This is a genomic window from Nonomuraea sp. bgisy101 (genome assembly GCF_057708945.1).
Genome location: NZ_JBYITD010000001.1, coordinates 562,062 through 618,103 on the forward strand (window position 1 = coordinate 562,062; position 56,042 = coordinate 618,103).

52 protein-coding genes and 1 pseudogene (1 of these 53 only partly in view) are annotated in these 56,042 nt (G+C 70.9%); 30 read left to right on the forward strand and 23 right to left on the reverse strand.

Annotated elements, in window-relative coordinates:
- Window positions 1-350, forward strand: the 3' portion of a protein-coding gene (locus tag AC3EO4_RS02600; RefSeq protein ID WP_379579103.1) for an SLC13 family permease. It extends 799 nt beyond the left edge of the window; only the last 350 of its 1,149 coding nucleotides appear in the window; its start codon lies beyond the left edge, outside the window; it ends in the stop codon at window positions 348-350.
- A 31-nt stretch (window positions 351-381) separates the two neighbouring features.
- Here the strand turns inward: AC3EO4_RS02600 and AC3EO4_RS02605 are convergent, their stop codons facing one another.
- From AC3EO4_RS02605 to AC3EO4_RS02615, 3 genes are read right to left on the reverse strand one after another with little or no spacing between them, the layout of a single operon-like run.
- Window positions 382-1,185 (reverse strand): inositol monophosphatase family protein, encoded by an 804-nt coding sequence (locus AC3EO4_RS02605; protein WP_379579102.1) that lies wholly within the window; start codon window positions 1,183-1,185, stop codon window positions 382-384.
- A gap of 10 nt (window positions 1,186-1,195) precedes the next feature.
- On the reverse strand, window positions 1,196-1,816 hold the full coding sequence (locus AC3EO4_RS02610; RefSeq protein WP_379579100.1) for a hypothetical protein: 621 nt from the start codon (window positions 1,814-1,816) through the stop codon (window positions 1,196-1,198).
- The gene (locus AC3EO4_RS02615; protein ID WP_379579098.1) at window positions 1,813-2,844 is read right to left on the reverse strand and encodes a hypothetical protein; all 1,032 of its coding nucleotides are present in this window, start codon (window positions 2,842-2,844) and stop codon (window positions 1,813-1,815) included. Before AC3EO4_RS02615 ends, AC3EO4_RS02610 begins: the two co-directional genes overlap by 4 nt.
- 188 nt (window positions 2,845-3,032) lie before the next feature.
- Here AC3EO4_RS02615 and AC3EO4_RS02620 point away from each other — a divergent pair, with 188 nt between their 5' ends.
- Complete coding sequence (locus AC3EO4_RS02620; RefSeq protein ID WP_379579095.1) at window positions 3,033-3,908, forward strand: PIG-L family deacetylase; 876 nt, start codon at window positions 3,033-3,035, stop codon at window positions 3,906-3,908.
- Between the two features lie 16 nt (window positions 3,909-3,924).
- The gene (locus AC3EO4_RS02625; RefSeq protein WP_379579093.1) at window positions 3,925-4,710 is read left to right on the forward strand and encodes a class I SAM-dependent methyltransferase; all 786 of its coding nucleotides are present in this window, start codon (window positions 3,925-3,927) and stop codon (window positions 4,708-4,710) included.
- Between the two features lie 49 nt (window positions 4,711-4,759).
- Here AC3EO4_RS02625 and AC3EO4_RS02630 read toward each other — a convergent pair whose 3' ends face one another.
- The 3 genes from AC3EO4_RS02630 to AC3EO4_RS02640 are packed head-to-tail and all read right to left on the reverse strand — an operon-like array spanning window position 4,760 to window position 8,807.
- Complete coding sequence (locus AC3EO4_RS02630) at window positions 4,760-5,533, reverse strand: sporulation protein (RefSeq protein WP_379579092.1); 774 nt, start codon at window positions 5,531-5,533, stop codon at window positions 4,760-4,762.
- 20 nt (window positions 5,534-5,553) lie between these two features.
- Window positions 5,554-6,783, reverse strand: a complete 1,230-nt coding sequence (locus AC3EO4_RS02635; protein WP_379579090.1) for an SPFH domain-containing protein — start codon at window positions 6,781-6,783, stop codon at window positions 5,554-5,556.
- Entirely contained in the window at window positions 6,780-8,807 is a 2,028-nt protein-coding gene (locus tag AC3EO4_RS02640) for an SPFH domain-containing protein (RefSeq protein WP_431893417.1), read from the reverse strand. The genes AC3EO4_RS02635 and AC3EO4_RS02640 overlap by 4 nt, the downstream gene beginning before the upstream one ends.
- Before the next feature lie 437 nt (window positions 8,808-9,244).
- Here AC3EO4_RS02640 and uvrB point away from each other — a divergent pair, with 437 nt between their 5' ends.
- Window positions 9,245-11,353, forward strand: a complete 2,109-nt coding sequence (uvrB, locus tag AC3EO4_RS02645) for an excinuclease ABC subunit UvrB (protein WP_431893420.1) — start codon at window positions 9,245-9,247, stop codon at window positions 11,351-11,353.
- A 99-nt stretch (window positions 11,354-11,452) separates the two neighbouring features.
- Here uvrB and AC3EO4_RS02650 read toward each other — a convergent pair whose 3' ends face one another.
- Both AC3EO4_RS02650 and AC3EO4_RS02655 read right to left on the reverse strand, forming a co-directional pair.
- Complete coding sequence (locus AC3EO4_RS02650; protein ID WP_379579084.1) at window positions 11,453-11,737, reverse strand: hypothetical protein; 285 nt, start codon at window positions 11,735-11,737, stop codon at window positions 11,453-11,455.
- A gap of 148 nt (window positions 11,738-11,885) precedes the next feature.
- Window positions 11,886-12,530: a GntR family transcriptional regulator gene (locus AC3EO4_RS02655; RefSeq protein ID WP_379579082.1), complete on the reverse strand. Its 645-nt coding sequence runs from the start codon at window positions 12,528-12,530 to the stop codon at window positions 11,886-11,888.
- Between the two features lie 108 nt (window positions 12,531-12,638).
- Between AC3EO4_RS02655 and AC3EO4_RS02660 the strand changes: the two genes are divergently transcribed.
- From AC3EO4_RS02660 to AC3EO4_RS02700, 9 genes are all read left to right on the forward strand, one after another.
- The gene (locus AC3EO4_RS02660; RefSeq protein WP_431893424.1) at window positions 12,639-14,606 is read left to right on the forward strand and encodes a beta-galactosidase; all 1,968 of its coding nucleotides are present in this window, start codon (window positions 12,639-12,641) and stop codon (window positions 14,604-14,606) included.
- Entirely contained in the window at window positions 14,603-15,928 is a 1,326-nt protein-coding gene (gene gcvPA, locus AC3EO4_RS02665; RefSeq protein ID WP_431893425.1) for an aminomethyl-transferring glycine dehydrogenase subunit GcvPA, read from the forward strand. The genes AC3EO4_RS02660 and gcvPA overlap by 4 nt, the downstream gene beginning before the upstream one ends.
- On the forward strand, window positions 15,925-17,466 hold the full coding sequence (gcvPB, locus tag AC3EO4_RS02670) for an aminomethyl-transferring glycine dehydrogenase subunit GcvPB (protein ID WP_431893428.1): 1,542 nt from the start codon (window positions 15,925-15,927) through the stop codon (window positions 17,464-17,466). Before gcvPA ends, gcvPB begins: the two co-directional genes overlap by 4 nt.
- The gene (locus AC3EO4_RS02675; protein ID WP_431893430.1) at window positions 17,463-18,914 is read left to right on the forward strand and encodes an ATP-NAD kinase family protein; all 1,452 of its coding nucleotides are present in this window, start codon (window positions 17,463-17,465) and stop codon (window positions 18,912-18,914) included. The genes gcvPB and AC3EO4_RS02675 overlap by 4 nt, the downstream gene beginning before the upstream one ends.
- Window positions 18,911-19,672, forward strand: coding sequence for an SDR family NAD(P)-dependent oxidoreductase (locus tag AC3EO4_RS02680; RefSeq protein ID WP_431893432.1), 762 nt, complete (start codon window positions 18,911-18,913; stop codon window positions 19,670-19,672). Before AC3EO4_RS02675 ends, AC3EO4_RS02680 begins: the two co-directional genes overlap by 4 nt.
- An 85-nt stretch (window positions 19,673-19,757) precedes the next feature.
- Window positions 19,758-21,044, forward strand: a complete 1,287-nt coding sequence (locus AC3EO4_RS02685) for an ABC transporter substrate-binding protein (RefSeq protein ID WP_379579070.1) — start codon at window positions 19,758-19,760, stop codon at window positions 21,042-21,044.
- A gap of 2 nt (window positions 21,045-21,046) precedes the next feature.
- A complete protein-coding gene (locus AC3EO4_RS02690; RefSeq protein WP_379579068.1) occupies window positions 21,047-21,973 on the forward strand; it encodes a carbohydrate ABC transporter permease in 927 nt (308 codons plus the stop codon).
- Window positions 21,974-21,983: 10 nt separating this feature from the next.
- Window positions 21,984-22,805: a carbohydrate ABC transporter permease gene (locus AC3EO4_RS02695; RefSeq protein WP_379579066.1), complete on the forward strand. Its 822-nt coding sequence runs from the start codon at window positions 21,984-21,986 to the stop codon at window positions 22,803-22,805.
- Window positions 22,805-24,424, forward strand: coding sequence for an amylo-alpha-1,6-glucosidase (locus AC3EO4_RS02700; protein ID WP_431893436.1), 1,620 nt, complete (start codon window positions 22,805-22,807; stop codon window positions 24,422-24,424). Before AC3EO4_RS02695 ends, AC3EO4_RS02700 begins: the two co-directional genes overlap by 1 nt.
- 320 nt (window positions 24,425-24,744) lie before the next feature.
- Here AC3EO4_RS02700 and AC3EO4_RS02705 read toward each other — a convergent pair whose 3' ends face one another.
- Window positions 24,745-25,590 (reverse strand): serine protein kinase RIO, encoded by an 846-nt coding sequence (locus AC3EO4_RS02705; protein WP_379579062.1) that lies wholly within the window; start codon window positions 25,588-25,590, stop codon window positions 24,745-24,747.
- Window positions 25,591-25,847: 257 nt separating this feature from the next.
- Here AC3EO4_RS02705 and AC3EO4_RS02710 point away from each other — a divergent pair, with 257 nt between their 5' ends.
- A complete protein-coding gene (locus AC3EO4_RS02710) occupies window positions 25,848-26,417 on the forward strand; it encodes a hypothetical protein (RefSeq protein ID WP_379579060.1) in 570 nt (189 codons plus the stop codon).
- On the opposite strand, the gene AC3EO4_RS02715 is transcribed toward AC3EO4_RS02710, so the two are convergent.
- The 5 genes from AC3EO4_RS02715 to AC3EO4_RS02735 all read right to left on the reverse strand — a co-directional run bounded on the left by AC3EO4_RS02715 (window position 26,398) and on the right by AC3EO4_RS02735 (window position 30,584).
- The gene (locus tag AC3EO4_RS02715) at window positions 26,398-26,973 is read right to left on the reverse strand and encodes a Uma2 family endonuclease (protein ID WP_379579058.1); all 576 of its coding nucleotides are present in this window, start codon (window positions 26,971-26,973) and stop codon (window positions 26,398-26,400) included. The genes AC3EO4_RS02710 and AC3EO4_RS02715 overlap by 20 nt on opposite strands.
- 57 nt (window positions 26,974-27,030) lie before the next feature.
- On the reverse strand, window positions 27,031-27,591 hold the full coding sequence (locus AC3EO4_RS02720; protein WP_431893439.1) for a hypothetical protein: 561 nt from the start codon (window positions 27,589-27,591) through the stop codon (window positions 27,031-27,033).
- 224 nt (window positions 27,592-27,815) lie between these two features.
- A complete protein-coding gene (locus AC3EO4_RS02725; protein ID WP_431893442.1) occupies window positions 27,816-28,391 on the reverse strand; it encodes a DUF4126 domain-containing protein in 576 nt (191 codons plus the stop codon).
- A gap of 158 nt (window positions 28,392-28,549) precedes the next feature.
- A complete protein-coding gene (locus AC3EO4_RS02730) occupies window positions 28,550-29,635 on the reverse strand; it encodes a nitronate monooxygenase (RefSeq protein WP_431893444.1) in 1,086 nt (361 codons plus the stop codon).
- Window positions 29,636-29,927: 292 nt separating this feature from the next.
- Complete coding sequence (locus AC3EO4_RS02735; RefSeq protein ID WP_431893445.1) at window positions 29,928-30,584, reverse strand: acyltransferase; 657 nt, start codon at window positions 30,582-30,584, stop codon at window positions 29,928-29,930.
- Window positions 30,585-30,693: 109 nt separating this feature from the next.
- On the opposite strand from AC3EO4_RS02735, the gene pyrG reads away from it, so the two are divergent.
- The 14 genes from pyrG (at window position 30,694) to der (ending at window position 45,979) form a co-directional block, all read left to right on the forward strand.
- On the forward strand, window positions 30,694-32,358 hold the full coding sequence (gene pyrG / locus AC3EO4_RS02740) for a CTP synthase (protein WP_379579049.1): 1,665 nt from the start codon (window positions 30,694-30,696) through the stop codon (window positions 32,356-32,358).
- Window positions 32,355-32,975 (forward strand): NUDIX domain-containing protein, encoded by a 621-nt coding sequence (locus AC3EO4_RS02745; RefSeq protein ID WP_379579046.1) that lies wholly within the window; start codon window positions 32,355-32,357, stop codon window positions 32,973-32,975. The genes pyrG and AC3EO4_RS02745 overlap by 4 nt, the downstream gene beginning before the upstream one ends.
- A gap of 14 nt (window positions 32,976-32,989) precedes the next feature.
- Entirely contained in the window at window positions 32,990-33,895 is a 906-nt protein-coding gene (locus tag AC3EO4_RS02750) for a site-specific tyrosine recombinase XerD (RefSeq protein ID WP_431893447.1), read from the forward strand.
- A gap of 113 nt (window positions 33,896-34,008) precedes the next feature.
- Window positions 34,009-34,950 (forward strand): ParA family protein, encoded by a 942-nt coding sequence (locus AC3EO4_RS02755; RefSeq protein ID WP_379579042.1) that lies wholly within the window; start codon window positions 34,009-34,011, stop codon window positions 34,948-34,950.
- Window positions 34,947-35,837, forward strand: coding sequence for a segregation and condensation protein A (locus AC3EO4_RS02760; protein ID WP_431893450.1), 891 nt, complete (start codon window positions 34,947-34,949; stop codon window positions 35,835-35,837). Before AC3EO4_RS02755 ends, AC3EO4_RS02760 begins: the two co-directional genes overlap by 4 nt.
- 487 nt (window positions 35,838-36,324) lie before the next feature.
- Window positions 36,325-36,882 (forward strand): SMC-Scp complex subunit ScpB, encoded by a 558-nt coding sequence (gene scpB, locus AC3EO4_RS02765; protein WP_379580241.1) that lies wholly within the window; start codon window positions 36,325-36,327, stop codon window positions 36,880-36,882.
- Window positions 36,879-38,861, forward strand: a complete 1,983-nt coding sequence (locus AC3EO4_RS02770) for a pseudouridine synthase (protein ID WP_431893453.1) — start codon at window positions 36,879-36,881, stop codon at window positions 38,859-38,861. The genes scpB and AC3EO4_RS02770 overlap by 4 nt, the downstream gene beginning before the upstream one ends.
- Window positions 38,862-38,926: 65 nt before the next feature.
- Window positions 38,927-39,286: a chorismate mutase gene (aroH, locus tag AC3EO4_RS02775; protein ID WP_379579036.1), complete on the forward strand. Its 360-nt coding sequence runs from the start codon at window positions 38,927-38,929 to the stop codon at window positions 39,284-39,286.
- A complete protein-coding gene (locus AC3EO4_RS02780) occupies window positions 39,283-40,359 on the forward strand; it encodes a prephenate dehydrogenase (protein WP_431893455.1) in 1,077 nt (358 codons plus the stop codon). The genes aroH and AC3EO4_RS02780 overlap by 4 nt, the downstream gene beginning before the upstream one ends.
- A gap of 43 nt (window positions 40,360-40,402) precedes the next feature.
- The gene (locus AC3EO4_RS02785; protein WP_431893457.1) at window positions 40,403-41,545 is read left to right on the forward strand and encodes an NAD(P)/FAD-dependent oxidoreductase; all 1,143 of its coding nucleotides are present in this window, start codon (window positions 40,403-40,405) and stop codon (window positions 41,543-41,545) included.
- A gap of 157 nt (window positions 41,546-41,702) precedes the next feature.
- Window positions 41,703-42,332, forward strand: coding sequence for a TetR/AcrR family transcriptional regulator (locus AC3EO4_RS02790; RefSeq protein WP_431893459.1), 630 nt, complete (start codon window positions 41,703-41,705; stop codon window positions 42,330-42,332).
- Complete coding sequence (locus AC3EO4_RS02795) at window positions 42,329-43,708, forward strand: carotenoid oxygenase family protein (RefSeq protein ID WP_431893460.1); 1,380 nt, start codon at window positions 42,329-42,331, stop codon at window positions 43,706-43,708. The genes AC3EO4_RS02790 and AC3EO4_RS02795 overlap by 4 nt, the downstream gene beginning before the upstream one ends.
- A gap of 93 nt (window positions 43,709-43,801) precedes the next feature.
- Window positions 43,802-44,527 carry a (d)CMP kinase gene (cmk, locus tag AC3EO4_RS02800; RefSeq protein ID WP_379579027.1) on the forward strand — a complete coding sequence of 242 codons (726 nt, stop codon included), beginning with the start codon at window positions 43,802-43,804 and terminating at the stop codon, window positions 44,525-44,527.
- A gap of 33 nt (window positions 44,528-44,560) precedes the next feature.
- Window positions 44,561-45,979 (forward strand): ribosome biogenesis GTPase Der, encoded by a 1,419-nt coding sequence (der, locus tag AC3EO4_RS02805; RefSeq protein ID WP_379579025.1) that lies wholly within the window; start codon window positions 44,561-44,563, stop codon window positions 45,977-45,979.
- Window positions 45,980-46,065: 86 nt separating this feature from the next.
- Here der and AC3EO4_RS02810 read toward each other — a convergent pair whose 3' ends face one another.
- Both AC3EO4_RS02810 and AC3EO4_RS02815 read right to left on the reverse strand, forming a co-directional pair.
- Entirely contained in the window at window positions 46,066-47,907 is a 1,842-nt protein-coding gene (locus AC3EO4_RS02810) for a multicopper oxidase family protein (protein ID WP_431893463.1), read from the reverse strand.
- Entirely contained in the window at window positions 47,904-48,353 is a 450-nt protein-coding gene (locus AC3EO4_RS02815) for a DUF6220 domain-containing protein (RefSeq protein ID WP_431893466.1), read from the reverse strand. The genes AC3EO4_RS02810 and AC3EO4_RS02815 overlap by 4 nt, the downstream gene beginning before the upstream one ends.
- A 353-nt stretch (window positions 48,354-48,706) precedes the next feature.
- Here AC3EO4_RS02815 and aspS point away from each other — a divergent pair, with 353 nt between their 5' ends.
- Window positions 48,707-49,960: an aspartate--tRNA(Asn) ligase gene (gene aspS / locus AC3EO4_RS02820; RefSeq protein ID WP_431893467.1), complete on the forward strand. Its 1,254-nt coding sequence runs from the start codon at window positions 48,707-48,709 to the stop codon at window positions 49,958-49,960.
- On the opposite strand, the gene AC3EO4_RS02825 is transcribed toward aspS, so the two are convergent.
- The 4 genes from AC3EO4_RS02825 to AC3EO4_RS02840 are packed head-to-tail and all read right to left on the reverse strand — an operon-like array spanning window position 49,911 to window position 53,130.
- Complete coding sequence (locus AC3EO4_RS02825; RefSeq protein WP_431893469.1) at window positions 49,911-51,404, reverse strand: MFS transporter; 1,494 nt, start codon at window positions 51,402-51,404, stop codon at window positions 49,911-49,913. The two genes, aspS and AC3EO4_RS02825, sit on opposite strands and share 50 nt — an antisense overlap.
- Window positions 51,401-52,048, reverse strand: coding sequence for an LppX_LprAFG lipoprotein (locus tag AC3EO4_RS02830; protein WP_379579014.1), 648 nt, complete (start codon window positions 52,046-52,048; stop codon window positions 51,401-51,403). Before AC3EO4_RS02830 ends, AC3EO4_RS02825 begins: the two co-directional genes overlap by 4 nt.
- Before the next feature lie 16 nt (window positions 52,049-52,064).
- Window positions 52,065-52,523: a MarR family winged helix-turn-helix transcriptional regulator gene (locus tag AC3EO4_RS02835; protein WP_379579012.1), complete on the reverse strand. Its 459-nt coding sequence runs from the start codon at window positions 52,521-52,523 to the stop codon at window positions 52,065-52,067.
- Between the two features lie 16 nt (window positions 52,524-52,539).
- The gene (locus AC3EO4_RS02840) at window positions 52,540-53,130 is read right to left on the reverse strand and encodes a malonic semialdehyde reductase (RefSeq protein WP_431893472.1); all 591 of its coding nucleotides are present in this window, start codon (window positions 53,128-53,130) and stop codon (window positions 52,540-52,542) included.
- Window positions 53,131-53,213: 83 nt separating this feature from the next.
- On the opposite strand from AC3EO4_RS02840, the pseudogene AC3EO4_RS02845 reads away from it, so the two are divergent.
- A pseudogene (locus AC3EO4_RS02845) lies at window positions 53,214-54,004 on the forward strand (cation diffusion facilitator family transporter).
- On the opposite strand, the gene AC3EO4_RS02850 reads toward AC3EO4_RS02845, so the two are convergent.
- Genes AC3EO4_RS02850 through AC3EO4_RS02860 form a run of 3 tightly spaced genes read right to left on the reverse strand, consistent with a single transcriptional unit; the run spans window position 53,985 to window position 55,756 of the window.
- Complete coding sequence (locus AC3EO4_RS02850) at window positions 53,985-54,164, reverse strand: hypothetical protein (protein ID WP_379579006.1); 180 nt, start codon at window positions 54,162-54,164, stop codon at window positions 53,985-53,987. The pseudogene AC3EO4_RS02845 and the gene AC3EO4_RS02850 sit on opposite strands and share 20 nt — an antisense overlap.
- Window positions 54,165-54,187: 23 nt before the next feature.
- On the reverse strand, window positions 54,188-54,817 hold the full coding sequence (locus AC3EO4_RS02855) for a 4'-phosphopantetheinyl transferase family protein (RefSeq protein WP_379579004.1): 630 nt from the start codon (window positions 54,815-54,817) through the stop codon (window positions 54,188-54,190).
- A 33-nt stretch (window positions 54,818-54,850) separates the two neighbouring features.
- Window positions 54,851-55,756, reverse strand: coding sequence for a hypothetical protein (locus AC3EO4_RS02860; RefSeq protein WP_431893476.1), 906 nt, complete (start codon window positions 55,754-55,756; stop codon window positions 54,851-54,853).
- Window positions 55,757-56,042: the final 286 nt, after the last annotated feature.

Here is a 56,042-nt window from a genome sequence, read left to right on the forward strand (position 1 = left end):
CGACGCTGAGCGCCCACGGGCTGTCGGCGGTCATGTCGTGGCTGCTGGGCGAGGCCCAGGACCCCTACCGTGTGGCCTTCGTGGGAGCGGGCCTGGCCAACGCGATCAACAACCTGCCCGCCTATACGGCGTTGGAGAGCGTCGTCACCGATCCGCTCGCGCTGCTCGTCGGCGTCAACGTCGGCCCCGTGGTCACGCCGTGGGCGTCGCTGGCCACGCTGCTGTGGTTCGAGTCGTGCGCCAGGCACGGGGTGAGGGTGCCGATGGGCCGCTTCGTGCTCACGGGCATAGGGCTGGCCGTCGCGGGCATCGCCGCCTCCGTCGCCGCCCTCACGCTCACGTCAGGCTGAGCCGGCCGGCTCCGGCGGGGCCGGGATCGCCTCAGGCCGAGCCGACCAGCTCCAGCAGGGCCGGGATCGCCTCAGGATGGCCGGCGACGAAGCTGCGGTCCTCGGGCGGCCCGTCGACGCCCCAGAGGAACGGCCCGCCGTCCAGCGCCCTGATCTCGATGCCCGCCTCATGGGCCAGCAGCGCCCCCGCGGGCAGGTCCACCGCCTCGGCGCAGTAGCCCACGAAACCGTCGATGTCGCCCCTGGCCAGCATCACCCACGACAGCAGCGGCGCCCACAGCTGCAGCACCCGCCGCGCGCCCAGGTCCAGGCGCATCTTCAGCGGGTGCGCCGCGGCTCGCGAGACCCCGTGGCCCTGCGTCCACGCCACCACCGGCCCGTGCCGCCACGGCCGGTACGGCGGTGCCAGCCGCACCCCCGAAGGGCCGTGGGCTCCCCGCCCGAGGACGGCCGACCAGGTGTGCGCGGGGACGGGCTCGTGCACGACGCCGAGCACGGGCCGCCCGTGATGGCACAACGCGAGACCGACGACGTAGGCGGGCAGGCCGATGGCCACGTTGTTGGTGCCGTCGAGCGGGTCGATCAGCCAGGTCCACTCCCCGCCGGCCGCGCCCACCAGGCCCGACTCCTCGGCGATCACCGAATGGTCGGGGAAGGCGGTCAGGATGCGTTCGAGCAGCAGCTTCTCCGAGGCCACGTCGAGGTCGGTGACCACGTCGCCGTTCTCGCCCTTGGGCCGCGCGCCGGGCGTGCCGCCCCGCCCGCCCTCACGAAGGAGTCTCCCAGCGGCTTCGGCGGCCTGCGCCGCCACCTGCCGAGCGTGCTCGAGGTCCACGGGGTCCTCCCTAGATGAGGTGCTCGGCTATCAGTCTCGCCGCTCGCGCGGTCTCAGCGGCGTCGAGACGCTCGCGGATGATGTGGTGGGCGGGCGTGCCGAGCGGCCCCAGCGACAGGTCATGGCTGCCGGGCCGGCCCCTTCCCAGGGCGATCGTGGCCGCCTCGCCGTCCTCGGGGACCACGCTGGAGTGGAAGCGGTCGGCGGGCAGCGTGTAGGTGTCGCCCTCGCCGAACACCTCCTCCAGGCCGGTGCGGTGGCGCACCGTCCGCCGGGTCGGCTCGATGCGGTCGCCTCCGGCGTCGCTGACCACCTCGAACACCCTGTGCGTGGCGTCGGCGGCCGCGTCCTCTACGACCACGTGCACGTTGCGCACCTGGCCGTAGAGGACGTGGCTGACCAGGTCCCAGCTGTGGCAGTGGATCTGTGAGGTGGTGGCGTCGGCGTGCGGGAACGCCTTCGACCACAGGTGCAGGCAGACGCCCTCGCCGCCGTCGCGTTCGAGCGGCAGGCAGACGAAGCCCAGCGGATGCCGTACGGCTCGCAGCCCGCCGAGGTCGGACAGCGCCTGAAGCGCCCACCGCCTGCCCTCGCCCCGCAGGATCTCCTCGTGCACCGCCTGGTGGCTCATGACCCGTAGGGGTCCTTCGCCCGCAGCGCCTTCCTGGCGACGTCCACCACGTCGTGCTCGGTGTAGGTCTTCGGCAACGGTAGCTCGATGCGCCTGAACAGCTCCTCGACCTCCTCGACCGTGGGCTCGTCGCTGAGCGGCACCGCCTTGTAGCGCTCGATGGGGACCCTTCGCGCCTGCTCCAGGCTGAGCCGCAGCTCCGAGTCGCAGTTCTCGTAGTAGAAGGTCCCGGCCAGGGCGCTCATCGCCCTGTTCGGGTCCTCGACGGTCATGACCAGGCGTGTGGCCGACAGGTCCCAGCGGAAGGTCGTCATCGTGTGGGACAGGCCGACGCTGATGTCGAGCAGCCCGTAGCGCTGGCGGTGCCAGAAGGCGGCCAGGATCGTCGCGTAGGACTCCTTCCTCGCCCTGTCGGTCGACCAGCGCTCGCCCGTGCCGTCGGGCAGGTCCGACAGCGAGCGCCGGTAGTGCGCGTAGGCCTCGCAGACGACCTCGTTCGTGGGGTCGATGATCTCGGCGGTGATCGTGAGGTGCCGCCTGACCTTGCGGGAGGCGGCGACGCACTCCGGCAGCGTGACGGCGCGCAGGTAGGTGCCGGTGCCGCCCTTGAAGCTCCACCTGGTGGTGTCCTTGCGCGCGGCGGCCAGCGCCTCGCCGATCTCCTGCCTGCTGCCGAGCACCCTGACCAGTTGCAGCTCGTCGAGTGCCTTGCGGGTGCCCGCGACCAGCGACTCGATGTGGTCCAGGCGCTCCAGCCGCTCGGGCAGCTGGGTGAGGGCGCCCGAGGTGATGGTGCGCTCGACGGGGGCCTGCCGTACCCGGTCCCTGAGCAGCGCGGTGGCGACGAGGGCGAGGATGACCAGCGTCGCGGCGCTGATGAGCTGGGCCTGGACGGCGTCGGGTATCACCGTCTCCGGCATGATGCCCAGCACGCCCACGATGATCGCCAGCGACAGCGCGATGGCGCCGTCGGCGTTCTGCGCGGCCCATGGCGCGACCCGCTTCATCCCCATGACGAGCCGCTTCATGGTGTGCCCCGCACCTCCTCGTGACCCCCAGGCCATGGTAACGAGGGCGTCATGCGATCACCAGCGCACAGTAATACCAACGGATGAGAACGGACCCGACTTCTGGCCGATGACGTGGCGCGACGCCCGCCGTTACCGTCGGCGGACGGGGCTCACGGGGGTGGGGAGTGTTCTTCTGTCGGTACGGCATGCGCGCGTTCAGCCTGCTCGTCTCCGCCGCGCTCGTGCTGTTCACGGTGGCGCCTTTCGCGGTCCGCCCGATCAGGCATCTGCTCGGCCTGCCGGAGGTGGGCGAACGGTTCGCCCAGGTGGTGGCGCACCCCGACGACGACCTGCTGTTCATGAGCCCCGACCTGTTCGGCGCCGTGGCGGCGGGGCGGCCCACGATGACGGTGTTCCTCACCGCGGGGGAGGGGACGGCGGGCCTGGAGGACGGGCACGATCCGCACGCCTACGCCGGTCAGCGGCAGGCGGGCATCCGCGCCGCCTACGCGTGGCTGGCGGGCGTCCCCGACCTGTGGCGGGGCCGTACCGTGCTGGTCGCAGGGGTGCCCGTCAGGACCGAGTGGCTGGTCGGCAGCCCAAGAGTGCGGCTGGTCTTCGCCGGTCTGCCCGACGGCGGCGACCCGCGCGCGGACGGAGGTCCCCACGCGCTGTCGCGGCTGCTGTCAGGCGTGACGGCCTGCGTGCGCGCCTTCACCTCGCCGGGCAGATGCCTGTCGAAGGCCGACGTGACCGGCATGCTCGCGGCACTCCTGACCAGGTTCAGGCCGACCGAGCTGCGCACGCTCGACCCCGACCCCTCGGGAACGCCCGCCGACCACCTCGACCACACCGCCTCCGCCAGGTTCGCCAAGGCCGCGGCGGCGGGGTTGCGGGTGCGCGTCCGCTCCTACCGCGGGTACCCGATCACGGAGCTGCCGCCGAACCTGGCGGCGGGGCCCGCGTGGGTGAAGCGGGCGGTCTTCCACGTGTACCGTCGCCACGACTACCGGGCGCTCAGCGGGCCCCGCTACGGCAGGTGGGTCGGCCGGATGTACACCGTCGCGCCGCCCGCGCGATAGGGCAGGATGATCCACTATGGAACGACTCGCCCCCGACGTGCTGGCCTACTACGAGCAGGGCAGGGAGAACGCCCGCCTGCGCGGCGACCGCGGCCGCCTGGAGTTCTGTCGCACCCAGGACGTCCTGCGCAGGGTCCTGCCCCAGGCGCCCGCCCGCGTCCTCGACGTGGGCGGCGGCACCGGCGTCCACGCGGAGTGGCTGGTCGCCGACGGCTACGAGGTCGAGTTGATCGATCCCGTGCCGCTGCACGTCGAGCAGGCGTCCTCGATCCCCGGCGTGACGGCGAGGCTCGGTGACGCCCGGGCGCTGGACGCGCCCGACGGCTCGTTCGACGCGGTGCTCCTGCTCGGCCCGCTCTACCACCTGCCGTCGCGCGAGGACAGGATCCGGGTGCTGGCCGAGGCGCGCAGGGCGGTACGGCCAGGCGGCGTCGTCGCGGCCGCGGTGATCACCCGCTACTCCGTCATCCATGACACGATCTGCCAGGGCTTCTACCTGGAGGAACCGACGCGGCGCACGGCCTTCGAGGCGCTGGAGAGCGGAACCATCAAGTCGATGCGCCACGGGTTCACCGGGCACGCGCACGACCCCGAGGAGATCACAGCGGAGTTCGAGGCGGCCGGGTTCGCGACGCCGGAGCGCTACGGGCTCGAAGGCGCGTTCTGGCTCTACGGCGACGTCAACGACTGGCTGGACGACCCCGAGCGCAGGCAGCTGATGCTGGAGGCGGCCCGCAGGCTGGAGTCGGTGCCGTCGCTGCTCGGCGTCAGCGGCCACCTGCTGGCGGTGGCCGCGGGTTGAGGACGGCGCGAGGGGCCGGGTGGCCCCACGCGCCGTGCGGGGTGAACCGTCAGAACCAGCCGCGGCGGCGGGCCATCTGCTCCAGGCCCGACTGCAGCGCCTGCTCGGCCGCACCGGGGTGGTCGCCGTAGCGGACGGTGAAGCGGTTGTAGGTGTCCTGGCTGGAGGTGAGGAAGCCGCCGCGCTTGTCGGCCTCCAGGATCACGTCCATCTGGGCGGGGCCCGCGATGAACGTCAGCTCCAGCTCGTTGAAGTGCCCGTGCCACTGGCCGCCCGCGTAGTACTCGATCTCCTGGAAGAACGGCATCGTCGAGCCGTACAGCGTGCCCCGCTCCAGATCGGCCTTCTTGAAGCGGAACCCCATCCGGTCGAGCGCGGCCAGCACGTGCTCCTGCGCCGGCAGCGGCGTGACGTACAGCGGGTCGAGGTCGCCCTTGTCCATGGCGCCCGCCAGCGCCAGTTCGGTCTGCACGCCCAGGCGCATCCCGTGCAGCGGGTGGTTGCCGATCGCGCTGATCGGCGTCTCCCACGGCACCTGGATCTGGAAGGGCTGCGAGTGGGAGGCGCCCGCCGCGAGGTGGAAGGGGCCGGCCACCTGCTGGCGCAGGAAGCTGTAGGTCGTCTTGTACTCGTTGTCGCCGCTCTCGACCTCGACCACCGCGGTGAGGTCGATGGTGATCCCGTCGACCTTGTAGTCCGAGCTGCCGCTCTTGAAGTTGACCACCCCGCGCAGGGCCTCGCCGGGCCTGACGGTGGCGTTGTGCAGGACCGTGTCAACCTCGACGCCCGCACCGAAAGCGGCCATCAGCTTGCGGAACACCATGAGGGTTCTCCTTGGGGTTTTTACTGGCCAACGGGCGGGTTGGCCTGGCCGTTCCCCGCGATCCTGGGCAGCAGCTGGGCCAGGAGCAGGGTGGAGAGCGCCGAGTCGCCCTGTCCGTTCGCCGTACGGACGACGAGCGGCTGCGGCGCGTTCTCGGCCAGCTTGGCGCCCACGTCGAGGCGGCGGCGAGCCAGCTCGTACTGCAGGACGGCGCGGTTGTCGCGGTAGGAGTCGGCGAGCCTGCGCAGCGCCTTCGCCTCGTTCTCGGCGGAGGTGAGCTCGGCCCTGCCGCGCGCCTCGATCTCCCAGCGGACCCGCTGGGCCTCGGTCTCCTGCTCCTCCAGCATGCGGGCGACGTCCTTGCGGGCGGTGTTGTGGGCGGCCTTGACCTCGACCACGCGGGCGTCGCGGGTCTTCTTCGACCGCTCGATCTCCATCAACAGGGTGTCGATGCGGCGCTTGCGGGTCAGTTCCCACTCGCGCTCGTATGCCGACAGCTCCTTGGCGACCTTCTCGCGGGTGGCCAGGTGCTGCTGGTACTGGTCGGGAAGCTGCACATCGGGGATGTTGGCGCCGGTGATGCGCACGCCGTACCTGCCGAGCTGCCTGTTGAGCGCCTCCTGCATGTCGCCGACGTCGGAGCCGCGCAGGTCGTAGGCGCGCTCGGTGTTGACCCTGCGGCTGCGCTGCCTGATGGCGTCCTGAACGGCGCTCGACAGCACCAGGTCGAAGTTGCCCGCGCCGATCGTGCGGACGAAGGCGACGGGGTCGACGATGCGGAACTTCAGGAAGAACTCGATCGACTTCAGCGGCACGTTCTCGGCCGTCGGGCAGGCGCCGATGGGGGCGGAGTAGGGGATCTCGGTGGAGGTGTCGACGACCGCGTCCACCCTGTCCCACGGCAGCCACAGGTAGTGGCGGCCGGGAGGCAGGACCCCGGTGATGGCGCCCCACCTGCTGCGCACGCCGGTGGTGCCCTCCTCGATCTCGATGATGGCGCGCCGCCACATCCAGACCAGGGCCGCCAGGAGAACGGCGACGGCGGCCAGGGCCGCCAGCAGCATGCCGGCGAAGACCGCCATCCCCGCGAAGTACAACGCGAGGAACACCAGCGTCATCCACGCGAAACCGCGCCGGTCCTTGGGGATGACGACGGGCACGAGCTGGCCCTGCTCACCGCCGCGCAGCAGCTGGCGGATGTCGGACCAGGCGGCCAGCGACTCCTTGATCTTCGAGAACTCGCGGCTCATCGGGCGTCATCCTCCTCGTTGCCCTGGGGCTGCTGGGCGGGCCAGACCGGGGTGCCGAGCGGCCGTGGCTCGGGGGGCGGCGCGGGCCAGCCGCCACCTGTCGCTCCTGACGGCGCGGCGGGCCACTCGGCGCCTCGCCCCGCGCCGCCCTGGGGCGGGGGGCCTGGGACGGCCGAGCCGGGCGGTGGCGGCGGCGGCTGGACGGGACGCTCGTAGGAGGGCAGCGCGCCGGGGGCCGCGGAGGCCGCGGGGACCGTGGTGGGGGCCGTGGGGGCCGCGGGGTTGGGCAGCCGCATCGGGCGCTCGATCGTCGTCTCGACGTCGACGTGCTCCCAGTCGCGGGTGCTCTCGGACGGCTGCCGCGCGGCCCGCCGGGCCTCGCTCTCCCCGTCAGGACCGCTCGCGGCGGCTACGGCGGGAGCGGGCGACGTGGCAGGGATCGCGGGGATGGCAGGGCCGGGGATGACCGCGGGGTCGGTCGCGCCGGCCACCTCATCTGCGGCCCGCTTGAGCAGCGCGGAGATCTCGTTGTTCCGCTCCTCGACGCGCCGGCCGATCTCGGCCAGCCTGGACCTGATGGCCGCCATGTCCTCGGGCGAGAACAGCGCCGCCCCCTTGCCGCCCACCAGCTGCTGGGCCAGCGCCAGGAAGTCGATGTCGGTGTCCTCGCCGACCTGCACCACCTGAGGCAGCCGTCCCGCGACCGACTCCAGCTTGTCCAGCAGGTCCTGCTGGAAGCGGTAGTCGAGGATCTCGGGGGCCTCGGCGGCCGACAGCGCCCTGATGTCCAGCGCCTGCGCCTCCAGCAGCGCGGAGTTGGCGTTGGCGGTCGACTCGGCCTCGACCAGCCGCTGCCTGGCCTGCGCCTTGGCCTGGTGGGAGGCCCGCTCCAGCGCGGTGTCCATGCGCGCCTGGTAGGCGGCGATCTCGGCCTGGATGGCGCTCAGCGTCTCCTGCAGCCCGGCCAGTTCCTTGACCAGGTCGCCCTCGTTCTGCTCCTTGCGCAGCTGCAGCTCGTACTCGTAGGTGTAGGCCTCCTTGGCCACCCGCACCATCTCGGGGGCCGCCAGGTCCATCCGGTACTCCTGGCTGGACGGCTCGGCGTGGGTGATGTTCACGTCCGTCAGCCGTACGGCGGGCAGGAACTGCTGGTTGAGGTTGTCGAGCATGCCGAGCGTGCTCTCGCCCACCAGGTCGTAGATCTCCTCTGCCCGCTGCGCGTAGATGAGCGAGCGGGTGACCTCGCTGATGGCGTTCTGCAGCTTGGACTGGAAGCCGCTGACCGAGCCGAGCACGAAGATGAACTCTGCCGGGTTCTCGATCCTGAACTGCAGGAACAGGTCGACGCTGGCCTTGACGCCCTGCTGGGTCGGCGCCTCGCGGATGGGCGCGTTGAACGGGTACTCGCGCGTGGTGTTGACGATGTAGCTGACCCGCTTCCACGGATTGAACAGCGTCACCCTGCCCGGGTCGGCGATGTGCACCAGCTTGCCGAACTTGGTGATCAGCGCCTTGCAGCCCTCGGGCACCATGACGACGCTGCGCCGCCACCACAGGAACACCGCGGCGAGCACGAGCACCAGCCAGTAGTGCGGGCCGAACAGCACGTCGATGCCCGGGACCACGTTGCCGAGCGCGCCGACGAGCCCCAGCACGACCAGGATGACCAGCGGGATGACCACCTTGGCCGTGCTGCCCTTGGGGATCACGACGGGGGAGATGACGTGCAGCGGCTCGCCGTTCTGGCCGCGCTCGCTGAAGCTGCGGCTGACGATCTCACCGGCCTCGTTCAGCGAGGCCGAGCGCGCCTCGATGACCGTGCCGACGGAGACGCCGCCGTCGCGGGCGGCGAGGAAGTCGTGCGGGTTGAGCTGGAAGCCAGGTGCCTGCCCTGCCAGCTGACCGACCTGGCCCACCGCCTGTTCGACGGCCTGGCCCATGGCCTGCCGAACGTTTCCGCCTTGGGCCACGGCCTGAGCTATGCCCTGACCTGCTTGGATCAGAGCCTCTCTTGGTCGAGACATCGCACCTCTCTCGTCGAACCGGGGGGAATCCGTACCGTATCGGGCATCCCTTGATGATCGCTTGCAAAAGGATGTCAACATCCCGTGACGGTGAAGGGCCCCCCGGGACAGGGCCCGAGGTGTCGGCGTGCTGGGACGGTGAGGACCTTCCCTAGGAGATATCCGAGCGGACGCCCCCCTGTAAACGCCCTGCGAGGAGTTTGTCGCTCAGCGTGCCGCGACGGTGAGAGCGGCGATCACCGGCTTGCCGTCGAGCTCGTACGCGGGCAGGCCGGGGGCGCGGGAGTCGTCACGGGCGCGGGCCTGCCCGCCGGCCACGCACCAGGTGATCCCGCGGCTCCGCTGGAGCGGCGTGCCCGGACGGGCGTCAGCCGGTGCCGCGGTGGGGGGTGGGCTTGCCGTAAGAAATGTCGGTGCCACCACCTACAGTGAATGACATGCGGCCGGTAACAGATTTGCAGCGCAGGGTGGCGCCCTTCGAGGTCGTCACCGAGATGACCCCCTCCGGCGACCAGCCCACGGCGATCGCCGAGCTGGAGCGCAGGGTGCGGGCAGGGGAGAAGGACAACGTCCTGCTCGGCGCCACCGGCACGGGCAAGACGGCCTCGGTGGCCTGGCTGATCGAGCGGCTGCAGCGGCCCACGCTCGTCATGCAGCCCAACAAGACGCTCGCCGCGCAGTTCGCCAACGAGTTGCGCGAGATGCTGCCCAACAACGCGGTCGAGTACTTCGTCTCCTACTACGACTATTACCAGCCTGAGGCCTACGTGCCGCAGAGCGACACCTATATCGAGAAGGACTCCTCGATCAACGACGAGGTCGAGCGACTGCGCCACTCGGCGACCAACTCGTTGCTGACCAGGCGCGACACGATCGTGGTCGCCTCGGTCTCGTGCATCTACGGCCTGGGCACCCCCCAGGAGTACGTCGACCGCATGACCAGGCTCCGCGTCGGCATGGAGGTCGACCGCGACCAGTTGCTGCGCCGCCTGGTCGACATGCAGTACACCCGCAACGACCTGGCCTTCACCCGCGGCACCTTCAGGGTGCGCGGCGACACGATCGAGATCATCCCGAAGTACGAAGAGCTGGCCGTCCGCATCGAGATGTTCGGCGACGAGATCGAGAAGCTGTCCACGATGCACCCGCTGACCGGCGACGTCATCACCGAGGACCAGGAGCTCTACATCTTCCCCGCCTCCCACTACGTGGCGGGCGAGGAGCGGATGGCCAAGGCCGTCGACGGCATCGAGGCCGAGCTGGCCGAGCGGCTGTCCGAGCTCGAGCGGCAGGGCAAGCTGCTGGAGGCGCAGCGGCTGCGGATGCGCACCACCTACGACATCGAGATGATGCGCCAGGTCGGCACCTGCGCCGGCATCGAGAACTACTCGCGTCACATGGACGGCCGCGAGGCGGGCAGCGCGCCCAACACGCTGCTCGACTACTTCCCCGAAGACTTCCTGCTGGTCCTCGACGAGTCCCACCAGACGGTCCCGCAGATCGGCGCGATGTACGAAGGCGACGCCTCCCGCAAGCGCACCCTCGTCGACCACGGCTTCCGCCTGCCGTCCGCGCTCGACAACAGGCCGCTGAAGTGGGAGGAGTTCCTGGAGCGGATCGGCCAGACCGTCTACCTGTCGGCCACCCCCGGCTCCTACGAGCTGGGCAGGGTCAAGGGCGAGGTCGTCGAGCAGGTCATCCGTCCCACGGGGCTCGTCGACCCCGAGGTGGTCGTCAAGCCGACCAAGGGCCAGATCGACGACCTGGTCCACGAGATCCGCGAGCGCGCCGACAGGGACGAGCGTGTCCTGGTCACCACGCTGACGAAGAAGATGTCCGAGGACCTCACCGACTACCTCCTCGAGCTCGGCATCAGGGTGCGCTACCTGCACAGCGAGGTCGACACGCTGCGCCGGATCGAGCTGCTGCGCGAGCTGCGGATGGGCGAGTTCGACGTGCTCGTCGGCATCAACCTGCTGCGTGAGGGCCTCGACCTCCCCGAGGTGTCGCTGGTGGCCATCCTCGACGCCGACAAGGAGGGCTTCCTGCGCTCGGAGACCTCGCTGATCCAGACGATCGGCCGTGCGGCGCGAAACGTGTCGGGCCAGGTCCACATGTACGCCGACAAGATCACCCCGTCGATGGAGCGGGCGATCGAGGAGACCTCCCGGCGCCGGGCCAAGCAGGTTGCCTACAACGAGGCCAACGGCATCGACCCGCAGCCGCTCCGCAAGAAGATCGCCGACATCCTCGACTCGCTGCAGCGCGAGGACGCCGACACCGAGCAGCTGATGGGCAGCGGCCGGCAGCAGTCCCGCGGCAAGGCGCCCGTGCCGGGGTTCGCGGCGAAGGCGGCGGGACAGCACGCCAAGGCCATCGCGGGCGAGATGCCGCGCGCGCAGATGGAGACGCTCATCGAGTCGCTCACCGAGCAGATGCACCAGTCGGCGGCCGACCTGCAGTTCGAGGTTGCGGCGCGGCTGCGCGACGAGATCAAGGAGCTGAAGCGCGAGCTGCGTGACATGCGCGAGGCCGGCGTGAAGTAGACCGCCCCCTCGGCGAACGGCCGCGGGCCCGCCACCCACCTCCAGGAGAGGTGCGTGGCGGGCCTGCGGCGTCCTTCGTCAGGCTGGATGAGCCGGTCGTCAGGCCTGGGTGAGCTGGGCGGTCGAGGCCCAGCCGCCGGTGTCGAGGCTCAGCCACTCGCCGCTGGCCCAGCCGCCGGTCCAGCCGCCGGTGGGGATCGAGTCGACCACCGGGCAGGACTTGCTCGGACACGAGTGGACCTGCGCCCCGCCAGGGCTGGTGACGACGTAGCCGTGGTGCCCTGGGATGACGTCGGCGCCCGCGGCCCCGGCGAACATGGTTCCCGCCATGGCGGCGGCGGTGAGCGTCAGGGCCAGGGCTGAAGCGGCAATGATCTTACGCATGGAAGCATTCCTTCGGATGTCTCGTTCGTGCTGACATCACCGAGAATGCGGCCCACGGTCATAGGGCGGTGTCATGGCGACGTTAAGGCCGTCCTAAGGCGTCACGGCCCGGCGGTCGTGCGGACCGGGTCGAGGCCGGGCCGGGCCGTCAGGAGGCGGGGATGTGCGACATCATCCGTTCCATGCCGTTGATCCAGTTGCCGCGCAGTGCCTCGGCCGCCTGAGCCAGGTCCCCGGCGATGAGGAGTTCGGCCACGCGGCAGTGTTCCGCCGCCTCGCGCTCCAGGGGTGTCTCGTCGCCCGCGAGCAGGTGGGCGTAGCGGCGCATCCCGGCCTTGACGCTGGTGATGAGGTCCAGCAGGCGCTCGTTGCGGCAGCCGCTCAGCAGCAGGTCGTGCCACTCGTCGTCGTGCCGTTCTATCACCTGCTGCTCGGCGATCCGGTCGGGGAAGTCGCGGGCCAGCCTGAGCAGTTCGGGCGCGATCTCGCGGAGGTAGGCGGGGTCGGAGCGTTCGAGCGCGAGCGACTCCAGGGCGGCGACGATCTCGCACAGCTCCCTGAACTCTTTCCGGCTCACCGGCGCGAACCGAAACCCCCGGCCCTGGTTGCTTTCCAGCACTCCCTCGCCCGCCAGGGTGATCAACGCCTCGCGCAGGGGAGTGCGGCTGACGCCGAGATCGGTCGCCAGCGCGACCTCGTTGATGTCCGTCCCCGCGGCGAAATCACCTCGATCGAGCCTGCTCAGCAGCTCTTCCCTGATCTGCTCGCGTAGCGGTCGCCGCTCGATCGGCATGAGGCTCCTTCGGTCTTCGGCCCTGATCTGCTTAGCGCTTGACGTAGTGCAAAATACTACACTATGAATTCTGAATACAGATTTGGGACAGCTTGAAAGGAGCGATTAGTGCGCCTGACCCGAGTGCCGGGGCTGCTGTTCGGCGGTGACTACAACCCCGAGCAGTGGCCGGAGGAGGTCTGGGCCGAGGACGTCCGGCTCATGGCCGAGGCCGGGGTCACCATGGCCACCGTCGCGGTCTTCTCCTGGTCCCGGCTGGAACCCGCGCCCGGCGCGTACGACTTCGGGTGGCTGGATCGCGTCCTCGACCTGCTCCACGAGCACGGCGTGTCCGCCGACCTCGCCACCGCGACCGCCACCCCGCCGCCTTGGCTGGTTCGCCGGCACCCGGAGGTCATGCCGGTCGACGCCCAGGGTGTGCGGCTGGAGTTCGGGTCCCGGCAGGGCTACTGCCCCAGCTCGCCGATCTTCCGCGAGCACGCCGTGCGCCTCGCGACGGCGATCGCCACCCGGTACGCCGAGCACCCGGCGCTGGCGATGTGGCATGTGGGCAACGAGTACGCCGACCACACGCTCGAATGCTTCTGCCCCGAGTCCGCACGGCACTTCCGCGCCTGGCTCCAGACCCGCTACGGCACGGTCGGCGCGCTGAACACCGCCTGGGGCACCTCCTGCTGGGGCCAGCACTACACGGGGTTCGAGCAGATCGAGCCGCCCCGCAAGGCGCCAGGCCCGGTGAACCCGGCCCAACTCCTCGACTGGCGCCGCTTCTGCAGCGATGCCCTGCTGGAGCTGTTCACCGCCGAGCGGGACGCGCTGCGCCAGGTGACGCCGGCAGTACCGGTCACCACGAACTTCATGAGCATCCTGCACGGACTCGACTACTGGTCATGGGCGGCGGCCGAGGACCTGGTGAGCGACGACGCCTACCCGGACCCTGCCGACCCCGAGTCGCACGTGGCGGTCGCCCTGAGCTACGACCTCATGCGCTCGCTCAAGCAGCGGCCCTGGCTGCTGCTGGAGTCGGCGCCCTCGGCGGTGTCGTGGCGCGAGGTCAACGTGCCCAAGCCGCCCGGCATGATGCGCCTGCACAGCCTCCAAGCGGTGGCCCACGGCGCCGACGGGGTGATGTTCTTCCAGTGGCGCCAGGCCAAGTACGGTCCCGAGAAGTTCCACTCGGCCCTGCTCCCGCACGGCGGCACCGAGACGCGTGGCTGGCAGGACACGCTGCGGGTCGGCGCGGACCTCCGGCGGCTGGCCGAGGTCGCCGGCACCGGCACGCGCGCCGAGGTGGCGCTCGTCCTGGACTGGGACAGCTGGTGGGGTCTGGAGGCGCCGGAGTCGATGCCGTCCAACCGGCTCAAGCTCAAGGACCTGCTGCTGGCCTGGTACGCGCCGCTGCACGCCCGCGGGATCTCCGTCGACCTGGCGCCGCCGGACCGTGACCTGTCGGCCTACCGCGTGGTGATCGCGCCCAACCTCTACCTGTGTACGGCCGAGCAGGCCAAGTCGCTGGCGTCCGTCACGGGCGAGCTGGTCGTCGGCCCGTTCAGCGGCGTGGTCGACGAGTCGGACCAGGTCCACGACGGCGGCGCCCCCGGGCCGCTGCGCGATCTGCTCGGCGTCGCGATCGACGAGTTCTGGCCGCTGCCCGACGGGAGCACCCAGCGGGTCAGGCACGACGGCGGCGACGCCGGCCTCGCCAGGACGTGGGTGGAATGGCCACGCGTGGTCGGCGACGCCGTGGAGGTGCTCGCCCGTTACGAGGGCGGCGACCTGGACGGCCTGCCCGCCATCACCCGCAACGGCAACGCCACCTACGTCAGCTGCCTCCTCGACGACGTCACGCCCGTCCTCGACCGCGTGCTCCACGCGGTCCCGGCGATCGACGTCCCCCCGGGCGTGGAGGCCACCAGGCGGGAGAACCACCTCTTCCTGCTCAACCACACCGGCACCCCGCAGCAGGTCGCCCTCCCGCATCCCGGCAGGGACCTGCTCACCGACACCGACCTGCGAGGCGTCATCAGCCTCGCCCCGCGCGACGCCGTCGTGCTCAGGATCGAAGGAGACACGTGACGCACCCGTACATCCCGAACGCCGAACCCGGCGTGCGGGCCGAGATGCTCGCCGCCATCGGCGCCTCGAGCGTCGAGGAGTTCTACGCCGACATCCCGGCGGACCTGCGCCTGGCCCGGCCACTCGACCTCCCGGAGCCCTTCACGGCCGAGCGCGACCTCGTGCGCCACATGAAGGGCCTGTTCGACCGCGTCACCGACACAGAGGAGGCGCTGAGCTTCCTCGGGCACGGCTGCTACCCCCACCACGTGCCGGCCGTCTGCGACGAGGTGAACTCCAGGAGCGAGTTCCTGACGGCCTACGCCGGCGAGCCGTACGAGGACCACGGACGGTTCCAGGCGCTGTTCGAGTACGTGAGCATGATGGGCGAGCTGCTCGAGATGGACGTGGTCAACGTCCCCACCTACGACGGCTTCCAGGCGGCCGGTACGGCCCTGCGCATGGCGTGCCGCTACACCCGGCGCTCGAAGGTGCTCGTCAGCGGGGCCGTCAGCGACGACAAGCTGAGCAAGCTACGCGACTTCCTCAGCCCTGACATCGAGATCGCCCTCGCCCCTGTGGGGGAGAGCGGTGAGATCTCCGTCTCCGCGTTCGACGACTCCTACGCGGCGATCTACCTGGAGACACCCAACGTCTACGGTGTGGTCGAGACGCGCGGAAGGGAGTTCGCCGAGCTCGCCCACGCCCACGGAGCGCTGCTCGTGGTCGGCGCCGATCCCATCTCGCTGGGCGTCCTCGCCCCGCCCGCCTCCTACGGCGCCGACATCGCCTGCGGTGACATCCAGTCGCTCGGCATGCACCAGAGCTACGGCGGCGGCCACGCCGGATACATCGCCACGCAGGACCACGAGCCGCTCGTCGCCGAGTTCCCCTCCCGGCTGTTCGGCATCGCGCCCACCACGGTGCCCGGCGAGTACGGCTTCGGCGACGTCTTCTACGACCGCACCTCCTTCGCCCTGCGCGAGGAGGGCAAGGAATGGGTCGGCACCGCCGCCGCCCTCTGGGGCATCACGGCCGGTGTCTACCTGGCGCTCATGGGGCCGCAGGGCATGCGGGAGCTGGGCGAGACCATCCTGGCCCGCACCCGCTACGCCATGGACGCCCTCGCAGGGTCGGTCACCGTGCTGCACAAGGACGCGATCCACTTCCGCGAGTTCGCCATCGAGGTGCCCTCCAGCACGGCCCTGCTCGACGGGCTGCGCGCCCGCGGCATCTACGGCGGTGTCCCCCTCGACGACCGCACGGTGCTGGTCTGCGTGACCGAACGCCACTCCATCGCCGACATCGACCGCCTCGCCGCAGCCGTCCAGGAGGTGCTGTGAACACCGCGGAGTCCTTCGCCGAGCTCCCAGTCGCGCCGAAGCCGCCACTGCGCCGCTTCCACCAGGCCCGCTGGGACGAGCCGATCATCTTCGAACTGTCGGCCCCCGGCCGCCGCGGCATGGCCGTGCCGCAGCCCGGCGCCCCGGGCGTGGAGCTGCCCGAGACCGTCCGCCGCGCCGAACCGCCGAGGCTGCCCGAGATGTCGCAGCTGCATGTGCTGAGGCACTACCTGCGCCTGTCGCAGGAGAACCTCGGCGTCGACCTCAACATCGACGTCGGCCAGGGCACCTGCACGATGAAGTACAGCCCCAAGGTCAACGACCGGTTCGCCGCCGCGATCGCCGAGCTGCATCCGCTCCAGCACGAGGACACCGTGCAGGGCGTGCTGGAGATCTACTGGCGGCTCGAACGGATGCTGGCGGAGATCTCCGGCATGTCCAGGGTCTCCCTCCAGCCCGGATCCGGGTCGGCCGCCATCTACGCGAACATCGCGATGATCCGCGCCTACCACGCCGCCAACGGCGAGGGCCACCGCGACCAGGTCATCACCACGATGTTCTCCCACCCGTCGAACGCCGCCTGTGCCAAGACAGCCGGCTACGAAGTGATCACGCTGATGCCGGACGCCGACGGCTACCCGGACATCGAGGCGCTGCGCGCGGCCGTCGGCCCCCGTACCGCCGCCCTGATGATCACCAACCCGGAGGACACCGGCATCTTCAACCCCCGCATCAGGGAGTTCGTCGAGCTGGTGCACTCGGTAGGCGGCCTGGCCTGCTACGACCAGGCCAACGCCAACGGCATCCTCGGCATCACCAGGGCCAGGGACGCCGGATTCGACCTGTGCCACTTCAACCTGCACAAGACGTTCTCCACCCCGCACGCCTGCGGCGGCCCCGCGGCGGGCGCGTGCGGCGTCTCCGCGGAGCTGGAGCCGTTCCTGCCGGGCCCGGTCGTCACCTTCGACGGCTCCTCCTACGGACTGGAGACCCCGCCCCGCTCGATCGGCAAGGTCCGTCCGTTCCTCGGCGTGACCCCCAACATCGTCCGCGCCTACGCCTGGATCATGGCCATGGGCGCCGAGGGACTGCGGCAGGTGGCCGAGACGGCCGTGCTCAACAACAACTACCTGATGCACAAGATCCTGCAGATCCCCGGCGCGTCGGCGCCGTGGGACAAGCGGCGCATCGAGCAGGTGCGTTACTCCTGGCAGGAGCTCTCGGAGGAGACCGGGGTGCACTCGGAGGAGATCGGCGTCCGGGCGGCCGACTTCGGCGTGCACTACTGGACCAGCCACCACCCTTACGTGGTGCCGGAGCCTTTCACGCTGGAGCCCACGGAGTCGTACTCGAAGGAGGACCTGGACGAGTACGCCGCCATCCTGGCCCACGTGGCCTCCGAGGCGCGCACGGATCCCGAGTTCGTCAAGGGGGCGCCCTACAACCAGAGCGTGCACAAGATCGACATGACGTCGCTCGACGATCCCAAGGAGTGGGCGCCCACCTGGCGCGCCTACGTCCGCAAGCACCTGTCATGACCTCCGACGTCGCCGCCCCCCGCACCCCCGCCTCGTTCCCCGACCGCGAGGTGGTGGTCGGGCTGGTCGTCAACCCGGTGGCCGGGCTGGGCGGGGCGGCGGGCCTCAAGGGCAGCGACGGCGCGCACGTGCAGCGCGAGGCCCTGGCGCGGGGTGCCACGCCGCGGGCGGGGGAGCGGGCGGCGCGCGCCGTCCGCGCGCTCCTCGCCCGCCGGCCCGGCACGCGCGTGGTCACGGTGCCAGGCTCGATGGGCGAGCACAGCGCCCGCGCCGCGGGCGCTCCCTTCACCCTGGAACGGCCCTCGCCTGATCCCGCGCCACGCGGTACGGCGGAAGGCCACGGTGCGGCGGACCCTGCGGATCGGGCGGACCTGGTAGATCCGGCGTACCCTGCAGATCAGGCAGATCAGGCAGATCCGGCAGATCCGGCAGATTCGGCGGATCCGGCGGGCCCTGCGGGTCTGGCCGGCGCGGCGGCTGCGGGATCGGGCGGTGAGACCTCGGCGCAGGACACGCGGCGGGCCGTCATCGCGCTCGCCGATGTCGACCTGCTGCTGTTCGCGGGAGGTGACGGAACCGCGCGGGACGTGCTCGACGCGGTCCGCACGCTCGGCGACCAGGCGCCGCCCGTGCTGGGGATCCCCGCAGGGGTGAAGGTCTACTCGGGGTGCTTCGGCCTCAGCCCGGCCGCGGCGGGGTTCCTCGCCGCGGAGCACGTCTCCGGCCTGCGGCGACAGTCCGCCGCGGACCACGCCTCCGGACAGGGGCGAGGCCCGAGGGCGGCGGGCACGGTGGAGGCCGAGGTGGTGGACCTCGACGAGGAGCGCTACCGGCAGGGGCTGGTCAGCCCCCGCCTCTACGGTAGCCTGCGCGTGCCCGCCGCCAGGGCCGCCCTGTCGGGACGGAAGGCCGGGTCCTCCGCGGTCGTCCCCGCCGGCGTCGAGGGCATCGCCAGGGAGGTCGTGGCTCGCATGCGGCCGGGCGTCCGCTACGTCCTGGGTCCCGGCGCCACCACGCAGGCGGTCGGCCGCGAACTCGGGCTCGCGACCACGCTGCTCGGGGTGGACGTGGTCGAGGTCGGCGACGGAGGCGTGCTGGTCGCCGGAGACGTCTCGGAGGCGGCGCTGTTCGCCCTCGTGACCGGCGGTGAGGCGGTCGTCGTGCTGTCGGTGATCGGCGGGCAGGGGTTCGTCCTCGGCCGGGGGAACCAGCAGGTGTCCCCCCGGGTGCTCGACGCGGTCATCGGGTACGGGGACGCAGCGGGCCCGCGCCTGCTCGTGCTGGCCACGTCGCAGAAGCTGGCCGCGCTGCGGGGCCGGCCGCTGCTGGCCGACAGCGGCGACGAGGACCTCGACAGGAGGCTCAGCGGGCACGTCCAGGTGATCACCGGATACCGCGAGAGCACGATTTATCAGATCTGTACGGCAAGTGAGGAGTTCCACGGATGAACACGCTCGAGGGCAAGGTCGCGATCGTCACGGGCGGTGCCTCGGGCATCGGGCGGGCCACCGCGCTGGTCTTCGCCCGCGAAGGCGCCAAGGTGGTGGTCGCCGACATCGACGGTCCCGGCGCCGAGGCGACGGCCGGGCAGATCGCCACCGAGGTCGGCGGCACCCCCGCTGTCGCGGTACGGGCCGACGTGTCCGACCCCGAGGACTGCCGGCGGATCGTCCAGACCGCCGTCGACACGTTCGGCGGGCTGCACGTCCTGTTCAACAACGCGGGCATCATCCGCCGTACGACGGCCCTGGATCTGGACGTCGACGAGTGGGACCGGGTCATGGCGGTCAACGTCCGGTCTGTCTTCCTCATGTGCAAGTACGCCATTCCCGCCATGACCGAGGGCGGCTCCGTCGTCAACACGGGCTCCGGATGGGGCCTCAAGGGCGGCGGGAACGCCATCTCCTACTGCGCCTCCAAGGCCGCGGTGGTCAACATGACCAGGGCCCTGGCCATCGACCACGCCCGGGCCGGCGTCCGGGTCAACTCCGTCAACCCCGGCGACACCGACACGCCGATGCTGCGCGACGAGGCCCGCCAGCTCGGGGAGGACTGGGCGGCCTTCCAGTCCGACGCCGCCGACCGGCCGATGGGCCGCTCGGGCACCCCCGACGAGATCGCCCAGGCCGTGCTCTTCCTGGCGAGCGACGCCGCCAGCTACATCACCGGATCGGCCCTCGTCGTCGACGGCGGCGGCCTCGCCTGACACCCGGGGCCCCGCCAGGGCGCGGCATCACCGCGCCTTTCCCCACTCGCCTCGACACCCCCTGAACAAGCCTGAAGGAGCCACCATGAAGCGTGCGCTAGCCATCCTGGGCGTCCTCGCCGTCGCCACCACCGCGTGCAGCGGCAGTGGCGGCGGGAACGTTCCCGGCACGAGCAACGGCCAAGGCCAGGTCACCGTCCGCTGGTCGACCTGGGGATCGGCCGAGGACGTGAAGCTCTACCAGAAGTTCACCGACGACTTCCAGAAGCGGCACCCGAACATCCGGCTCAAGCTGGAGTCGGTCGCGAGCTACGAGGACTACCACCCCAAGCTGCTCGCCCAGCTCACCAGCAAGACGGCGCCCGACGTGTTCTTCGTGGGCGACGACAACATCGGCAAGTTCGTCTCCGCCGGAGTGCTCACCCCGCTCGACGACAAGCTGTCAGGACCGGACTCCAAGAGCAAGCCGGAGGACTTCTTCGAGGGCGTGTACGGCGGCGCCAAACGTGACGGCAAGATCTACGGGGTCCCCAACGACACCAACCCCGAGGTCCTCTGGTTCGACAAGAAGGCGCTGAAGGACGCCGGGATCACCGAGGACCCGGCCGCCCTCCACGAAGCCAAGCAGTGGACTATGGCGAAATATCTGGACATGAACGCCAAGCTCAAGGCGGCGGGCAAGGCCGGATCGATCTTCTGGAACTGGTACGGCTCGACGTACTCCGTGATCAACGGCTTCGGCGGCAAGGTGTGGGACGGCGGCAAGTTCGTCGCCACCACGGACGCCAAGTCCCGCGAGGCGCTCCAGACGCTCGCCAAGGGCTACCAGGACAAGACCTTCCTCAGCGCCGACACGCTGCCCGACAGCAACGGGCCCAGCACCCAGTTCCTCAAGCACAAGGTCGGCTTCTACGCGGGCGGCCGCTGGGTGATCGACTCGCTGAAGAAGGGCGGCGAGCTGGACAACTACGACATCGTGCCGTTCCCGTCGCAGACCGGCGAGCCGATGCCCGGCGCGGTGGCCGCCTCCTACCTGGCGATCAACAAGGACACCAAGCTGGCCAAGGAGGCGTTCACGTTCCTCACCGAGTTCGTCGGTAAGGACGGTCAGCTCCTCCGTCTCAAGGGCGGCGGCGCCGTACCGTCCATCAAGGGCGCCGAGCAGGTCGTCCTCGAGGACAACTACCCCGCCCACGCCCAGACCTTCGTCGACGTGCGCGACACCGGCTTCGCGAACTACCCGGAGGAGGTCTCCGTGCCCGGCCTGACCGCCGACATCAACGAGCACCTGATGAAGGTGTGGAACGGCAAGGTCGGCTTCGACCAGGGCATGACCGAGCTCCAGAAGCTCGTCGAGAGCAAGCTGGGCTAGCCGTGGCCATCCTCACCGAGGCCCGCCCGCGGGCGGGCCGCCGGGCGAAGACCATCAGGAACAGGGACGGGTGGTGGGCGGCGTTCTTCCTCGGGCCCCAGCTCGCTTTGCTGGCCGTGTTCCTGATCTTCCCGCTCGGGTTCGCCGTGGTGCTGGCCTTCATGCGGTGGGACGGGCTCGGCCAGAAGGAGTGGGCGGGCCTGGACAACTTCGCCGCCCAGCTCTCCGATCCGGAGTTCGGGCTGGCCGTGTGGAACACGGTCAAGCTCGCCCTGCTGACCGTGCCGTTCGGGCTCGCCTTGGCGCTGCTCATCGCGGTCGCGCTCAACAGCGTCAAGGGCAGCGGCTTCTACCGCGTGCTGTACTTCATGCCGGTGGTCACCAGCTCGGTCGCCGTCGCCCTGATGTGGCAGATCATCCTGGCCGGCGACGAGTACGGCGTGCTCAACACCTCGCTGGAGCAGTGGTTCGGCATCACCGCGCCGGACTGGCTCGGTGATCCAGGCTGGGTGATCGTGGCCATCGCCATCGTGACGATCTGGTCGTCGCTCGGCCTCAACGTGGTGATCTTCCTGGCCGGGTTGCAGACCATCCCGCCGCAGGTCGTCGAGGCCGCCCGGATGGACGGCGCCGGCGGCCTGCGCATCTTCCGCTCGGTCACGCTGCCGCTGCTCTCACCCACGATCTTCTTCTCGACGGTGGTCGCGGTGATCAGCTCCTTCCAGGCGTTCGACCAGATCTACGTGCTGGTCAACCCGGAGCACAACGAGGGCGCGCGCACGATCGTCTACCAGGTCTACGAGCTCGGCTTCAAGGACTTCCAGTTCGGCATGAGCAGCGCCGCGGCGCTGATCCTGCTGGTCCTGACGCTGCTCGTGACCCTCGTCCAGTTCGCCGCGCAGAAGCGCCTCGTCCACTACGACACGTGAGGGGGCCCGGATGCGATCCCGGCAGATAGCCCTGCACGCCGCACTCGGCATCGGCGGGCTGGCGATGCTGTTCCCGTTCGTCTGGATGCTGCTGACGTCGTTCAAGGGCGTACGGCAGATGCTGAACAACCCGCTCGACTGGCTGCCCGACCCGTGGCGCTGGGCGAACTATCCCGACGCGCTCGCGGCGATGCCGTTCGGCACCGCGTACTGGAACAGCTTCTACATCGCCGCGGTCAACGTCACCCTCACCCTGCTGACCTCGGCCATGGCCGCCTACGCCTTCGCGCGGATCAGGTTCAGGGGCTCGGGTGTGCTGTTCGTGGTGTTCCTGGCCACCCAGATGGTGCCGACGCAGGTGACGATCGTGCCGCTGTACCTGATGCTGGCGAAGTTCGGGTGGATCGACTCGCACCTGTCGCTGATCGTGCCGTCCATCGCGAACCCGTTCGCGGTGTTCCTGCTCCGCCAGTTCATCAGGTCCGTCCCTGTGGAGCTGGAGGAGGCGGCCAGGATCGACGGCGCGGGTCGCTGGCGGTGCTTCTGGAACGTCGTGCTGCCGAACATCCGCCCCGGCCTGGGCGCGCTCGGCATCATCGCCTTCCTGGCCTCATGGAACTCGTTCTTCTTCCCGCTGATCTTCCTGAACTCGCCGGAGCTGGCCACCGTGCCGCTGCTGCTGAGCCAGTTCTCCGGGCAGCGCTCCGCGATCGACTACGGGCTCATCCTCGCGGCCTCGGCGATCGCGGTGGTGCCCACCCTGATCGCCTTCCTGATCGGCCAACGAAAGATCATCAACTCGATGGCGGCCTCTGGACTGGGTGGGCGCTGATGCTGGACCTGAAAGAACGCCCGTTCACCGACCGGGGCTCGCGGTTGCTGGTGATGGCGGCCGACGACGGCTCCCTCTGGATCGCCAGGGCCCTCTACGAGACCCGCCTGCGCGACACGACCGTCCTGACGGGACTGCGGGTCTTCGCGGGAGACCGGGAACTGCCGGTACGGCAGGCGCTGCCCGACCGGATCGACTTCGAGGGCGGCGTGGCGATGGCCTTCGCCGGTCCCGACACGCTCGTCCTGACCGGCAAGGACGCCCGGGCGGCGTGGGACGGCGGACAGGCCGCCATCGACGGCTGCCTCACGCTGGTCGGCCCCGCGCCCGGCGACGGCGCCGCGCCCGACGGGGGCTCCTCGCTCACCGACGGCACTCCGCCCGGTGGCGGCGCTCTGCCCGGTGGCGGGCCCGCGGTGCTCGCGGCGGCCGCCACGCGCTGGCGCGACTGGTTCGCCGCCATGCCGTCCGTGCCCGAGACCCTGCGCGAACGCGCGGAGCAGGCGTGGTGGACGCTCGCGGTGAACCTGGTGCCGATCCGGGGCAGGGAGTCGCTGGTCCCCTCCAAGTACGGCTACGTCGGCCTGTGGAACTGGGACTCCTACTTCCACGCCATCGCGCTCAGGCACGCCGACCCGGCACTGGCAAGGGAGCAGATCCGCATCCTGCTCGACCACCAGACCCCGGACGGCCTGATCCCCGACGTCGTGCACGACCACGGGGTGCTCACGGAGACCACCGACCTGCCCCGCTCCGACCTGGCCCGGCTGGCCCAGCACGTGGGAGGGGAGCCCCTTCGGGAGGTGGTGCCGGTCACCAAGCCGCCGCTCACCGCCTGGGCCGTGTGGAAGATCCACGAAGTGGACCCCGACCTGGACTTCCTGGCCGAGGTCTACGAGCCGCTGGTCCGCTCGCAGGAGTGGTGGTTCGCCCGTTCGGACCCCGACGGGGACGGCCTGGCCGAATACCTCCACCCCTACTCCTCCGGCCTGGACGACAGCCCCATCTGGGATCACGGTCCGCGCGCCGAGCCCCCCGACCTCAACTCCTATCTGGCCTTGCAGTACGACCGGCTCGGCGACATCGCCGCCGCCCTCGGCCGCGACCCCGCCGAGTGGCGGGCCAGAGCCCAGGCCCTGGTCGACCTCATGGTGGCGCGCCGCTGGACCGGCACCCGCTTCGTGACCAGGGTCGGGGGACACGAGGTGGACGTGCGCACCCCGCTGGAGTTCATGCCGCTCCTGACCGGACGGCTGCCCGCCGCGATCGCCGCCCGGCTCGTGGAGGACCTGCGCTCGCCGAGCTTCTGGAGCGAGCGTCCCGTGCCCACCGTCGCGTTCGACGACCCCAGGTTCGACCCCGACGCCATGTGGCGTGGCCCGGTCTGGCTGAACGTCAACTACCTGCTGATCGACGGTTTGCGCCGGTCCGGGCACGCGGATACGGCTCGTGAGCTGCGGGAACGCACGCTGGCGATGGTCCGTGACGGCGGCGGCCTCTACGAGTACTGGAACCCGTTGACGGGCCGCAGGGCGGACCGGGCGACCACCGGGTTCGGCTGGTCGTCGGCGCTCTTCCTCGACCTGGCCCAGGAGGACCAGGGCGGCCAGGCGTCGTGAGCGTCGGCAACGGTGGGACGCCGCGGCGGAGGTGATCGAGCCGCCGGCAGGTCCCACCCCGCCGCCCCGAACCGGGGACGCCGGGCCCCGGCACTCGCCACGACCCGCGCCCGCCGACCGCCCCCGGGGCACGACCTTGAGGGGAGGCGCGCCCCGGTCGGCCCCGGGGCGCGATCTCGGGGAGAGACGCTCCGGAGGGGCGGGGTCGGGTTCGGGACGCGACCTTGTGGGGAGGCGCGCCCGGTCGGCTCCGGGGCCCGTCTCCGGGAGAGACGCCCCGGAGGGCCGGGCGAGGCAGAGCGACGGGAGCGATCTCGAGGTCAGGTGAGACCGGCTTCGGCGCGGAGGAGATCGGAAAGGTCGTCGCCCGAGACGGGCAGGCCCTTGTGCGCGAACCAGGTGGCCACGTTGCGCGCGTCACGATCGAGGAAGTCGAGCCCCGTCGGATGCGAGATCACGTCTACGATCTGCGGCAGGTCGATGACCACCAGCCGCCCCTCGTGCACGAGAAGGTTGTACGGCGACAGGTCGCCATGCGCCAATCCGGCGCGGGCGAGCGTCACCATCGCCGCCACCAGTTGCTCCCATAGATCGTCGAGCCCTTCGTCGACGGTCGCCAGGCGGGGCGCGGCGTACCCGTCGGGTGAGCCGACGAACTCCTGCAGGATCTCGGTGCCGACGATCTGCACGGGGTACGGCACGGGCAGGCCCAGCCCCCACAGCCGCACCAGCGCCGTGAACTCCGCCTGAGCCCACTGGCCCGCGATCACCTGCTTGCCGAACGCGGTCCGCGAGGCCATGGCCCTGCTCGCTCGCGAGTCGCGCATCCGGCGGCCCTCCAGGTAGCCCGCGTCGCGGTGGAAGAGCCGATGGTCGGTGGAGCGGTAGCGCTTGGCGGCCAGCAGGCACACCCTGTCGGTGTCGGGAACGCCGCGCGAGATCAGATGGACGTCGGCCTCCTTGCCGGTCTTGAGGATGCCGAGCTCGGTGTCGACGGCGGCCAGCTCGGTGACCAGCCATGCGGGATGCGGTCGAGGGCCACGCTCGGTCGGGGTACTGAGGTCCCAGGTGGACCAGCGGTCACCGGCGGGCGGGCCGTCGAGGTCTACGGGGTTGCTGTCGAGCCACTCGAGGTCGTCGGCGTCGAGGCGGTGCTTCTTCGGCACGGTGGTGTTCTCCTGAACGGGATGCCCACCGGCGCGCGATCAGGTCGGCTGCTGAGCGGTGGGAAGGAATGGGTACGCGGAAAACGGCACGCGAACAGTCGTCGTCACGGTCTCACCCTCCTCCCGGCCGAAGCCTCGTCGTCCGAGCCGTCGTCGCCCGGACCCTTGATCGGAACCTCGTTGATCGAGGCCTCGCCGAGTATGCCGGGGAGAAAACCAGCCGCGCAACGGGTTTTCCGTCGCCTACGATCGCGTGCATGGAGCGATGCGCGGAGTGCGGGCGCTGGCCGTACGGCGGTGCGCCGGAGTGCCGCCGATGCCTGGCGCTGGCCGACAGCGTCGTTGAGAACGGCTATCAGGCGTTCCTCGCCGAGCACGGACTCGACGACGACCCCGCCCTCGCCGAGATGATCGTCGACGAGATCAAGGGTTACGACTGGCGGGTCGTCGACGCCGCCTACGAACGCCTGACCTGCACGGAGTGCGGCAACAGTCGGGGCAGGGGCCCGAGCGGCTGCGGGCCCTGCGACCTCGACGAGGGCTTCCGCTACGCCGCCCGCGAGGTGGACAGGCCGGGCGTGATGTCGCGTAACGAGCACGCGATCAGGGTCGGCATCGCCGTCCTGCGCAACGGGCACCGGCACTCACCGATGGCGCTGCTGAGCTGGCAGATCGGTCTCCCCCTGGTGCTGGGCGGTCAGATGCCCACGACGCCGCAGGCCCAGGCGGTCCGCGCCCGCATCAACAAGGGCGCCACCTACGAGGAGCTCGCCGCGGCCCGCGTCCCCGACTACACCGGATGGGACTTCAGCCCCTGGCCTCCTTGAGGTCCAGGTCGATGTCGACGTCGAAGCCGATGTTGGTACGCAGCCTGCGACGATGGATGCCGGTGGGAACATAGGCCATCATCGCGGGTTCGAGCTCGAAGGTATAGACGACAGGAGCCCCGTCTTCCTGCTCGATGCGCCAGAAGTGCTTGATGCCTGCGCTGGAGTACTTGATCGGCTTGGTGGTCCGGTCGCGGTCTTTGGACTCATCCGAAACGACCTCGATCACCAAATGAACGTCGTCAGGTTTGAACGATGTGACCTTGGACGCGACGGCCGTCTCGTTGACCAGGAGGATGTCAGGCTCAGGGCGTTGGCGAAGACCAAGGGTGACGGTCATCTCCCGCACGACGACCAGGTCAGGCGGGGGCGTGAGCCGTTGCTCGAGATGCCGGAGCATCAGCATATGAAAATAGGTCTGCGGCGACATCATGACGAGGGACCCATCGATCAGCTCGACGTGCTTGGGCGCGTCGGGGGGGAGGCGATCGAGCATGTCGGCGGTCCATCCGCCAGGAGGACCCGGCCAGAACCACTCGGGAAGTGCGGTGGTCATCGGGTACCTCCTCAGGGGGATCACGCGACGGATCCATTGTGACACGGACGGTGACCGTCAGGTCTGGTCGCGGCGCTCCTGCATGGTCTTGTTGTAGAGCTCGTCGATCTCGTCCAGTGGGTCGACGGTCCTGCGGCGCGACTCGATCTCCAGCTCGGTGCGGGCGTGCAGCTCGTCGATGCCGGTGGCGGCGTGGTGGACCTGGCTGTCGAGCAGGTCGGCCCTGATCCTGGCGCACATGGCGGTCAGCTTCGCCTGGTGCTCACGGAGCCGGTTGAGCGTGACATGGTCGACATAGGGTGACGCGCGGCGCTGCTGGGCGTACATCCCGAGCTGGGTGTCGTGCACGTCGGCCTGGCGGGACAGCTCGCCCATCAGCTGCGGCAGGTCGCCGAGCCCCCAACCCTGCTGCATCGCGGCGTCGATCGCCTGCCTGGTCATGGAGACCTCGCGGCGCAGGTCGAGGCGGAGCCGCTCGACCTCGGCGGCGTCGCCCGTGCCCATGGCGTTGACGTGGGTGGCCAGGCGCGCGGTGGCCTGGCGGGCCGATCTGCTGGCTCGCTTGCCCACCTTGACCAGGGCGTAGACGGCCACGCCCGCGAGCGCAAGGAAGATCACGAATATCGCGAGCAGGATCAGAAGGAATGTGCTGATTGGAGGGACCTCCCGTCCGGCCTTTACCTGAGAGGATAGTTGATCCCTCGCGACCGGACGCGTTCCGTCGTGAACGGTCGACGGACGTGCGGGCGCCGGGGCGGGGGCCACAGGGCGCCCGCACGCGTCTGCTCGAAGGCTAGAGGAGCGGGCCGCCCCGCGGAGTCGGTCTCCGGAGGGAGGACACATCACTCCCTAGACGGACTGCGAACCTTCCTGACCAGCCACCACCCGAACACCGCCATTCCGGCCAGAAGGATCAGCACCAGCACCGGCAGGAAGATCGCGATCAGGCTCACGCCCAGCGAGCCCGCGTCCTCCACCGTACTGGCCACGGGAGCGCCCAGCCCTCCCGTGGTGGCGTTGACGACCGGCCTGGCCGTGGACTTCAGCACGTGCACGAACAGCGCGGTCACGATGCCGATCAGCCATCCGGCCCACGGGTGCTCCGCCATCCAGGTGGACCGGTCGAACTCGGCGGCGGCGGCCGTGGCGCTGAAGACCACGCCGCCGGAGGCGGGCCGTACCGCGGTCTGGATGGCGTCGTTGACGCTGTCGACGACCGGCACCTTGTCCAGCACGAACTCGGCGAGCAGGAGCACCGCGATGATCGCCAGCACCCACCAGTTCGACAGCCACGCGTAGCCGTCGGGAAGCTTGACGGCATCGCTGAAGTTGGCCAGCACCCCGACGACGAGGAGCGGGATGTAGGCGTTCAGTCCGGCGGCGGTGCTGAGGCCGAGGCCGGTCAGTGCTGCGAGCATCGTTGTTCCCATCCTGTACGGCAGGCACCCCGAAGCCGGCCGCGGTCACCGGGTGACCCTCTGTCCTTCACGCTAACGCCGGCAGGACGTCGGCGCTCGCCGTGACGTCGCACTCGACGCCGGATCTTCCCCGGACCGTGATCCTCCGCCCCAGGACGTCACTCCGTGATGCGGGACAGGCGCTCGATCGTCTCGGCGAACTCCTCCATCATCTCGTGCACCACCCTGCGCGCCGGCTTCACCTGGTCGAGCTGGCCCACCACCTGCCCGACGAAGTAGTTCGCCAACTCCGCCGCCCCGGCCTCCCCCCGCTCGGCCGCCCGCACCACGTACGCCATCGCCGACTCCGCCAGCAGCATCTGCGACGGCATCCCCAGCGGACCGGGACTGTCCTCGCCCGAGTCCCAGGCCGCCGTCCAGGCCGAGGCGAGCTGGCGGGCGGGCTTGCCCGTACGCGAGCGGGACCTGACGGTGTCGAGCGACGAGGCGGCCAGCATCTTCCGCTTCACCGACTGCGGCGTCTCCGCCTCCTCCGTGGTCAGCCACACCGACCCGCACCACACTCCCTGCGCGCCCAGCGCCATGGCCGCCGCCATCTGCCGTCCCGACGCGATGCCGCCCGCCGCCAGCACGGGCGTCGGATGAACGGCGTCCACGACCTGCGGCACCAGCACCATCGTGGCGATCTCGCCGGTGTGCCCTCCGGCCTCCGTGCCCTGCGCGACGATGAGGTCGGCGCCCGCCGCCACCTGCCTGCGCGCGTGCTCCACCGTGCCCACTAGCGCGGCGACGGGCACGCCCGCCTCCCGCGCCATCGTCACCATCTGCGGTGGAGGCGGCCCGAGAGCACTGGCGATCAGGCCGACGCGGTGCTTGAGCGCCACCTCGATCAGCTCGGTCGCGCCCCTCGCGGTGACGCGCTCGCCGAGCTCGCCCAGCGTGCCCGCGTACGGCACGCCGTACCGCTGGAGAAGGCCGGTGGTGAAGGCCAGGTGCTCGGAGGGGATGGTCGAGCGCGGCCCTTCCGTCTTGCCGGGGACGAGCACGTCCACCCCGTAGGGACGGCCGCCCACCTGGGCGTCGATCCAGCTCAGCTCGGTGTCGAGCTGCTCGGCGCTGTAGGCGACGGCGCCGAGGACGCCGAACCCGCCGGCGTTGGTGACCGCGGCGACCACGTCGCGGCAGTGGCTGAAGGCGAACAGGGGGAACTCGACGCCGAGGCGTTCACAGATCGCGGTCCGCATGACGTGACGCTAACCCCTGGGAGCCGCCCTCGCCATGGGCCCCACGGCTCGGAGAAGGACCGAATCCGGAAGGCGAGCGCCCCTCCGCCCGCGGAACGCGAAGACCTGCGGAGCCGGGCGAGCCCGGGGCACCGGTCCCGGGGGCGTCGGTTGGGCCGGGGGCGTCAGTCGAGCTCCTGGTGTCGGCCGGGCCTGGGGCGGCGGTTCAGCAGGTGGCCGGGGAGAGAGGTTCAGCAGGCGGCCGGGGAGAGGGCGGGGCGGGAGGAGACGGGCGGGGCGGCTGGGGGAGGGGTCATGCGGTGGCCTGGCGGTCCAGCGGGGTGAGGCCCGGCGCGTGCCAGCCGAGCTCCGGCGAGTAGCTCCTGACGAGCTTGGCGGGCACTCCGGCGATCACGCTGTGATCGGGGAACTCGCCGCGCACCACCGCGCCGCCTGCCACCACGCACTGCCGTCCGATCCTGGTGCCCGGCAGGATGATCGCGCCCGTGCCCAGCCACGATCCCGCTCCGATCGAGACCGGATTGTTGCGCGGCCACTGCCTGCCGATCGGCGTCTCCGGGTCGTCGTAGACGTGGTTCTGGTCGGTGATGTAGACGTACGGGCCGGTGAAGACGTGCTCGCCGATGTCGATCGACTGGTGGGCGACGATGTGGCTGCCCCTGCCGATCGAGCAGCTCCCGCCGATCCGCAGGATGGAGCCGGGCCCGAGGTCGACCCCTGGGCCCATGCCGCACGACAGCGAGACCCGCTCCCCGATGAGCGTGTGGTCGCCGATCTCGATCCACCGCTCGCCGAAGATCGCGCCCACGGGGAAGGCGATGCTGACGCCCTGGCCGAGGCGCCCGAACCGGTACCCGGCTGGGCTGGCGGGGGTGATCGCCCCGACGGCGCGGATGGCTGCGTAGACGCGGTGGACGAGGGAGCCGGCCGCCCGCCGTACAAGTGACATAGGGCCCAAAGTTACTCTCTGGTACGCCGTTCGGGCATGTCGAGGGCGTCGTTTGATATCCTGAGAGCCCGTGGACGTCAACGCCACACCTCGAGCCACGGGAGACTTCTTGCGCAGCGCATCGCAAACCAAGCATCTGTTCGTCACCGGCGGTGTCGCCTCCAGTCTCGGCAAGGGGCTCACGGCCTCCAGCCTGGGCCGCCTGCTGAAGGCCCGCGGCCTGCGGGTCACCATGCAGAAGCTCGACCCCTACCTCAACGTCGACCCTGGCACGATGAACCCCTTCCAGCACGGAGAGGTCTTCGTCACCGACGACGGCTCCGAGACCGACCTCGACGTCGGCCACTACGAGCGCTTCCTCGACACCGACCTGCACGGCTCGGCCAACGTCACGACGGGCCAGGTCTACTCCAACGTCATCGCCAAGGAGCGCCGCGGCGAGTACCTCGGCGACACCGTCCAGGTCATCCCGCACATCACCAACGAGATCAAGGAACGCATCCGCGGCATGGCCGGTCCCGACGTGGACGTGGTCATCACCGAGGTGGGCGGCACCGTGGGCGACATCGAGTCGCTGCCGTTCCTCGAGTCCGTGCGGCAGATCAGGCACGAGGTCGGCCGGGACAACGTCTTCTTCCTGCACGTGTCGCTGCTGCCGTACATCGGGCCGAGCGGTGAGCTGAAGACCAAGCCGACCCAGCACAGCGTGGCCGCGCTGCGCAGCATCGGTATCCAGCCCGACGCGATCGTGCTGCGCTCGGACCGTCCGGTCCACACCTCCATCAAGCGCAAGATCAGCCTGATGTGCGACGTCGACGAGGACGCGGTGGTCAGCGCCGTCGACGCCGCGTCCATCTACGACATCCCCAAGGTGCTCCACTCCGAGGGCCTCGACGCCTACGTCGTGCGCCGCCTCGGCCTGCCGTTCCGCGACGTCGACTGGAAGGAGTGGGAGCAGCTCCTGCGCCGCGTCCACCGGCCCGCCAAGGAGGTCACGGTCGCGCTCGTCGGCAAGTACATCGACCTGCCCGACGCCTACCTGAGCGTCACCGAGGCGCTGCGGGCGGGCGGCTTCGCCAACGACGCCCGCGTCAACATCCGCTGGGTGAAGTCCGACGACTGCGAGAGCGAGGAGGGCGCGGCCCGCGAGCTCGACGGCGTCGACGGCGTGCTCATCCCCGGCGGGTTCGGCGTGCGAGGCATCGAGGGCAAGATCGGCGCGATCCGTCACGCCCGCGAGAACAAGATCCCGCTGCTCGGCATCTGCCTCGGCATGCAGGGCATGGTCATCGAGGCCGCCCGCAACCTGGCCGGAGTCACCGACGCCAACAGCGCCGAGTTCGACCCCGACAGCAAGCACCCCGTCATCTCCACCATGGCCGACCAGGAGGACGTGGTCTCCGGCGAGCGCGACATGGGCGGCACCATGCGCCTGGGCATCTACACCGCCAAGCTCGGCGAGGGCACGCTGGCCCGCCAGCTGTACGGCGGAAAGGCCAAGGCCGACGAGCGGCACCGCCACAGGTACGAGGTCAACAACGCCTACCGCGAGCAGCTGGAGAAGGTCGGCCTGGTCTTCTCCGGCCTGTCGCCCGACGGCCGCCTGGTGGAGTACACCGAGCTGCCCGTCGAGACCCACCCGTTCTTCATCGGCACGCAGGCCCACCCCGAGTTCCGCTCGCGGCCGACCCGCGCCCACCCGCTGTTCAAGGGCCTGATCGGCGCCTCGCTCGTCTACGCGGAGGGTCGCTCGACCAGGGCGGCGAGCAAGTGAGCGCCATCGGCGGCGGCCCCGTCGCCGACTCCCCCGAGGAGTGGGAGGTCGTCGACTCCCAGGAGCACTTCAGGGGCCGCGTGATCGGCGTGCGCACCGACGCCGTGCGCATGCCGCAGGACGACGTCGCCAACCGCGACTACGTCGTCCACCCCGGCTCGGTGGCGGTCCTCGCGCTCGACGCCGACGAGCGCGTGCTGCTGATCAGGCAGTACCGCCACCCGACGCGCCACCTGCTGTGGGAGCTGCCCGCGGGCCTGCGCGACGTGGAGGGCGAGCCGCTGGTCGCCACCGCCGCGCGCGAGCTGGCGGAGGAGGCGGGTTACAAGGCCGACACCTGGCACACCCTCGTGGACCTCTACACCTCGCCCGGCATGTCCGACGAGCGCATCCGCGTCTTCCTCGCCAGGGACCTGTCCGAGACCGAGATCGACTTCGAGCGCAGGCACGAGGAGTTCGACATGCCGGTGGAGTGGGTTCCCCTCGCCGATGCGGTCGAGAAGGCGCTCATGGGAATGATCCACAATTCCCCGGCCGTGGCCGGTATCCTCGCCGCATATGCGGCATCGGTTGAGGGATTCGCCCTGTTGCGGCCCGCCGACGCCCCGGAGGCGTGACAGGAGGATCGTTCGTGGAGGCAGTGCTCTCCAGCTACCTCGCCCATCTGGCGGTGGAGCGGGGCCTGGCTGCCAACACGCTGGCCTCCTATCGCAGGGACCTGCGCCGCTACGTCGAGCACCTCAAGGCGCGCGGCAGGGTCTCCTTCGGTGAGGTGGGCGAGGCCGACGTCCTCGCCTTCCTCACCGCGCTGCGCGAGGGCGACGGCGACCACCCCGCCCTCGTCGCCGGCTCCGCGGCGCGCGCGGTGTCGGCCGTCCGCGGACTGCACAGGTTCGCCCTGCGCGAGGGCGTCACCGGCCACGACCCGGCCCACGAGGTGCGCCCGCCCCGCCAGCTGCGCCGCCTGCCGAAGGCGATCGGCGTCGCCGAGGTCGAACGGCTCATCGCGGCCTCGGGCCCCGACGGCGCGCCGCTGACCCTCCGCAACCGCGCCCTCCTCGAGCTCCTGTACGGCACCGGCGCCCGCATCTCCGAGGCCGTCGGCCTGGCCCTCGACGACCTGGAGGACGACCAGGTACGGCTGCGCGGCAAGGGTGGCCGCACCCGCGTCGTGCCCGTCGGCCGCTTCGCCAGGCAGGCGCTCGACGCCTACCTGGTGCGTGCCAGGCCGTCCCTGCTCGGCCATGGCAGGGGCACGCCCGCCGTCTTCCTCAACGCCCGCGGCGGCCGCCTCACGAGGCAGGGCGCCTGGGAGGTACTGCAGGCCGCCGCCGAGCGAGCCTGCCTGGAAGGGATCTCTCCGCACGTCTTGCGGCATTCGTTCGCAACTCACCTCCTTGACGGCGGTGCTGACGTTAGGGTGGTCCAGGAACTCCTCGGCCACGCCTCGGTGACGACCACCCAGGTCTACACGCTGGTCACGGTCGACAAGCTCCGCGAGGTCTACGCCGCGGCGCACCCCCGTGCCCGGCAGTGATCTATAGTCTTTGCGTCGTGCGGTAGTCGGCGTGCCTTCTTGCCGCCTAAGTGCTGACGCCATAGTGTCCGTCCGGACGGTCCGGTTCGGGACCGTCAGGGAGGTTCGAGCTGGTGACTGTGACCACCAACGGATCGACCCAGGGGACCCCTGAGAACCCCTGGGGCGACACGAAGACCGACACGCCCGCCAAGGGTGCCAATCTCGGCCCCACCGGGCGGCCACGCCCGGTGTTCCCCGAGCCGGTGCCGCGCGAGATCCACGGCCCCGCGCGGGTGGTCGCGATGGTCAACCAGAAGGGTGGGGTCGGAAAGACCACCACCACGATCAACCTGGGCGCCGCGCTCGTCGAGTGCGGGCTGAAGGTCCTGCTCGTCGACTTCGACCCGCAGGGAGCCCTGTCGATCGGCCTGGGCATCAACCCGCTCCAGCTCGACCTGACGGTCTACAACATGCTGATGGAGCGCGACGTCGCCGCCGAGGACGTGCTGCTCCAGACCGGGGTCGAGGGGCTCGACCTGCTGCCGTGCAACATCGACCTGTCGGCGGCCGAAGTCCAGCTCGTCACCGAGGTGGCCCGCGAGCAGGTGCTCGGGCGCGTGCTCAAGCCGCTGCTGCCCTTCTACGACGTGTGCCTGATCGACTGCCAGCCGTCGCTCGGCCTGCTCACCGTCAACGCGCTCACCTGCGCCCACGGCGTCATGGTGCCGCTGGAGTGCGAGTTCTTCGCGCTGCGCGGCGTCGCCCTGCTCATGGACACCATCGGCAAGGTGCAGGAGCGGCTCAACGACGAGCTGGAGATCGAGGGCCTGCTGGCCACCATGTACGACGCCCGTACCCTGCACGGCCGCGAGGTGCTCGCCCGCGTCGTGGAGGCCTTTGGCGACAAGGTGTTCCACACGGTCATCAACAGGACCGTCCGCTTCCCCGACGCGACCGTCGCGGGTGAGCCGATCACCACCTTCGACCCGTCCTCGCTGGGCGCCAACGCCTACCGCGAACTGGCCAGAGAGGTGCTCTCGCGCTGGCAGCAGCCTGCGACAATGGCCAGGTGACCGCGACCTCGCGAACGACCACGGGGAAGGAGCACGAGGCTCGACCCCCGCGAGCCGACCCCTCCGGCGGTCAGGGCGACGCCCAGGAGCCGCAGGGGTTCCAGGTGCACCTCGACGTCTTCGAGGGCCCCTTCGACCTGCTGCTCGGGCTGATCTCCAAGCACAAGCTCGACATCACCGAAGTCTCGCTGTCCAAGGTGACCGACGAGTTCATCGCCTACATCAGGTCCAAGGGCCCCGAGTGGGACCTCGACCAGACCAGCCACTTCCTGCTCGTCGCGGCCACCCTGCTCGACCTGAAGGCGGCGAGGCTGCTGCCGAGCGGCGAGGTCGAGGACGAGGAGGACCTCGCGCTGCTGGAGGCGCGCGACCTGCTGTTCGCCAGGCTGCTGCAGTACAAGGCGTACAAGGAGGTCGCCAAGGTCTTCTCCGGGATGATGGCGGAGGAGTCGCTGCGCTTCCCACGAGCCGTACCCATGGAGCCGCAGTTCGCCGACCTGCTGCCCGAGTTGGTCCTCGGCATCGGGCCCGAGCAGCTGGCGCGCATCGCGGCCAAGGCGTTCACGCCCAAGCCGCCGCCGACCGTCGGCGTCGGGCACATCTACCAACCGCTGGCCAGCGTCAGGGAGCAAGCCGCTATCCTTGTCCGGCGGTTGCGGCGCATGCGGACGGCCACGTTCAGGACCCTCGTCGCCGACTGCGAGGGCACCTTCGAGGTGATCGCCCGCTTTCTGGCCGTGCTGGAGCTGTTCAGGGAGTCGGCCGTCAGCTTCGAGCAGGTGGAGCCGCTCGGCGATCTGCACGTGACATGGACGGGCGCCGACGACGGAGACGTGTCGGTGGGCGACGACTACGAAGAGAGCGCGGAGAAGGCTGCTGATGAGTGAGTTCCCGGCTCCCAGGGACCCTTCGCCCTCCGAGCGCCTCGACGGCGAGGCTCCCGTCGCCCGGCGCCCGCGCGGGGCCGCCTGGGCGAGCCTGCCGGGGTCGTCCGCCTTCGGTTCCGCAGGAGGGAACGGCCGGACGGCCTCTGCGGCCACCCCCGAATCCGAACCCATGGCAGCCGCGCCCGGTGCCGCTTCCGAGGCCGAGCACGCGCCCGATCCGGGAGACGGCAGAGAGGCTGCCACTGCTGCCGAGGGCGGGTCCGAGGCGACCACCCACGAGCCGGAGATCGAGCGTGCCTCCGCGTCCGCGCCGGCCGTTCCCGTGGCCCGACCGGAGATCGACGCCGCTCGCGAGGGGGAGCGCGCGTCCGAAACCGAGGCTTCCGGCGTGGGCTCCGCCTTCGGCGAGGATGGCCCTCGCGGTGAGGGCGGTGCTCCAGGTGAGGGGAGTGACGTCCTCCTCGACGACGACGCACCCGCCGCCGACGTGGCCGAGCAGGCCGCGCCCGACCTGAAGGCGGCGCTGGAGGCGATCCTGATCGTCGTGGACGAGCCGGTCAACGCGGTGACCCTCGCCCAGGTGCTCGAACGTCCCACCCACGAGGTCGAGACCGCGCTGCGCGAGCTGGCGGCGGAATACTCCGGCCACGGGCGGGGTTTCGACTTGAGAGACGTCGCAGGCGGCTGGCGGTTCTACACGCGTGCCGACTGCGCCCAGCTGGTCGAGCGGTTCGTCCGCGACGGCCAGCAGGCGCGGCTGACCCAGGCCGCGCTGGAGACCCTCGCGGTCGTGGCCTACCGGCAGCCGGTGAGCCGCGCCCGAGTCGCCGCCGTGCGCGGTGTCAACAGCGACGGCGTCATGCGGACGCTGGTCGCCAGGGGGCTGGTCGAAGAGGCCGGCACCGATCCGGAGAGCCAGGCTGTGCTCTACCGAACCAGCTCCTACTTCTTGGAGCGACTGGGCCTGAAGAGCCTCGACGAGCTCCCCGAGCTCGCGCCCTTCCTGCCCGACGACGTGGAAAACCTTGAGGAGACAACGAAGTGATCAACAGGCGCAGCACCCCGTCCGGTGATGGACGCGGTCGAGGACGCACCGGCGGTTCCCGGGGCACGGGCTCCAGGAGCGGCGGCAGCGGGCGTCCCGCCTACCGCTCGGACGACAGGCGCGACCCGCGTCGCGACGACACCCGCGGCGGGTCCCGTCGCGACGACTTCGGCGGTGGATCCCGCCGTGACGACTTCGGCGGAGGGTCCCGCGGGGAGGGGTCAGGCGGCGGTTCGCGCCGTGACGACTTCCGCGGTGGATCCGGCAGGAACGACGGCAGGAACGACGGCAGGAGCGCCTCCCGCGACTCCATGCGCGCAGGCAGCGGCGGCGCCCGCGCCCGGTACGGCAAGCCCCAGGCCCGCGACGAGCGCGGCGGAGGCTTCCGCGACGGCGGCTCGCGCGAGGACCGCGGCTTCCGTGGCGGCGACCGCGACGACCGCGGCTTCAGGGGCGACCGTCAGGACCGCGGCTTCCGCGGAGGGGACGAGCGCGGACCTCGAGAGGAGCGCCGCTTCGGCGGCGACCGTCAGGGTGCCGGTGACCGGGGTTTCAGGAGCGATCGTGACGACCGCGGGTTCCGCGGCGGCGAGCGTGACGACCGTGGATTCGGCGGCGAGCGCGGCCCGAGGGACGAGCGTGACGGCCGCGGGTTGCGCGGCGGCGACCGTGAGGGCCGCGCGCCGGCCGGTCGCGGGTTCTCCGGCGACCGCGGCTCCGGTGGCCGGCGCGACGAGCGCGGCTTCAGGGGCGGCGACCGTGAAGGCCGCGGCTCCGGCGAGCGTGGGTTCGGTGACCGTGGCGAGCGCGGCGTCGGCGGCGGCAGGGACCGCGGGTTCGGCGGCGGCAGAGACCGCGAGTTCGGTGGCGACAGGGGCCGCGGCTTCGGCGGCGCCGACCGCGGGTTCCGCGGCGAGCGCGACAGCCGGGGCTACCAGGGCGCCGGTGAGCGTCAGGAGCGCGGCGGGTTCGCGGGTCGCGACGACCGTGCGGGTCTGCGGGCCGACAGGGTCGGCAAGCGTGAGGAAGGCGGTTCGCGGGCCCGCTACGGCAGGCGCGACGAGCCGCGGACGATCGGCCGCACCACCGGCCGTCCCGCTCCCAAGCGTGACGACGCCGGCCGTACCGCCAAGGTGCAGACGATCGGCGGCGGCGCGAAGAAGCGCGACGTGTTCAAGACCGCTCGCCAGCCCGTCCGCGACCGCGACTTCTACCCCGACGACTACGTCGACGAGCGCGACACCACCGAGGTGCCGGGCGGCGTGCGGCTGCAGAAGGTGCTCGCCCAGGCAGGCGTGGCCAGCAGGCGCGCGTGCGAGGAGATGATCGGCGACGGCCGTGTCACCGTGAACGGCCAGGTCGTCAGGAGGTTCGGCGCGAAGGTCGACCCCGCGACGCAGGTCATCCACGTCGACGGAAAGCGCATCCCGACCGCTCCCGACCTGGTCTACTACGCGCTGAACAAGCCCATCGGCGTCGTGTCCACGATGGAGGACCCGCAGGGCCGCCCGTGCCTCGCCGACTTCGTGCAGGAGCTGGCTCCGCGGCTGTTCCACGTGGGCAGGCTCGACACCGAGACCGAGGGCCTGCTGCTGCTCACCAACGACGGCGAGCTGGCCAACAGGCTGACCCACCCGAGCTACGGCGTGCAGAAGAAGTACTGGGCGAAGGTGCCCGGCCCGATCCCTCGTGACCTCGGCCGCAGGCTGAAGAAGGGCATCGAGCTCGAGGACGGCCTGGCCAAGGCCGACCATTTCGAGATCGTGCAGGAGCACGGCCAGCAGGCGCTCGTGGAGATCGTCCTGCACGAGGGCCGCAAGCACATCGTCAGGCGCATGCTCGAGGAGTCGGGTCACCGCGTCATCGACCTGGCCAGGATCGAGTTCGGTCCGGTGAAGCTGGGCCGTACCAAGCCGGGCACGATCAGGGCGCTGAGCCTCAAGGAGGTCGGCGACCTGTACGCGGCGGTCAAGCTGTAATCTGGCCAGACGTTGGAGCCCGCGCAGGTGCTGCGCGGGCTCCGAGCCATATGGAGGGGATGGGCATGGTGCGGGCGATTCGCGGGGCGATCCAGGTGGAGGCCAACGACCGCGACGCGATCATCAGCGGGACCACCGAGCTGGTGGCGGCGGTCATGGAGCGCAATCAGCTGACCACCGACGACGTGATCAGCGTGCTGTTCACCGCCACGCCCGACCTGACGGCGGAGTTCCCCGCCCTCGCCGCGCGCAAGCTCGGCTTCCACGAGGTGCCGCTGATCTGCTGCACCGAGATCGGCGTGCCAGGCGCGCTGCCCCGCGTGGTCCGGCTGATGGCGCACGTGGAGAGCGACCGGCCGCGCGCCGAGATCCAGCATGTCTACCTGCGCGGCGCGACCGTGCTTCGCCAGGACATCGCGCAGTGAAGCTCGAGACCGTACTCGTCCTCGGTACCGGCCTGGTCGGCACATCGATCGGGCTGGCGCTGCGCCAGCGCGGCGTGACCGTGCTGCTGGCCGACCGTGATCTGGGCGCCGTAAGGCTGGCCAGGGAGATGGGCGCCGGCCAGGAATGGAGCCTGGGCGACCCTGTCGACCTGGCGGTGGTGGCCGTTCCTCCCGGCCACGTGGCCAGCGAGCTGCGCGGCCTGCAGCAGCGTGATGCGGCCCGCTTCTACACCGACGTGGCCAGCGTCAAGGCCAAGCCGATCGCCGACGCGGCGCGGCTCGGCTGCGACCTGAGCTCCTACGTCGCCTCCCACCCCATGGCGGGCAGGGAGAAGGCCGGTCCTGGCGCGGCCAGGGCCGACCTGTTCCTCGGCAGGCCGTGGGCCGTGTGCCCGACCGCCGAGGCCTCCCCGGAGGCCAAGGACGCGGTCATGGAGCTCATCGAGCTGTGCGGCGCCAACCCCGTCGAGGTGGCGGCCGAGGACCATGACAGGGCCGTCGCCGTCGTCTCGCACGCTCCGCACGTGGCCGCCTCCGCGGTGGCCGCGCGGCTGGCCGAGGCCTCCGACGTGGCGCTCGGGCTGGCGGGGCAGGGTGTGCGGGATGTCACCAGGATCGCGGGCGGCGACCCCGGCCTGTGGCTCGGCATCCTGTCGGGCAACGCCGCTCCGGTGGCCGAGGTGCTGGAGGCGGTCTCGCGCGACCTGGCCGAGGCCGCGACCGCGCTGCGGTCGCTGGCCGAAGGCGACGTCAACGCGGGCACCGACGTGACGCAGCTGCTCAAGCGCGGGGTCGTCGGCCACGGCAGGATCCCGGGCAAGCACGGCGGGCCCGCGGCGGCCTACGCCGTCGTCCAGGTCGTCATCGGCGACCGTCCTGGTCAGCTGGCGAGGCTGTTCCAGATCTGCGACGAGGTCGGGGTCAACGTCGAGGACGTGCGGCTCGAGCACGCGCCGGGGCTGCCGCTCGGCCTGGCCGAGCTGTCGGTGCAGCCCGGCGCGGTCGAGGTGCTGAACCAGGCTCTGCAGGAGCGGGGCTGGCAGGTGCCGTAAGGCGCCATGTCACGCAAGCGGCCGCTCGATCCGTCTGCTCGGCATGACGAGAATCGTGGTTCTAGGGGCCGGCTACACCGGCATGGCGGCGGCGATCAGGGTGGCGACGAGGTCGCGCCGTAGCGGCGGCAGGGTGACGCTGGTCAACCCTTCGCCGAGGTTCACCGAGCGGCTGCGGCTGCACCAGACGGCGGCAGGCGAGCGGCTGGCCGACCACTCGATCGAGCGGGTGCTGGCCGGCACGGGCATCGACTTCGTCCAGGACACGGTGGCCGGCCTCGATCCCGAGGCCAGGCGGGTACGGCTCGGCGGCGGGCGCGAGCTGGCCTACGACAAGCTCGTGTACGCGCTCGGCACCGTCACCGACGTGTCGGTGCCCGGCGTCGCCGAGCACGCCTACCGTTACGACGACCACGCGGGCGCCGTACGGCTGGCCGAGCGCCTGCGCTCCCTGGAGGAGGGCACGGTCGTCGTGGCGGGCGGCGGCCTGACCGGGATCGAGTCGGCGACCGAGCTCGCGGAGGCCTACCCGAGGCTGCGGGTGGTCCTGCTCACCAGAGGCCGTCCTGGTTCGATGATGGGCGAGCGGGCCCGCGCGTACGTCATGCGGGCGATGGACCGCCTCGGCATCGAGGTCCGCGAGGCTGCCGACGTCGTCAAGGTGCTGCCCGCCGCGGTCGAGCTCGCTGGCGGAGAGCTGATCCCCTCGGACGCGACGCTCTGGACGACGGGGACGAGGGGGCTGCCACAGGCCCGCGAGGCCGGGTTCACGGTCGACGGGCGGGACAGGATCGTCGTGGACGACGTGCTGCGCTCGGTCTCGCATCCCGACGTCTACGCGGTCGGTGACGCGGCGGCGGTGAGCCGGCCGTTCGGCGTGATCCACGGCACCTGCCAGAGCGGGATCCCCACCGGGCTGCACGCGGGCACCGCGCTCGCCGACGAGCTTCGCGGGCGCAGGCCCAGGGCGTTCAGGTTCGGCTACTTCCACCAGCCGCTGAGCCTGGGGAGGAAGGACGCGGTCATCCAGTTCGTCAGGCCGGACGACACTCCCCGCAGGGGCTACCTGAAGGGCCGCTGGGCCGTCTTCTACAAGGAGAGCGTCAGCAGCAGCCCGATCCCCACCTTCCGGCTGCTCAAGCGAGGTCTGGTGCCCGTGTCCCTGTTCCGGCTCACCGCCGGGTGACCGCCTTACCGGCGGCGTCGGGCTCGTCGCGACGACCACGGTCACCCGATCGCTCGCCATGCGTGGGCTCCTTTCCTCGAACGCTCCCTTGACGCATGCCAGGACCGGGCGTACAAAGGTGGTAACAGCGTTACCGCATAGAAACGGCGTTACCCGCATGACGGCATACAGCGAGGCGCAGCAGGTCGGGCAGGAGGCAGTGAGGGCCGCGATCCTCGACGCCGCCATCCATCTGCTGGTCACCGAAGGGCCCGGCGCCCTGACCGTGCGCAGGATCTCGGGCGAGGTCGGCTGCTCGACCAAGGTGATCTACACGCTGTTCGGGGCCAAGGAAGGGCTGGCGGAGGCGCTCTGGTTGGAGGGCTTCGCCAGATTCGAACGCGCCCTGCTGGCCGCGCGCGCCGACGCCGACCCGCTGACCAGGCTGTCCGAGTGCGGGATCGCCTACCGCGCCTACGCGCTCGCCGAGCCCGACTACTACCGGGTCATGTTCCAGGGCGCGCTGCCCGGTTTCGTGCCCAGCCCCGCCGCGATGGCCGCGGCCCGCAGGGCCTTCGCGATCCTCTACGCCGACGTCGAAGCCTGCCTGGAGGCCGGGCGGCTGCGCGGCGGCACCGCCCAGGAGATCGCCGACCTGCTGTGGATGGCCGCGCACGGCGCCACCAGCCTCGAACTGTCCGGCCACATCGACCCGGCCGAGGCGGAGCGGCGGTTCGTGACGCTGTGCGCGTCGGTGCTGTGCCCATTCCTGTCCGACCCGAGCGACGAGAGGACACCACCTCCATGAGCACTCCCTACAGGAACGGCTTCGCCCCCGTCTCCGAGGAGATCACCGCCTTCGACCTGCCGGTCACCGGGCGGATCCCCGCCGAGCTGTCCGGGCGTTACCTGCGCAACGGACCCAATCCGTTCGGTCTCGACGACCCGGCCGCCGCGCACCTGTTCCTCGGCGAGGGCATGGTCCACGGGGTACGGCTGCGCGACGGCAGGGCCGAGTGGTACCGCAACCGCTGGGTCCGCAGCGCCGAGGTCGCCAGGCGCCTGGGCGAGGAGCCGAGGCCGGGCGCCGTCCACGGCGGCATGGACTTCGCCGCCAACACCCACGTCATCGGCCACGCGGGCAGGACGTTCGCGACGGTGGAGGCGGGCGCCCGTCCCTACGAGCTGACCTACGAACTGGAGACGGTCGGGCCGTGCGACTTCGGCGGGACGCTGCCGGGGGGCTACGCCGCCCACTCCAAGCTCGACCCGCACACCGGCGAGCTGCACGCCATCGCCTACTTCTTCGGCTGGGACCACCACCAGCACGTCGTCATCGACCCGCAGGGCAGGGTCAGCAGGACCGTCGACATCCCGGTCGCCGACGCCCCGATGGTCCACGACCTGGCGCTGACCCAGCGCTATGTCGTGATCTACGACCTGCCCGTCACGTTCAGCATGGAACACGCGGCCAAGGGGGCGCCGCTGCCGTACAGCTGGAACGACGACCATCCGGCGCGCATCGGGCTGCTGCCGAAGGACGGCGGCGGCGAGGTGCGCTGGATGGAGGTGGAGCCCTGCTGGATCTTCCACACGCTCAACGCCTACGACGACGGTGACCAGGTGGTGATCGACGCGGTCCGCTACCCCAAGAGGTTCGTCGACGCGCGGCTCGACCTCGGCGGCCCGCCGACGCTCGAGCGGTTCACACTCGATCTCACCTCGGGCAAGGTGACCGAGACCAGGCTCGACGACAGGGCGCAGGAGTTCCCGCGCGCCAACGAGCGGCTCACCTCCCTGCCCTACCGGTACGGCTACGCGGCCGCGGCCGAAGACCTCGTGGACGTCATCTACCCCGCCGACACCGAACTGGAGGACCTGCCCGACACGGCGTTCGGCAACGCGCTCATCAAGCACGACCTGAAGGCCGGCACCCGGCAGTCGCGGAACTTCGGCAGGGGAGCCTCCGCCGGCGAGCCCGTGTTCGTCCCCGCGCAGGGCGCCGCCGCCGAGGACGACGGCTACGTCATGGCCTTCGTCAACGATCCCGGCAGGGGTGCCACCGACCTGGTGATCCTCTCCGCCCAGGACTTCACGGGCGAGCCGGTGGCCACCGTCCACCTGCCCGCCCGCGTCCCCCTCGGCTTCCACGGCAGCTGGGTGGCCGACACAGGCGCGTCATGAGTGACAGACGGCGCTCGTGGTCTCTTCCGTCGGATGGCATGGCCGCGAGGCGGTAGCCTCTTTAGGTTGGGAAAACGTGAAGAGGGAGAGGCCGTGACCGCTCTGGTCGTCGCCATGGACGGGCCTTCGGGGTCGGGTAAGTCGAGCGCGTCGCGCGGGGTGGCCCGCGCGATGGGGCTGCGCTACCTGGACACGGGGGCGATGTACCGCGCGATCACCTGGTGGATGCTCCAGCGGGGCGTCGACCTGACCGACCCTGCGGCGATCGCGGCCCAGGTGGACGAGCCCTCGCTCGTCTCCGGCACCGACCCCGACGACCCCACCGTCCACGTCGACGGCGTGGACGTGGCGGGGCCGATCAGGAGCCAGGAGGTGACCGGCGCCGTGTCGCTGGTCGCCGCCGTGCCCGAGGTGCGGGCCAGGCTCGTCGCGATGCAGCGGGAGATCATCGGCAAGGGCGACATCGTGGTCGAGGGCCGCGACATCGGCACCGTGGTCGCCCCCGACGCGACGCTCAAGGTCTATCTGACCGCCAGCGCCGAGGCCAGGGCGCTGCGCCGTACGGCGGAGCTCAACGTCGAGGCGGGCGGACCGGGCGGCACCACGGTGGAGGCACAGCAGGCCGCGATGGCCAGGCGTGACACCCTCGACTCGACACGGAAGACCGACCCTCTCTCGATGGCGGATGGCGCCGTCGAGGTCGACACCACCGCGCTCAACCTCGAAGAGGTCATCGCGGAGGTGCTGAGGTTGATCGGGGAGCGCTCGAGCCAGGAGGAATCCGAGCTCGATCGCGCCCATATTCACGAGCGCGCCTGACGTCAGGCGCGGTACTCAAAGGAAACAAGACACGTGACTACGGGGGAGTACGACGACTCCGGCTGGATCGAGGCCGAGCTCGCCGACATGGAGATCCCTGCCCACACCGAGGACGAGCAGGTGGCGCTGCCGGTGCTCGCCGTCGTCGGGCGGCCGAACGTCGGCAAGTCGACGCTGGTCAACCGCATCATCGGCCGCCGGGAGGCGGTCGTCGAGGACGTTCCCGGCGTGACCCGCGACCGCGTCACCTACGACGCGACCTGGCGCGGCAGGCGCTTCACCGTCGTCGACACCGGCGGCTGGGATCCCGACGCGACCGGCATGAACCTGCGCATCGCCGAGCAGGCACAGATCGCGGTCGAGCTGGCCGATGTGATCCTCTTCGTGGTCGACGCCGTCGTGGGCGCCACCGACGCCGACGAGATCGTCGGGGGCGTGCTGCGGTCCTCGGGCAAGCCGGTCATCCTGGCCGCCAACAAGGTCGACAACCAGCAGATGGAGCTGGAGGCGACCTCCCTGTGGTCGCTCGGTCTCGGCGAGCCGTACCCCGTCTCGGCGCTGCACGGCCGCTCCTCCGGCGACCTGCTCGACGTGGTGCTCGACGCGCTGCCGCAGACGCCCAAGCAGACCTTCGGCGAGGCGAAGGGCCCGCACCGGGTGGCGCTGCTCGGCAAGCCCAACGTCGGCAAGTCCTCCCTGCTGAACAAGCTGGCGGGCGAGGAGCGGGTGCTGGTCGACCCGATGGCGGGCACCACCCGCGACCCCGTCGACGAGCTGATCGACCTGGGCGGCACCACGTGGCGCTTCGTCGACACCGCGGGCATCCGCCGGCGCGACCGTGAGCTGCAGGGCGCCGACTTCTACGCCGCGATGCGCACCCGCGCGGCGCTGGAGAAGGCGGAGGTGGCGATCGTGCTGATCGACGCCTCCGAGCCGCTGACCGAGCAGGACCTGCGCATCATCGGCCTGGTCATCGAGTCGGGCAGGGCGATGGTCGTGGCCTTCAACAAGTGGGACCTGGTCGACGAGGACCGGCGCTACTACCTGGAGAAGGAGATCGACAGGCAGCTCGTCCGCACCCCGTGGGCGCTGCGGGTCAACATCTCCGCCAAGACGGGCCGCCACATGGACCGCCTGGTCCCGGCGATCGAGAAGGCGCTCGACTCCTGGTCCACCCGTGTGCCGACGGCGCGGCTCAACGCCTTCCTCACCGAGCTGGTGCAGCAGACGCCGCCCCCGGTGCGCGGCGGCAAGCAGCCGAAGATCCTCTTCGCGACGCAGGCGTCGACCGAGCCGCCGAAGTTCGTGCTGTTCACCTCGGGCTGGCTGGAGGACACCTACCGGCGCTTCATCGAGCGGCGGATCCGCGAGGAGTTCGGGTTCGCGGGCTCGCCCATCGAGGTGACGATGAAGATCCGTGAGAAGAAGAAGGGCGCCCCGGCCAAGAAGTGACCCCAGGGCCTTCGGGGGGCCTCATCAGGGCGCGGCCCTGGGTCCCCCGCGAGGCCCCGCGGGTCCGTGGCCACGAGGGCGGGCGCTCACTCCGGGTGGTTGTGGGCGTCGAGCGTGAAGGGACTGCGCACGCCCTCGTAGGCCAGGTGCAGCGTCATCCCCTCCGCCGCGTGGCTGAGCTCGTGGCAGTGGGACAGCCACACCCCGGGGTTGTCGGCCTTGAGCGCCACCTCCCACACCTCGCCGGGCGCCACGTCGAAGCTGTCCATCCACACCGGCGCCGCCCGCACCCCGTCGCGCGACAGCACCAGCACGTGGTGGCCGTGCGGGTGCATCGGGTGCAGTTCCCCGCTCCTGTTGACCACCGTGAACCGCACCCACTCGCCCCGCCGCACGACCGCCGGCGGCACCCTGGGCCACACCTGCCCGTTGACCGTGTGCGAGAGCATCGGGATCCCGCCGCGCAACGCGACGAGCCGGTCCAGCACCCACGTGTACGACCTGTCGAACCGCTCCGGCACCTGCGCGCCGCCGCCGTAGCGGGTGATGTCGAGGAGCGGCCCCGCGGCGGGCGGGGGAGCGGCGCCCGAGCCCGGCGTGAGCAGCAGGCCCGCGGCTCCGGCCGACATCAGCACGGGCCGTGACGGCATGGTGAACGCCAGGTCGTAACGTCCGCCCGCGGCGAGCTGCGCCCGCTCGTCCGCCAGCACGCGGCCGGCCACCGCCATGCCGTCCACCGCCGCGATCCGGTACGGCACGCCGCTGACACCCAGCGTCCTGGGCCCGTTGTCGGTGTTGACCACCCGCAGCCGCACGGGCGTGCCGGCCGCGACGGTCCGCGTGGCGGTGCCGTCGGCCGGAGGCCCGCCCGCCACCGACACGGTCAGCGCACCCCCGAACGTGTGCAGCGCGACGGGCTCGTCGAACCCCTCGGGCGCGGCGGGATCGACGGTGAGTGTGCCGAACAGCCCCGCCTGCAGCGCCAGGTTGGGCGTCTCATGCGTGTGGTACCAGTAGCTGCCCGGCTGGTCGGCGCTGAAGCGGTAGACGAACGAGCCGCCTTCGCGGACGGCGTCCTGCGTGAGCCCCGGCACGCCGTCCTCGCCGTTGGGCACGTGGTAGCCGTGCCAGTGCAGGGTGACGCCCCGGTCGGCCAGCTCGCTGCGCAGCCGTACCTCCACCGTCTCGCCCTGCTGTACGCGGAGGGCCGGGCCGGGGGAGGCACCGTTGAAGGTCAGCGCCTCGACCCTGCGACCCGAGGCGAGCGTGATCGTGGCCGCTTTCGCGGTCAGCTCGAAGCGCCGGACAGGGCCGCCGGAGGGGCCGCGCAGCTCGCTGACGCCGACGGAGCCTGAGGGGGACAGACGCAGCGCGGCGGCGGGGCGGGCGTTCCACATCGACAGGCCCGTCCACGCCACCGCCAGCGCCGCCACCACGGCCCCCGCCACCCGCCACGCTCGCCCCCGCCGCCCCCTGCGTGTGAGCATCGACCAGGTGGCGGCGCTCGCGCCGAGGACGGCCAGCACCAGCACCACCGACGGGTACGGCGCGAGCGGATACCCCATCCCCACCGAGACGGCCGCCCCCGCCATCCCCGCGTAGGCCGCGGCCAGCGGGAAGACGACGGTCAGCGGGGTGAAGGAGCCGCGCAGCATCCTGGGCAGCGACACCACCGCGGCCGCCAGGGCGGGCGGCAGCAGCAGGGGGAGCGCCAGCGTCACCTTCTCGCCCGCGAACCACCACCCCGCGCTCGCCAGCCCCGCGGTCACCGCGACCCTGCAGGCCGTCGCCAGCAGGGCGGCGAGCACCAGCAGCGCCGACGGCACGGCTTTGCGGGAGACCAGGGCGTGGCCTCCCGCGAAGCCCCACGAAACGGCGACCAGAATGACCAGGATCCGGTCGAGCGCGAGCAGCGCGGCCGTGCTCACACGGTTTCGGTGGCCCGGTGGCCCGTCGCGGTCTTGGCGTGGGCCTGCGCCCCCCGCCATGCGGAGATGGCCGCGCCCAGCAGCAGGACGCCGACGATGGCGTGGAAGCCCAGCACGTACAGGCTCGCGGGCGAGGTCTTCTCCTGCGTCGCGCCGGCCAGCTCCGCCAGCGGGAACAGCACGAACATCTGGACGGCCACCAGGACGATGGGAGCGGCGCAGGTGCCGATGAGCTTGCCGGGCGCGCGGGCGATGGCCGCGATGATCGTGGTGATCAGGGAGACGGCGGGGATGAGGATGAAGCCGTTCATGACGTGCCACCCGATCGCCGCCGCCTCGGGGTTGGACGGCCTCGGCGTCTCGAACGCGCCATAGGTCGCGAGGTAGAACTGCAGAACCACGAGGGCGAGCTGGATCACGGTGAAGACGACCAGGACCTTGCGCATGTCGTGCTCCTCAGGGGGATCGGTCCTCCCATGCTGAGCGCGAGATACCCACTCCCGCATGAGTAGCCCCATACTCACCCGCTCTGTAACGCGTGCTAGCATCCTGCGCAACACGTCGAGGGAGACGAGTAACCCGGGCCCGTCGAGGGCCGAGAGAGCCGCTGGAAGCTGGGAAGGCGGTCCCACGACCCCGGGCGAAGACACTCCTGAGTGCGGGGAGGAAATGCCCCGCCGGGCTGACCTCCGTCACAGGGTCGTGTGAGGCCGCTCGCGAGAGCGGCGAAGGCGCGGTGGCACCGGGAGTTCCCTTCTCCCCCGCGTCCCCAAGGGATCATGCGGCTCAAGGAGTTGTGATGATCTCTCGTGTCCTGTCGGCGGAGCTCGCGGAGCACGCCGGACAACGAGTGAAGGTCGCCGGGTGGGTTCACCGCAGGCGACAGCTGAAGTCCGTCTCGTTCCTCATCCTGCGCGACCGTACGGGTCTGGCGCAGGCGGTCCTGTCCGGCGACCTGCCGGTGGAGGAGAGCGTCGTCGAGGTGACGGGCGCTGTCACGGTCAACCCGCAGGCGCCCGGCGGCGTCGAGCTCACCGCGCCGGAGATCACCGTGCTGGCCGAGCCCGCCGTGGCACCGCCGTTCGACCTCTACCGTCCAGGAGTGCCCGCGGCGCTGCCCACGATCCTCGACCACGCGCCCGTCGCGCTGCGGCATCCCGCGCTGCGCGCGCCGTTCCAGATCGCGGCGGCCGGTGTCGCCGGGTTCAGGTCGGCGCTCGACTCCCTCGGGTTCACCGAGATCCAGACGCCGAAGATCGTCGCCTCGGCCACCGAGTCGGGCGCCAACGTGTTCGGCATCGACTACTTCGGCAGGCCCGCCTACCTCGCCCAGTCGCCGCAGTTCTACAAGCAGGCGATGGTCGGGGTGTTCGAGCGGGTCTACGAGGTCGGCCCCGTCTTCCGCGCCGAGCCGCACGACACCGCCCGCCACCTGGCGCAGTACACCTCGCTCGACGCCGAGCTGGGCTTCGTGCGCGACCACCGTGACGTGATGGCGGTGCTGAGAGAGGCGCTCGCGGGGATGACCGAGGAGGTACGGCGGCGCGCGGGCCAGGCCGTGGAGACGCTCGGCGTCGCGCTGCCCGAGGTGCCGGGGGAGATCCCCTCGATCCACTTCACCGAGGCGCAGGAGATGACCGGCGAGGACGAGCCCGACCTGTCACCCGCGCAGGAGCGGTGGCTGTCGGAGTGGGCGATGAGGGAACACGGCTCGGAGTTCCTGTTCGTCACCGGCTACCCCATGGTCAAGCGGCCGTTCTACACCCATCCCGACCCCGAGCGGCCCGGCTACTCCAACGGCTTCGACCTACTGTTCAGGGGGCTGGAGCTGGTCACCGGCGGGCAGCGGCTGCACAGGCACGCCGACTACCTCGCCGTGCTCGGCGAGGACGTCGGGCCGTACGAGGGCTACCTGTCGGCGTTCGCGCACGGCATGCCGCCGCACGGCGGGTTCGCGATCGGCCTGGAGCGGTGGACCGCCAGGCTGACGGGGGCCGCCAACGTCAGGTCCGCGACGCTCTTTCCCCGCGACCTGCACCGGCTGGCACCCTGACCACCAGCGCGACCGCCGCGCCGAGCACGCACAGCGCGGCGGTCGCCACGAACATCTCGGTGTACTCCACCCGCAGCGCCGCCTGCACCTTCGCGGTGTAGGCGGCCAGCCGGCCTGCGTAGGTGGCAGGGTCGACGCCGAGGGGCAGCGGGGTGTCGAGGTCGGCGGTGAGCGACTGGAAGCGGTAGAACCCCCACGCCGACACCGCGGCGATCCCGATCAGCATGCCCATCATCCTGGCCACCACGACCGCGGCGGAGGCGACACCGTGCTGGGCGGCCGGCATGACGCGCAGCGCGGCCGAGGAGACGGGCGCGATCACCACACCGAGCCCGGACCCCGCGACCACGAGGTCGAGCGGGCCCGTGAGCGAGCCCGACAGCAGCCAGAAGCCCGCCGTCGCCACGACCAGCCCGGCGACCATGACGGGCGGCTCGCCGTACCTCCTGGTGAGCAGGCCGCCCGCCGGCGCACCCGCCACCAGCGCGCCGAGGAACCAGGCCAGCGTGAGCGCCCCGCCCAGCGCGTCGGCGCCGAACAGCGTCTGCGAGGCCAGCTGCACGAACACCATCGTGACCAGCAGCGCCGCGCCCGACAGGAAGCTGACGCCGAGCGTGGCCAGCAGCGGCCCCTTGGGGACGCCGGTGAGGTCGAGCAGTCGGACGGGGGAGCGGATCTCCCACCAGACGAACGCCGCCGCGACCAGCAGGCCCGCGCCGATCAGCGGCGGGCCCCACGCGGGCAGGACGGCCTTGGCAGGATCGGGGTTGTACAGCCCGGCCACCAGCAGCCCGAGCGCCACGGCGAGCAGCGCGCCGCCGGCGACGTCGACCCTCCCTGCGCGCGCCTCGGACGCGGGGACGGTCCGCTGGACCGCGACGGCGGCCAGCGCCGCCAGCGGCACGTTCAGCCAGAAGATCGCGTGCCAGCCGCCCAGGTCCACACCCAGCAGGGAGAAGGCGGGCAGCAGGGCCACGACCGCGCCGTAGAGCGGGCCGAGGGCGCTGCCGAGCTCCTGGGCGGCCCCGACGGCGCCGAGCGCCACAGGCCGCTCGTCGTCCTTCCACAGATCGCCGACCAGCGCCATCGTGATCGGCAGCAGCGCGCCACCCGCGACGCCCTGCACGGTACGGCCCGCCACGACCATGGGCAGGGAGGCGGCCAGCGCGGTGAGGACCGAACCGAGGGCGAAGCAGGCCAGGCAGGCGTGGATCAGGGGGCGCCTGCCGTACCGGTCGGACAGCTGGCCGAGCAGCGGCATCGCGGCCACGTAGCCGAGCAGGAACCCGGTGACGACGGGGGTGACCCGCTCCAGCCGGTTGATGGGGACGCCGACGTCCTGGGCGATGCCGATCAGGACGGTGACGACCACGTACGCGTCGAGGGCGGCCAGCAGGACGGCGGTGCCGCCCACCCCGAGAGCGACGTTGCGGCGCGGGTTCATCCGGCGGGCGGGGTGATGGTGAACCGGGCGTCGTAGTCCGACAGCGTCACCGTGACGGATCCGCCGTCGAGCGGCAGGTCGATCCTGGTGAGCCTGCTGGAGGCCGTGTCGATCCAGAGCTTGCCGTTGATGTCGGCGGTGACGCCGGGGATCAGCGCGCCCATCGTCTTGCCTGGGAAGGTGGCGGCGACGCGGTAGGCGCCGCCGTCCACCGCCTCGGTGGTCGGCTGGCCGAGCCCGCCGAGCAGCGCCGAGATGCCCTTGTCCGGATCGAGGAGCGTCGAGGGATCGTAGCCCACGCCCGTCATCAGCAGCTGCTTCGGCACCTTCTGGTAGCCGCCCGTCGTGGCCTTGAAGTGGACCGTGTCGCCGATTATCACGAAGCTGAACTCCTGCAGGCTGTTCATCAGCGAGATCTGCAGCGTGCCGTCGGCGTCGCCGGTGGAGGTCAGCCTGCCGTCGGCCTTCTTGAGCTGGATCTTGGGCGTGCCGTCCGTCGTGATCGAGAACGACGCGCTCGTGACCGCCTTCATCGCCTCGGCGGACTTCTTCACCAGCTCAGGGCCCTGGGGCAGGGCCTCCTGGCTGGAGCAGGCCGTCAGCGCCATCGCGAGGGAGAGGGCGAGGAGGAGCTTTCGCAGCATGCCCGGATCGTAGCGCTCAGCGCAGACTCTTGAGGTGCTCGAGAATCGGGTTGTAGGCCTGTTCGAGCGCGTCGAGCTGGTCGTCGGTCAGCAGGTCGACGAAATGCTCGCGCACACTGGCGACGTGGTAAGGCGCGACGCGCTGCATCGTGGCCCACCCCTCCTCGGTCAGCACCGCGAACGTGCCGCGTCTGTCGTCGGGGCAGTCTTCCCTGGTGACCAGGCCCGCGGCCTCCATTCTCGAGATCTGGTGCGACAGCCGGCTGCGCGACTGGATCGTGGCGTCGGCCAGATCGCTCATGCGCATGCGCTTGCCCGGACATTCCGAGAGGTTGACGAGGATCTCGTAGTCGTTCACCGAGAGGCCGAACTCCTGGAGATCGATGCCGAGGCGGTGCATGAGGAGCTTGTGCACGGCGAGGTGGGCACGCCAAGCGCGCTGTTCTGTCGTGGTAAGCCAGCGAGGCGTGCTCATGATCCCAATTTACCTCTCAGACGACGGTGACGACCTCGTCGTAGCTGAGTCGATGCTGACGCGGGTAGTGGGAGTCGCTCTCGGCGTGCCTGCCGATGTTGACCACGGCGACGGCGTGGTGGCCGCCCTGCGGGAAGAACTCCTTGCTGAGGCCGTCCGCGTCGAAGCCGCCCATCGGTCCGGCCGCCAGGCCGGCGGCGCGCAGGCCGACGATGAAGTAGGCGGTCTGGAGCCCGGCGTTGAACTTGGCGGAGGCGACACGTCCGGCCTCGTCGCGCTCGAAGCCGTCCCTGGCGTTCGGGTTGGCAGGGAAGAGCCTCGGCAGCTCGTGGTGGAAGTCGAGGTCGGCGGCGAGGATCGCGACCAGCGGCGCCTTGCCGATCTTCGGCTTGTTCCCTGGCGCCATGTGGGCGGTCAGGCGCTCGCGGGCCTCGTCCGAGCGGACCAGCAGCACCCTCAGCGGCTGGCCGTTCATCGCCGTCGGGCCGTACTTCACCAGGTCGTGGACGGCGCGAATCTCGTCGTCGGTGACCGGCTCGCCGGTGAAGCCATAGGTGGTGTGCGCCTCGCGGAACAGAAGGTCCTGGGCGTCCTGTGACAGCAGCATGTCGACTCCTCACGGGGTTCGGTTCTGCCGCTCTGCAACATAGTAGAAGATTCAACTATTCCCCTCACGTAGAGTGATCTCTCGTGGCGGAGTCGACAGGGACGGTCATCGTCGCGGGCCTGGCCAATCTGGCCATCGCGGCGGCGAAGCTGGTCGCCGGCCTGCTCGGCGGCTCCGCCGCGATGCTCTCCGAGGCGGCCCACTCGACCGCCGACACCGTGACCGAGTTGTTGCTGCTGCTGGCGGTACGGAGAAACCCCCCGACCGCCGCCACCCCTTCGGTCACGGCAAGGCGGGGTTCTTCTGGGCGCTGATGGCGGCGGGCGCCACGCTCGTCGGTGGGGCCGGCTTCTCCATCACCCACGGATTCCACGCGATCACCCACGGGGAGGACCTGTCGGACCTCCGTCTGTCCTTCGTCGTGCTGGCCGTCTCGTTCGTGATCGAGGCGATCTCCTGGGCGAAGGCCATGTCGCAGGTCCGCAAGGAGGCCGAACGGCGCGGCATCAGCCCTCAGGCCTTCGTCCTGCGCACCTCGGACACCGCGTTGAAGGCCGTCCTGTTCGAGGACACGGCGGCGCTGACGGGCCTGGTGATCGCCGCGCTCGGCCTGCTGGGCGCCCGGCTCACGGGCGATCCCGTATGGGACGGCGTCGCCTCGGTGCTGATCGGCGTCCTGCTGCTGGCGATCGCGCTCAAGCTGATCGTGGACAACGCCTCGCTGTCGAGATCGCCTGTGACGAGGTGGACGCGAGGCTACGCGAGCAGTTCCCCGGAGTCGTCCAGGTCTTCCTGGATCCGACGCCTACTCATGTCAGGAGGAAACGCGCGCGGTAGGCCGCAGGTCCAGGGGTCTAGCCGTAGAAGTGCATGACGACCGCCAGGCCGACGAAGTGCATCAGCACGACAGCGGTGATCAGGGAGATGAAGACGAACTTGGCGGGGCCGTGCTCGAAGTGCTTGCCCTCTTCCAGGGGCTTGCGCTTGGCCATCCGGTCCGCGATGCGCTCCTCGATGGGCTTCTTGTAGAACACATTGGTATCTTACCGTCTACCTGCTAATTTATCGGAATTCTGGTCGCCGGGCGGTCGGTGATAACAGTCACAATCACCGGTCCGTGAGCCGTCCACTCCAGCAGGTGCCGCCCCTGCCACTCCTGGCGCTCCTGGTCGGCCAGCCCCGACAGATCCACCTCGCGCAGCCGGCCGAGGGTCAGCTCGCCCCGCTTGACCAGCGCCTCCTTGCGCGCCCAGATCCTGATGAGGCCGGCGTTGCCCGTGACGAGCGCCCGCTCCCCGCTGGTGAGCACCTGGCCCGCGAGCCCCTCGTCCATCGGGCCCTGGCTCACCCGCTCGGCGTCGACGCCGACCCTGCCGTGGCCGGCCGCCGCGCACACGTAGCCGCGCGTGTGGCTCAGGCTGACGCCCAGCTCAGGAGCTTGCTCCAGGTACGGCCTGCCGTGACCGGGGCCGTGTACCTCGCAGTGCTGCAGCAGCGTGAGCTTCTCCGGCGGCAGGCCGAGATAGGCGGCGGCGCAGTGCCGTACGAGCAGGTGGGCGGCGACGAACGCACGACGGTCGGAGTCGTGGACGAACCTGGCCGCCCGCTGCCTCTCCACCTCGGTCAGCCAGTCGGCCGAACCCGTGACTTCCTCGACGGGAGCGCCCATCGCCACTGGATCACGCATCCGCCCAGACTAGAGGCCGGGCCGCGAACGGCTCTAGCCCTTCTTGTCGAGCTTCGTCTCGGTCTCCTTGGCCGCGCCGAGGACGGTGACGTCGCTGACCTTCCACACGCCCTTCTGCTTGATCATGACCATCTTCAGGTGGGTGCCGAGGACGTTGCGCACCGCCTCCTTGCTCGTGACCTGCTGGTCGACCGAGACCAGGGCCTTGGCTGAGGCGTCGTCGACCTCCGAGAGGTACACCTCGCGGACCGTCGCCTTGGACACGGCCTCAAGCTTGACGATCACCTGCTCCATCGGGCCGCCGAACGCCTCGTCGTAGGTGGCCAGGAAGTCGCCTGCGGTCATCGCGATGACCTTGCCGCGCGTGGTCTGCAGGTCCTTGTAGTCATAGCTGAGCAGGGTGGTGGCGAACGCGCTCGCCGCGCCGGAGACATCCAGGCGCAGCAGCCGGTCGTGCTCCAGCGGGGCCAGCCGGCTCTGGAGGCGGTCGGCGCTGATCCACTGCACGACGGCGGTCACCCCCGCCGTCGCCAGGACCAGCGCCAGCACCGCCCCGATCGCCATCCCGCGCCACCGCGCGCCGCCTCCCGCGCCCCTACGTCGGGCGTCCCCTTCACCGCCGTCTCCTTCAGCGGGGTCCCCTCCAGTGAGGTCCCCTGCACCCGCGTCTGCCGTCGTCGGGTCGTCGGCCTTCCCGTTCGCCGTCCGCGCCTCCGAGGGGTTCACGTCCGCGGTCTGCGGGTCCGCCGTCTTTCGTTCGGCGGTCTCTGGGTCGGCTGTCTCCGGGTCCGCCGTCTTCGGGGGTGCGGATGTCGACGCCGAGGTCTGCTCCAAGGCGGGCTTCGGCTCGGCGCTTCCCGGCGCCTCGGCCGCCGCGCCGGAGGGCGCGCTCTCCTCCTCCCGGGTGGTCTCCTCGGCGAGGTCCTGCTTGGTGCTCATCGGTGACTCCCGAGGAGACCACGGGCTTCAGCCTTGGTGAGGAATCGGGAGCTCGAGAGGGCCGTCAAGGCCCGAGCGGTGCAGTGACCTTTCCTGATCCGCATCGCAGCGACCTCTCTTGGTATGGTTCAGGTGTTCGGACGGGCTGGTGATATCCAAGCTGGCCTGTGTGGGCCTACCGCCGGGCTGGCGGGATGTGAAGCCTGTGGAGGCTACGTAAGACCGGTCGCCCACCTTCGGGTGTGTGTGGGCTGTCGCCTGTGAAGCAGGAAGATCCGACCCGTGA

What these genes read in the sequence shown, in the direction of transcription:
- AC3EO4_RS02795 (WP_431893460.1), top strand. Translation starts at nt 42,329, where the DNA reads ATGAGCACTCCCTACAGGAACGGCTTCGCCCCCGTCTCCGAGGAGATC.
- AC3EO4_RS02855 (WP_379579004.1), bottom strand. Translation starts at nt 54,817, where the DNA reads ATGCGTGATCCAGTGGCGATGGGCGCTCCCGTCGAGGAAGTCACGGGT.
- AC3EO4_RS02615 (WP_379579098.1), bottom strand. Translation starts at nt 2,844, where the DNA reads ATGAAGCGGCTCGTCATGGGGATGAAGCGGGTCGCGCCATGGGCCGCG.
- AC3EO4_RS02625 (WP_379579093.1), top strand. Translation starts at nt 3,925, where the DNA reads ATGGAACGACTCGCCCCCGACGTGCTGGCCTACTACGAGCAGGGCAGG.
- AC3EO4_RS02825 (WP_431893469.1), bottom strand. Translation starts at nt 51,404, where the DNA reads ATGAACCCGCGCCGCAACGTCGCTCTCGGGGTGGGCGGCACCGCCGTC.
- AC3EO4_RS02725 (WP_431893442.1), bottom strand. Translation starts at nt 28,391, where the DNA reads ATGCTCGCAGCACTGACCGGCCTCGGCCTCAGCACCGCCGCCGGACTG.
- AC3EO4_RS02860 (WP_431893476.1), bottom strand. Translation starts at nt 55,756, where the DNA reads ATGAGCACCAAGCAGGACCTCGCCGAGGAGACCACCCGGGAGGAGGAG.
- AC3EO4_RS02675 (WP_431893430.1), top strand. Translation starts at nt 17,463, where the DNA reads ATGACCTCCGACGTCGCCGCCCCCCGCACCCCCGCCTCGTTCCCCGAC.
- AC3EO4_RS02630 (WP_379579092.1), bottom strand. Translation starts at nt 5,533, where the DNA reads ATGGTGTTCCGCAAGCTGATGGCCGCTTTCGGTGCGGGCGTCGAGGTT.
- AC3EO4_RS02730 (WP_431893444.1), bottom strand. Translation starts at nt 29,635, where the DNA reads ATGCGGACCGCGATCTGTGAACGCCTCGGCGTCGAGTTCCCCCTGTTC.
- aroH (WP_379579036.1), top strand. Translation starts at nt 38,927, where the DNA reads ATGGTGCGGGCGATTCGCGGGGCGATCCAGGTGGAGGCCAACGACCGC.
- AC3EO4_RS02785 (WP_431893457.1), top strand. Translation starts at nt 40,403, where the DNA reads ATGACGAGAATCGTGGTTCTAGGGGCCGGCTACACCGGCATGGCGGCG.
- AC3EO4_RS02610 (WP_379579100.1), bottom strand. Translation starts at nt 1,816, where the DNA reads ATGAGCCACCAGGCGGTGCACGAGGAGATCCTGCGGGGCGAGGGCAGG.
- AC3EO4_RS02840 (WP_431893472.1), bottom strand. Translation starts at nt 53,130, where the DNA reads ATGCTGCTGTCACAGGACGCCCAGGACCTTCTGTTCCGCGAGGCGCAC.
- AC3EO4_RS02735 (WP_431893445.1), bottom strand. Translation starts at nt 30,584, where the DNA reads ATGTCACTTGTACGGCGGGCGGCCGGCTCCCTCGTCCACCGCGTCTAC.
- AC3EO4_RS02700 (WP_431893436.1), top strand. Translation starts at nt 22,805, where the DNA reads ATGCTGGACCTGAAAGAACGCCCGTTCACCGACCGGGGCTCGCGGTTG.
- AC3EO4_RS02640 (WP_431893417.1), bottom strand. Translation starts at nt 8,807, where the DNA reads ATGTCTCGACCAAGAGAGGCTCTGATCCAAGCAGGTCAGGGCATAGCT.
- AC3EO4_RS02620 (WP_379579095.1), top strand. Translation starts at nt 3,033, where the DNA reads ATGCGCGCGTTCAGCCTGCTCGTCTCCGCCGCGCTCGTGCTGTTCACG.
- AC3EO4_RS02635 (WP_379579090.1), bottom strand. Translation starts at nt 6,783, where the DNA reads ATGAGCCGCGAGTTCTCGAAGATCAAGGAGTCGCTGGCCGCCTGGTCC.
- AC3EO4_RS02680 (WP_431893432.1), top strand. Translation starts at nt 18,911, where the DNA reads ATGAACACGCTCGAGGGCAAGGTCGCGATCGTCACGGGCGGTGCCTCG.
- AC3EO4_RS02710 (WP_379579060.1), top strand. Translation starts at nt 25,848, where the DNA reads ATGGAGCGATGCGCGGAGTGCGGGCGCTGGCCGTACGGCGGTGCGCCG.
- uvrB (WP_431893420.1), top strand. Translation starts at nt 9,245, where the DNA reads ATGCGGCCGGTAACAGATTTGCAGCGCAGGGTGGCGCCCTTCGAGGTC.
- AC3EO4_RS02715 (WP_379579058.1), bottom strand. Translation starts at nt 26,973, where the DNA reads ATGACCACCGCACTTCCCGAGTGGTTCTGGCCGGGTCCTCCTGGCGGA.
- AC3EO4_RS02650 (WP_379579084.1), bottom strand. Translation starts at nt 11,737, where the DNA reads ATGCGTAAGATCATTGCCGCTTCAGCCCTGGCCCTGACGCTCACCGCC.
- AC3EO4_RS02830 (WP_379579014.1), bottom strand. Translation starts at nt 52,048, where the DNA reads ATGCTGCGAAAGCTCCTCCTCGCCCTCTCCCTCGCGATGGCGCTGACG.
- AC3EO4_RS02790 (WP_431893459.1), top strand. Translation starts at nt 41,703, where the DNA reads ATGACGGCATACAGCGAGGCGCAGCAGGTCGGGCAGGAGGCAGTGAGG.
- AC3EO4_RS02685 (WP_379579070.1), top strand. Translation starts at nt 19,758, where the DNA reads ATGAAGCGTGCGCTAGCCATCCTGGGCGTCCTCGCCGTCGCCACCACC.
- aspS (WP_431893467.1), top strand. Translation starts at nt 48,707, where the DNA reads ATGATCTCTCGTGTCCTGTCGGCGGAGCTCGCGGAGCACGCCGGACAA.
- AC3EO4_RS02655 (WP_379579082.1), bottom strand. Translation starts at nt 12,530, where the DNA reads ATGCCGATCGAGCGGCGACCGCTACGCGAGCAGATCAGGGAAGAGCTG.
- AC3EO4_RS02815 (WP_431893466.1), bottom strand. Translation starts at nt 48,353, where the DNA reads ATGCGCAAGGTCCTGGTCGTCTTCACCGTGATCCAGCTCGCCCTCGTG.
- AC3EO4_RS02695 (WP_379579066.1), top strand. Translation starts at nt 21,984, where the DNA reads ATGCGATCCCGGCAGATAGCCCTGCACGCCGCACTCGGCATCGGCGGG.
- AC3EO4_RS02835 (WP_379579012.1), bottom strand. Translation starts at nt 52,523, where the DNA reads ATGAGCACGCCTCGCTGGCTTACCACGACAGAACAGCGCGCTTGGCGT.